Below are 57,671 nucleotides of genomic sequence, written 5' to 3'. Positions count from 1 at the left end.
CCGGCTTGCATGGATTTAAGGGCCGCATCCACAACGGCTGGCGGAGTTCCGAAATCGGGATCACCCACTTGCAGACCAACGATATTTTGTCCGCTGGCTTTGAGGGCGAGGATGCGGTCGGCCATGGCGACGGTGGCTGATTGGCGAATGAGTTCAAATTGTGTGTTGATGCTTTGCATAAGGGTTTCCAGTTTTAGATAAGGTTACATCCTTCGGCTACGCCGCAAGAACGGCGGCTCCGCTCAGGATGCGTGGAAAAGGGAGTGTATCAAATAAACAAAAATCCCGTCAACAATTTGACGGGATCATTTTTTGCAGAATATATCATTCAACAAATGGATTCACTGGATCGGGAACATTACTTGTTTTTCCAACAGGCAGCAGGAATGTAAATGTACTTCCCAGTCCTTCCATGCTTTCAGCCCAGATCCGTCCGCCGTGCATCTCGATCATCACTTTTGCAACGGAAAGGCCGAGGCCCATACCGCCATGCCTGCGTGTTAGATGCGATTCAACCTGATAGAAACGCTCAAACACGTGCGGCAGATCTTTAAGGGGAATTCCGAGGCCGTCATCTTCAATGGAGACTTTTACAAAGTCAGGCTGCTGCTCGCCGCGAATGATGACATGCCCGCCTTCATTGGTAAATGTGATCGCGTTCTTAACCAGATTACTCAAAACAATGGCAACCTTGCTGCCATCGGCATCCACCAGCAGATCCTGCCCACGTTCCAATTCAACTTTAAGAGCGACGCCTTTTTGAATTGCAACATCACGGAAGGAGGCGGAAACATCTTCGATAATCCGTGTAATGGAAACTTTTCGCGAGCGAATACTTGCGCCGCCCGTTTGATAATTATCCACGCTGGAAAGGCTTTCAATGATCTCTTTTAACTTGGAAGCATTACGAATAATAGCTTCCACCTGTTCTTCGTATTCGTTCCCGACCAATTCACGTAAAAACGTGGAATGACCGAGGATCAAACCAAGTGGTGTCCGAAGTTCGTGCGAAGTGATCGCGATAAATTCGTTCTTGAGCCGGTCAAGATCGCGAGCTTCATCCTGGGAAGATTGCATGGTACTCTCAAGCATCTCATTTTGCATGGCCGTTGCAGCCAGAGAAGCAAGCGTCTCCAAAACAAGCGCATCTTCCTCGGTATAATTACCCGAATTGGCTTTATTAAATACTTCAAACACACCCACCGGTCTACCGTGTAAAATAAGCGGAACGCCCAAAAGGGAACGGGTGACAAAGCCGGACAGTTCATCGATCCTGCCATAATGACGTTCATCTTTCTTGACGTCATCGATCATTAGCGGCTTGACATGCAGGAAAATCCACCCGGCGGCGCTGCCATTCAAAGGGATGCGCGCATCCTTGATGGCATCACGATGAAACCATGGCACATATTTAAAATAAAGGTCCTGGGCGGCTTCATCAAATTCCATGAGAGAAGCGGTTTCACTCTCTGTTAATTCCGAAGCAGCCGAAAGAATGGACTGTAAATACGTTTCAAGGTCAACCGTTGTGCTGAGGTTGCGGGTAACTTCAAGAAGTCGTGCGAGGAGTTTTACCTGATCTACGGTCATATTTACTCTATAGTAAGATTATACTTCAATGGTATATCTGAAATGAAAGATGGGCATAAAGCTACAAGGAAACTGTAATTAAAAATTCAAGGAGAAAATCATGGCAAATAAAAAAGTACGCGTCGCCATTATTGGCGTAGGGAACTGTGCATCCTCCCTCGTACAAGGTGTTCAATTCTACAAAAATGCAAAAGCGGATGAAACCATCCCCGGCATCATGCATACGCAGCTTGGCGATTATCATGTGAGCGATGTTGAGTTCACCATGGGAATTGACGTAAACGTTGAGAAAGTCGGCAAGGATCTTTCTGAAGCCATCTTTGCCGAGCCAAATAACACCTTTAAGTTCTCTGAAGTTCCGCACCTCAACGCCCCGGTCGTGCGCGGCATGACCCATGATGGTCTTGGCAAATACTTAAGTGAGATCATCACCAAGGCGCCCGGCCCCACAGCCGATATTGTCAAACTGCTCAGAGAAACCAAGACCGATGTCATCATCAACTTCCTGCCGGTGGGCTCTGAAATGGCCACCAAATGGTACGTGGAACAGGCAATCGAAGCCGGCTGCGCATTTGTAAACGCCATTCCAGTTTTCATCGCTTCTTCTGAATATTGGGGAAACCGCTTCCGTGATGCGGGTCTGCCCATCCTCGGCGATGACATTAAGTCACAACTCGGCGCGACCATTTTGCACCGTGTCATCACCAGCCTGTTCGTGGACCGCGGCATTAAGATCGATCGCACCTATCAACTCAATTTCGGCGGCAACACCGACTTCCTCAACATGCTCGAACGCGAACGTCTGGAAAGCAAGAAAATTTCCAAGACCAACGCCGTCACCAGCATGGTCCCCTACGATGTCGGTGCGGAAAATGTCCACGTTGGCCCCAGCGACCACGTCCCCTGGCTCACCGACCGCAAGTGGTGCTACATCCGCATGGAAGGAACTACCTTCGGCAACGTGCCGCTCAACCTCGAACTCAAACTCGAAGTGTGGGACAGCCCCAACTCCGCCGGCGTGATGATCGACGCAGTCCGCTGTGCCAAGATCGCACTCGACCGCGAACTCGCCGGCCCCATCGTCGGCCCATCCTCCTATTTCTTCAAAACCCCGCCCAAACAATTCCGCGATGATGTCTGCCGCGATAAAGTGGAAGAATTCATCTCGGGCAGAAGCGACGAGTAACAGTAATCAGTTGTCAGTATAATCAGTGGGACGTTTGCCAAAAGCAGACGTCCCACTTTTTTCAGGTAGAATTCCACACATGAAAACAAACTACGGATTAAAAGCCTCGCATCTTTTCCTAACCCTCAGCCTGCTTGCCGGACTATTGGCAGCCTGCCAACCCGCAGCCGCCACCGCAGATCCCAACATTGTCATGACCGCGGCCTACGAAACTGCCGTAGCACAGATCAGCATTCCAACCGAGACACCAGCACCAACAGATACCCCCGTCCCCACTGCCACCATTCCGCGCACACCGCCCGCACTCCCCGCCACATATCAAACCTCCCTGCTGAAACCAGAAGACCTGCCGCGCACCTATGTAACAGATAGCTGTCAATATTTACAGAACAAATGGAATTCCAACAATGCGCTACCCGGCACCATCATCATGCCTGTAATGTTCCACGGCATTACGAAAGATGCAGCGACCGGACTAAACCAGATATCGGCACAGGATTTCAAAAAATTGATGAATGACCTGCATGAACTGGGATTTCAAGCCATCAATATGCAGCAGATGGTGGATTTTATGTACAACAATACAAATATCCCGCCGCGCTCTGTTTTACTGATCGTGGATGATCGTCACTTTGCAGAATCTTTTAACGATCATTTTCGCACATATTATGAACAATGGGGCTGGCCTGTCGTCAATGCATATATTGGCATCGATGAACGCCCCGACCTCTGGGCAGAGAACGCCGCCCTCTCCGCCGAAGGCTGGGTAGACTATCAAGCACATGGCTACATTCACAACATCCCGATCATGAACTCCTCCACTGATGAATTTATCAATGGAGAAATGGGCGGCGCGATCACGTCCCTGCAAAAATATATGAACAAGACTCCCGTTGGATACATCTGGCCTGGCGGAGGCTTCTCAGCCCGCGCCGTGGAAATTGGCACCCAGCTTGGCTACAAACTTGGATTCACCGTCAACCAACGCGGTCCTGTCATGTACAACTGGATTCCACAAGCTGATGCAGTCAATCAATCCAACCCAATGGCGATACCAGAAGTACCAGCCAACAATCCGCTGATGACCATTCCACGCTATTGGGATGTGAATGCCCGCGGCCAGCTTGACACGGTGATCCAGATCGGAGAACAGGCCGCCCTTATGCCGAACAAAATAAGGCCATCGAACTGGAGTATTACGATATTGTTTGCGCGCCGTCATTAGGCCCCATTCCGTAAAGCTGTAAATATAGGTTCACAAAACACATACAAAACGCTAACAACCGCCGGTTATTTCTTGAAATAAACCTTCAGGACTCCTTGTCAGTGCCCAAACACCAAGCCATCAATTGCTAACCTGCACAGATTTTAAAATTCGCGCTCATCGGTGCATGAAAAGAAACCAGATCGCCTTTATTTCAAGGTAGCAATTTAGGTTAATTACCGATAAAGTCTGGACAAAAATATCGTTTACAATGTGTCCTATGAAAAAGAAGGAAAATAATAAAGTCTCCATCCTTTATCGAACAACGAGCTTGTTATTACTCACATTCATCCTGATCTCGTGTTCTCCATCATTTATACCCACTCCGATCAAAACAACTGAAGAAGTATTGACAGAAAATGCAGTGATTCCCACCCTGCCGGCATTGTTTCAGTCCAACTACTCCAATCCACTGGACACGCCGCATACCTATATTCAGGATTCCTGCCAATATGTAGTCAACAGATGGAATCGATTAAATGCCGAACCCGGCACAGTCGTGATGATCCTCATGTTGCACGACATCATCACGACCCCCTCCGAAATTGACGGGGATGCCGGGGATGTGGATATTAACGATCTGCGCAAGATCATCAGTCAGCTTAAATTTCAGGGTTTTGAGGCGATCAACACCAAACAATTTCTGGCATTCATGGAACGTAATGTCAAGATTCCGCCGCGTTCCGTGCTCATTATCCAGGATGGGATTCATGGCCTGGAAAACTACAACAAAGGTTTCCGCGAATATTGGGAAAAATGGAATTGGCCGGTCGTCAACGGCTGGGTCAGCCAGCCAAACATGGACGACCAACTCTGGGCTGACAATATCGCACTGGAAAATGAAGGCTTCGTAGATCATCAGGCGCAGGGAGTAACAGACGGCACACTGCTCTCTGACGACTCATCCAAAGTAGTGATCGCGCGCGAACTAAAAGGCTCGCTCATTCCCTTTGAGGAACAATACCGCAAAAACCCGATCGCCATCATCTGGCCCAACGGCGGGTTTGGACAACGCCCTGTCGCCGCGGCACGCCTGCTTAATTATCAACTTGGATTCACTACCAATTCACGCGGCCCGGTGATGTATAACTGGGTGCCGCTTGCAAATGAATTTGATCCTGAGCGCCCATCTTTTATTCCAGAAGGCACGTTCAACGATCCGCTCATGACCCTGCCGCGCTACTGGCCGCATGAAGCGCTGAACGCCATTGACCAGGTGCGTATCACTAACAATGAAGCAAAGGCCTACGCCGAAGCAAACAAAGCCGCAGAATTTGAATATTACCGGGTCGTTTGTGAGCCCATTTACGGCCCGATGCCAACACCCTGATATTTATTTTTTCGGAGGACAATCATGACAGACTGCATTTTTTGCAAGATCATCACAGGCGACATTCCAAGCACCAACGTATTCCGTGACGAACAGGTAACGGCCTTTCGCGACCTCAATCCCGCCGCACCGACCCATATTCTGATCGTACCCAACAAACACATCGACTCGGTCAATATGCTTACAAATGACGATGAACAGTTAATTGGTCATCTCTTCACCACTGCAAAACAGATCGCCGCACAGGAAGGCATCGCCGAAGATGGCTACCGGCTCATCATCAATACGAATGCAAATGCCGGGCAGACTGTATTTCACATCCACCTACACCTTTTGGGCGGCGCTTCCATGCAACATCCAATGGGATAAACATCAAAGCGATCAGCGAAACAGCTGGTCGTTTTTTATAAAATAGCAAACTTCTGGAAGTCTTTTAGACGCATTCATGGCGAGAGGGCTTTTAGAAAGACTTCCGAGTCTGATTACCTAGATTGACTCACGCAAAATATCATTTATAACCCGCCCAACCAAACACATTACTAAAACCTGGAGATCCACATGCCTGAACGAGAAATTTACCTGTTATCCCCGCGCGCACTCAGCCCTGAAACCATCGCAGTTGCTTTTGCAAAAACATCACGCGCGCCTGAATCCTTTCGCGAGATCGCCGCGGAGTTAAGCGACGAAAAGTCAGCGCAGTTCCATGAGAAATGGGTCGTGGGCTACGGTCACGCATCTGTAGCGGAACATGCGGTTCTGCATTTTGCGTTCGAAAATGTCTCACGCATTGCGATTGAAACCATCGAAAGCAGCCGCCTCGCATCTTATACTGAAAAAATCCACGCGCTATCAAAAATGGGGCCAAGCGGACTTCACCATCCCGCCCGAACTTGATGGACATCCCCTGCGCGACGAATATATCGAAACCGTCCGCTTCCTTTTCTCGACTTATGCTGAATCGCTCGACCCAGTCAAGAATCTCATCTTAGGGAAATCCCCGCGCCGCGACAATGAAAGCGACGAAGCCTACGACCGCCGCATCCGCTCACAATACGTGGACCGCTGCCGCTTCATCCTGCCTGCCGCCGCAAACGCAAATGTCGGCATGACCGCCAATGCGCGCGTGATCGAAATGGTCATCCGCAAGATGCTCTCTCATCCGCTCGCGGAAGTACGTCAGATCGGCGAAAAGATGAAGGAAGTAGCCAAAGCCGAAACCCCCACACTGGTCAAATATGCTGATGCAGTCCCCTATGTTGTAGAGACAATCAAGGAATTGAATATGGAGTCAGGCGGCAAGCCGCCGAAATCACAGGAGCAAGCTCCTGTACTCCATGGATGGTGCGATTTAATTGATTACGACAAAGACGGCGAGAAAAAGTCCTCGCCGCGGCTTTGTACCGCTTCAATGAAACACCCTTTGCTGACGCGCTGGCGTATATAAAATCACTTAAGAAAAAAGAGCGTACCGAATTAGCAGAAACATTGCTTAAGCGTCTCGGTAAATTTGACACGCCATTGCGCGAACTCGAATATTCCAACTATACCTTTGACATCGTCATGGATCAGGGCGCGTATGCCGAGTTCAAACGTCACCGCATGATGACGCAGACCCCGCAGCGCCTGACGACTCATCTCGGGTACACGATTCCGCTCCTCGTAACAGAAGCAGGTTTCGGGTCCAAGTATGAAGCGGCGATGGAAGCAGCGATCAAGATGTATGAAAAGTTATATGCGTTCAATCCAGATGTCGCGCAGTATATTGTCCCCAATGGATTTAATCGCCGCGTGCTGGCGCAATTCAATTTACGTGAAGCCTTCGCCTTCTGTCAATTACGCACGGCCGCCAATGCGCATTTTTCGATCCGCAGAGTTGCTCAAAAAATGTATGAAGACATCGCACGCGTACATCCGTTGCTGGCTAAATACATGAAACTGCACAACGAAACATGGCAGGGCGTGGAAGAAAATTATTTCACTAAAGTATAAAAAGATTAACCACAAAGACACAAAGACACGAAAGCTCAAAGTTTTTTTCTTCGAGACTTCGTGTCTTTGTGTTTATCTTTTCAGAAACTATCTTATTCTTCGTCTTCGGATTTCTTCACTTCAAAGATCACATCGATCTTCGCCATGATCTCAGGGGTAATGCGATCCACCACATCGGCGGCTTTCATGTTTTCATGCACCTGCTCCACACGGCTTGCGCCAGTGATGACCGTGCTGACAAACGGATTCTTCAAACACCAGGCCAGCGCCAATTGAGAAAGTGAACAGCCAAGTTCTTTTGCGATCGGTTCCAACGCTGTGACTTTGGCAAGTTTCTGTTCATCGGTCAACAGGTTCTTCAACCACTCGTAGCCCTTAAGCGAGCCGCGGCTGTCACTGGGAATACCGCCTTTATATTTACCAGTCAACAATCCCGAAGCCAGCGGACTCCAAATGGTGGTGCCGTAGTTGTAATCCTTATAAAAGCGGACATAATCGCCTTCGAGTCTTCCGCGCTCGAACATGTTGTATTGCGGCTGTTCAACAACCGGCTTGTGCAAGTGATGACGCTCCGCGATCTGAATCGCCTGCGCGATCTCAGAAGCAGACCATTCTGAAGTTCCCCAATACAAAGCCTGTCCCCATTCGATGATGTTGTGCATCGCCCAAACGGTTTCTTCGATGGGTGTGGTTTTATCGGGGCGGTGACAGTAGATCAGATCCACATAATCAAGCTGCAAACGTTCGAGTGATCCGGCAATGCCTTCGATCAGACGTTTGCGATTAAGCGTATTCTTTTCGTTGATGCCTTCATTGATGCCCCAAAAGAACTTGGTCGAGATCAGATAACTGCTTCTGCGCCATTTCAATTCCTTGAGCGCCGCGCCCATCACTGTTTCTGATTTGCCCCCCGCATACACTTCAGCGTTATCAAAAAAATTCACGCCCGCATCATACGCTGCGGCCATCATATCCACTGCGGCTTTCACATCTGCCTGCGTGCTAAACGTAACCCACGAGCCAAAAGACAGCTCACTGACTTGAATGCCGGTCTTGCCGAGATGACGATATTTCATTGTTGCCTCCAGAGATTTTGTTCGTCTATTATATAATACCCTCGGTCACAAATTGCGTTTCTTGCCAAGCAATTTGTGACCGCGATGGGTATAATCACCTAATGCGTAATCTAATATTGACGTGTGTATTTCTTCTGACAGCCTGTGCGCCCGCGTCCATACCCAACACTTCCAATAACTCGATCGAACCCTATCTCACAGTTACCCCCAGCCTGACCTCCACGCCCAACGTGCTTGTCATTGCAGAAACGCCGCTGCCCACAGCCACCCCATTTATTTACACAATTCAATCAGGCGACACTTTCAGTGAACTCGCCGAGCAATTTAAGATTTCACAGGATGCGTTAAGAGCAGCCAATCCGGATGTCTCTCCGAACAGCATGTCGGTCGGGACAACTCTTCTCATTCCAGACAGTTCCCAACCCCTCAGCACCGCATCAACCCTAACGCCTGTGCCTGCTCCTGTCACCCAAACAGTTTGCCACCCCTCAGCAGATTCTGGCCTTTGGTGTTTTGCGCTGATCCATAACGATACATCTGATGTCCTTGAATATGTATCGGCGCAAATTACATTACTCGATGAAAACAATAACGCACTCGCGAGCCAAACTGCCTTCCCCCCACTGGATATTATCCCCGCGAACTCGTCGTTACCTGTCTATGTTTTCTTTCCCAATACATCGGCAAGCGCAAATACACAAATTCAATTATTGAGCGCCATTCAATCCAACAATTCACAACGCCCGTCTGCATCATTACATAACACCATCGCCCAAATTAACTGGAACGGACTCTCCGCCCACCTCAGCGGACAGGTTATCCTGCCCGCTGAATCGACAGCCGCAACCCAGGTCTGGGTCGCGGCTGTGGCGTACGATAAAGATGGTCAAGTTGTTGGGCTCAAACGCTGGGAAGGCGGAGCGATTCAGCCCGGGGGAAATATCTCTTTCAGCTTTTTAGTATCCAGCCTCGGGCCGGAGATTGATTCGGTGGAGTTTGTTGTCGAGGCCAGACCGTAGACAATAGACCATCGACCGTTTTTACAGTCCACGGTCCATCGTCCATTGTCAAATATTTACTTCCCATCCAACCACATATATCTTTCAAGAGGCACCGTGATCGGAGTAAACACAAAGCCCTTCACATACGGCTGCACGAGTTGATAAGAAATTGAATGCGTTGTGAACAACACGGGGGCATCATCCACGATCATTTGCTCGGCTTGTTGATACATGGCAATACGTTTGGTTACGTCCTGTTCAACACGCGCCTGCTCAAGAAGTGCATCCAACGCAGGGTTGGAGTAACCGCCTTGATTTTGATTGGAACCGCTATGGAAAAGAACATCGGCAAAATTCTCAGGATCGGGATAATCAGCACACCAGCCGCCGCTAAAGATCTGTCCGTGGTTGCCTGAATAAATTTGCTCGTAATAATAATTGTATTCAATGTTCTCGATATTAACCGTCACACCAAGATTCTGTTCCCACATTTCAGCCATCGCGGCCACATCAGAGCTGACATAACTGCCAATGCCGCCGTTCGTATAAACGATGGGAGGTAATCCTTCTGCGCCGCCATATTTGGATTGCTTGAGCAATTCGCGCGCCTGTTCAGGATCGTAGTCCAAACCTTTGAGCTCATAATTAAATCCGGGCAAACCGGGCGGGTATGGACCAATCGCCGGCAAAGCCTGTCCGCGCAACACAACGTCAATATAACGCTGACGGTCGAACGCCATCGAAAACGCCTTGCGAACATTCGCATCATCAAAGGGCGGTTGTGTATTATCAAAAACAACATAACCTGTGCAAAGATTAACACCTGTCACGAGATGACTATGTAACGGCTCTGAGGGATCAAGCATACGGTCTATATCGTAAATTCCAACACCGGCCACATCCACATCACCGGTTTCAAACAAACGCAGATCATCACCCGCGTAAAGTTTTATCACCACATACGGAATGGAAGGCGCGCCAAGATAAAAATCCAGATTGGCTTCATACACAATATATTCAAAAGACTTCCATTCGGTTAAACGATATGGCCCGGTGCCGTTGGGAGTGCGCACCCACTCTTCGCCGCTTTCCACATTTTCCTGATCCACGACAAAAGCAGTTGGGAAAGTAAGTTTCAACAGGAAGTAAGGCTTGGGCGCATCAATTGTGACCTGCAAGGTGAGATCGTTGATCGCCTGCAAACCGCTGATATGATCGGCCTGCCCCGCGGCCATTTCACGCACGCCCACGATATCGCCCAGATAAGTCAACACCGTATCAGACGCAAGCTGGGGGCTGGCTGCCCTTTCCCAGGAATAGATCACATCTTTGGCAGTGACAAAGCGGTTGTTGTGAAAGCGCGCGTTCTCACGCAAGTGGAATGTATAGACCGTGCCGTCTTCACTGACTTCCCATGTTTCTGCGATGTCAGGTGTGAGATTCAAGCGCGGGTCAAAAGAGACAAGTCCACTAAAGACAAGTTTGTTGCCTGAACTATACGTCGTGGCGGGATCATAATCCCGCAGATTGGTGGATTCTCCGCCGCCGTAAACAATAGCCTGGTCGAGCGGAATATCCACCTGCAAAGCGGATGCTGTTTTTGCGCTGGTGGAAAGAACGAGGGAAAGCACAAGTGTCAACGCGAGGAATGAAAGCACAAAACTCTTTTTGAAATTCTTAACCATTTTTGCCTGCCTTATGATTTTGCGAGCGGACAATTAATCCCAGGGCCAATACGCCGAAGACCAGCAATATCATGCCGCAGAAACAGATCAAGGCGATGGTCAATGCGATTGGCGGTCCCTTGGGGGCATCCTGATTCAGTAAATGATGAAGTAGGGATTGCATAAGGTGTAGGCGTCATTGCTAATGGCGCGCCTGAAACGGGCACGTAGGTGGGGACAAATGTCGGGGTGGGCTGGGATGTCGCTTGAGCAGAAGCAGTTCGAGGCGCGGCCCCGACCGATTCTCTCCAGAGGTCTTCCAATCCATCAGTGTCGAATCCATAGACTTCGACCAGTGCATCGTCGATCGGTTTTGCATCCCGCAAGGCACCGAGCAGTTCTGTTATTTTTTCCTGCCCATATTCATTAATCAAAAAAGTAACAATGCTATGCGACTCGCTATAGGAAAGATTGGCTTTGTCGGCGAGTTCGGAGAAACCGCCATTCAGCGAACGAATGGTTAAGACAGTGTTGTTGCTGATGGCCTGGTCAAGTAGAGACTGCATATTGTCATCCAGTGCGCCTTCGCTGAACATGGCGAGTCCTTCATTCAACCATGTCGGAACCGTGCCGATGCAGGAAAATGTAAAATGCCCGACCAGAATATGAGTCAATTCATGAATGACTGTGTTTTTATCCCATGTGGAATCAGACCCCGATACCCCCATGATAAAAATATTATAGTCAGGGAAAGCCATGCCGCCTGTCCATGAGGGTTCATAAAGAATAGCTTCGCGCATATCGTCGTAATTTGGATAAACATAAAGATCAATTGGGGAATCTGTGGTCAGCCCGGCCTGTTCCTTGTTACGGCGCAAGCCTTCAACGCCGGCATCGAGCATGGTTTGGGCAAAGGATTGATCATTGCCGTACCAATGCAGGCGCAAATCACCGCTGGTGATGGTTTGCCAGTCATGCACATCGTCCAGCCATGTGGCGGTGTTTAAGTCACTGGAGAATTGTGCGCCGCTTTCATCAGTGTACCGCCAGCGCCACCAGATGCTTGCTCCCGGCGGAAGTGAGCCGCTCTGGCGCATGTCCCATGTCCACGCGACCTGGGTTGTTTTGGCAGATGTGAATTCAGGAAATGCGATGGCAATCACATCACCGCAGGTCTGTTGTTCATTGCCATATTCCAAGGTTACAGAAGTAATGCTGGAACTGGCTTCCAACGTGGCTGAGAATGTCGCGGTGTTTGGAAAATCAAACGTAACCTGATCCTCTGTCACATCTGCGCGCGGCGCGGCAAACACGGGCTGCGCGGGAAAAACAAGCATTGCAAATAATAAAAAGATTTATTGTTCCAGTTCGCATACAGGATCCTCCTTAAAATTTTTCCTACTATATCACCAAACAAATTATCACACACAAATGGGACAAAATCGGGAAGTTTTAGTGACATACATCCACCCACAAAACTAAGGGTTATTTAATCTCGCCATGTAAAATGAATATAGATTGTTACATTTTACACATTTTCATATTTTGAGATATTTCGATCTCAAAATCCTTTCGGAGGAATCCATGCAAATCAATAAATTTTTCCTTGGCGGCGCGCTCATTCTGGCGGCAGTTGTTTATCTAATTTTCTCATCCACACAGGCCAGCGCTGAATACTTCATGACCGTGGACGAAGTCAAAGCTGAAGGCACTGCAGCCATCGGCAAAAGCTTGCGTCTCTCCGGCGCTGTGCTCGGCGACTCGATCCAATACGATCCAGAAACACTCACCCTCACCTTTGATGTGGCGCATGTCTCCGGCAATAATGCCGAGATCGAAGCGCAGGGCGGGCTGGCACTGGTGCTTTATCAGGCTGTGAACGATCCCTCCCGCCAGCGTGTGACCGTCATATATGTCGGTCCCAAACCAGATCTGTTGCGCGGTGAGGCACAGGCCATTATGACCGGTAAACTTGGTGAAGATGGTATATTCTATGCCGATGAACTTCTGCTCAAATGTCCCACCAAATATGAGCAAGCCGTACCTGAACAAGCCTCATCGAATTAAAAAAATAACCTGACAGGTTTAAATCTGTCAGGTTTTCTTTCGACGCAAAATCTTTAGGGTCTAATTACAAAAGGAAGTCTTATGTTCGCAGAATTTGGATATGGCATTTTAGTGGTAGCTTTTCTAGTCGCGCTTTATAGCGTGGTTGCGGCAATCTATGGTGCAACAAACAAATCGGCTTCTTTGGTTGAAAGCGCGCGGCGCGCCATGCTGCTGACATTTCCGCTGATCTCCATCGCGGCCGCATCTTTGATCTATCTATTGGTCAACAATCATTATGAAGTTGCCTTCGTGTACGAAGTGACCAGCCGCAGTATGCCGACCTACCTTAAGGTGACAGCCTGGTGGGGCGGACAAGCCGGCTCGCTCGTATTTTGGTCTTTTCTTCTTTCCGCCTTCGCATCTGCAGTCACTCTGCGCAAATGGGAGCGCGATATCGAATTTCTGCCGTGGGTGATCGTGGTCTGTTCTGTCACACTGATTTTCTTCCTCGGCCTGGTGATCTTCTACGAAAATCCATTCACACGCTTTTGGCTGGTCGGTGGAAATGTAGAACCGCACATGTTCGCCCCCTTAAATGCGACTCTCTTCACTGCTCAAGATGGGCAGGGACTGAATCCGCTTCTACGCCACCCGGGCATGGTCATTCATCCACCCATGCTTTATCTTGGCTTCGTCTCCTACGTGATCCCATACGCCTTCGCCATGGCCGCACTCATCACCGGCCGCACCGATGACCGCTGGATCCGCCTCACCCGCCGCTGGTCTTTGTGGGCCTGGCTCTTCCTCTCCTTTGGCCTCGTGCTCGGTGGACGCTGGGCTTACGATGTACTAGGCTGGGGCGGTTATTGGGGCTGGGACCCGGTTGAGATCGCGGCCTTCATGCCGTGGCTGACAGGTACCGCATTTTTACATTCTGTCATGATCCAGGAAAAACGTGGTCTGCTCAAACACTGGAACATGATCCTCGTCATTTTGACCTACTCCTTGGTTATCTTCGGAACCTTCCTGACACGTTCTGGTGTGCTTTCTTCAGTTCACGCCTTTGCCAACAGTCCGATCGGACCATTGTTCATGGGCTTTGTCAGTCTCTCGTTGATCGTCTCCATTGCGCTGGTGATCTGGCGCTGGCCTGACCTGCAAAGTGAAACTGAAATGAAGTCCATGCTCTCACGAGAAGCATTATTCCTTTTGAATAACCTGCTCTTCATGAGTATTCTTGTTGTCTGCTTCTGGGGCGTGATCTTCCCCCTCGCTTCAGAATTATTTACTGGACAAAAGATAACAGTAGGCCCGCCCTTCTATGAACGTGCTACAGCTCCCCTCTTCTCAGCTTTACTGTTCCTGATGGCGGTTGCTCCACTCTCTGCCTGGGGACATTCCACCGTACAGACTCTGGGCCGCGCCATGTGGAAATCCGCTGTCGCCGCCTCGATCGTGACCGTGATCCTGTTCTTCACTTACACCAGCAAGATCGGCGCTTTGATCGGGTTCTTCCTCGTTACGCTCATCTTGTTCGTTACCTTTCAGGAATTCTGGCGCGGCGCACGCGCGCGTCAAAAAGTGCAAGGCGAAAATTTCTTCACTGCACTCTCACGCCTGATGGGACGTAACCGCCGGCGCTATGGCGGATACATCATCCATATCAGTATGGCATTGATGGCAATCGGTATCCTCGGTATTGAAATATTCCAGACCTCCACCCAGGGACTGCTCGCTCAAGGCGAAGAACTCGAAATCGCAGGCTACACCGTAAAATATCGTGAACTCGCTTCATGGGATGATGCAGGCAAAGGCGTGAATTTCACCCGCGCAACTGTGGATATCTATGAAAACGGAATCTATCTCGGTGAACTTAACCCGCGCATTGACTATTACTTCGACTCACAACAAAACATGACCATCCCTGGAAACCGCTCCACGTTTCGAGATGACCTGTACATCCTGCTTGTAGACTGGCAGCCTGTATCCAACATGGGCGCGACCTTCAAAATATACGTTAACCCATTGGTCAACTGGTTGTGGATCGGCAGTTTGCTATTCCTGGTCGGCATTATTTTTGCAGCATGGCCCGATCATGACCCGGCAGAAGAACCAGTCCGCAATGTACGTCGGGTGGGTCAATCCAGCGCGGCGGATTAATAAAATAAGTCAAAGGTTAAAAATTGAAAGTCTTGCGGCTTTCAATTTTTAACCTTCGACTTTCTGGAGATAGCCAATGAAAAAAATATTACTCACCCTTGCTCTTACATTCCTACTCAGTTTGTTTACCAGCGTTGTCTTTGCACAAGACCCCACTCCCTCTGATGATGAAGTCAATGCTGTGGCAAGCCAGCTTTACTGCCCCGTCTGCGAGAGCACACCGCTGGATGTATGCCCGACCGAAGCCTGCCGCCAATGGCGAGATTTGATCCGTCAGCAATTGGCTGACGGCATGACCGAAGACCAGATCAAACAGTATTTTGTTGATAACTACGGCGCGCGCGTTTTAGCCGAACCGCCAAAACAAGGCTCGTACTGGCTCTTCTATATCCTGCCGCCTGTGATCATCCTTGCCGGCGCGATCATCCTCTTCCGCTCACTCAAAGCGTGGTCAAAGCCCATCGCGGCTCCAGCAAGTAGCGGCGCAGAACGAAGCGAACCGTCTAAAGATGAATATGTCTCAAAGTTTGAAGAAGAATTAAAGAAAAGAAAATAATCACAACAAACCTGACAGGTTTCCGAAATGCTTTTATGGTTTCGAGGACTCGGGGTCTTTAATTGGAGAATGTTATGACTGAAACAACCAACCCCAAACGCGGGGTGCCCATTTGGGTGCAGATCGCCATCTGGTTATTTATTGCGGCTCTGCTTGCCCTAGTGGGTGTCACACTTAGCAAACGTCAGCAGGGAACGGTACAGCCCGGCGACACGATCCCAAATTTCACATTGCCATTGTTTAGTGGGTATGAATATGAAGGCCAAAACGAAGTCAAGCTCTCGGCCTTTGAAGGCAAACTGGTGGTGCTTAATTTTTGGGCTTCATGGTGCAAGCCTTGTGAACAGGAAGCCGCTGAACTACAGGAAGCCTGGGAATACTACGAACCCAATGGAGATGTGGTCTTCCTCGGCGTGGACTATGTGGATACTGAGCCCGAAGCACGCGCCTACTTAAAAAAATTCGGCATTACATTTTTCAACGGCCCAGATATGGGAACCAAGATCTCACAGATATTCCGCGTGCGCGGCGTACCTGAAACATATTTCATCGATCAAAGCGGAACATTGTATTATGTAAAAGTCGGGCCGTTCGTTTCCGTGGACGAGATCAAATCCATCATTGACCAAAAACTCCCCTAAGGCGGACACATGGAACTAGGCACAATCTTTTCTTATCCTGGCTGTGATCGTGATCGTTGGCATATATCTGTACGCGCCATTTACAACACGCGCACGCCGCAATCGTGTAAACGAATCACATGAAGTCTCCGCCTTAAAAGCGGAACGTGACCGCGTGATCAATTCATTGCAAGAACTTGATTTTGATTTCAACCTCGGCAAAATCCCTGCGGGAGAATACCCCGATCAGCGTGCCGCTCTTTTACAAAAAGGCGCGGATATTCTACGCAAACTCGATGAACTCGCGCCCGTATCTTCATCAGCGATCAATGCTGAAGCGCGCATTGAAAAAGCCACAGCTGCAGGCCGCGCCGACGCAGCCACATCCCGCCCACTGGCAGACAACGACGATGATCTCGAATCGATGATCTCAGCCCGCCGCAAACAACACAAAAGCAAATCTGCCGGCTTCTGCCCGAAATGCGGCAAGCCTGTATTGATATCCGATAAATTTTGCCCGGCTTGCGGAAAATCATTAAACTAACGTTGAACGTTAACCGTTTCGCGCTCCCTTGAGGAATTCATGAAATTACGCCACACCTTACTTTTAGCGACCTTCGCCGTTCTTCTCACCGCATGTAACTTTACCCTCGCGGAAGATGTCACCCCTCCACCCGGATACGTGCCCCCCACCCCAATGCCCACCATGGGGCCGCTTTATCCTGCCAGCGCACCAAACCCAGCCAACGGCGCGATCATCTATGTTGAAAAATGCGCACCCTGTCACGGTGATACCGGGTTAGGCGACGGCGAACAAGGCAAACAATTACCGGTCACGGTCATTCCAATTGGTTTACCTGAAACCGCGAGCAAGGCGCTCCCATCTGCCTGGTACACACAAGTCACACAAGGCAACCTCGACCGCTTCATGCCGCCCTTCGCAAGCCTGAACGATCAGGAACGCTGGGATGTCGTGGCCTTCGCGCTCACCTTGCACACCACCCCTGAACAGGTCGAAACCGGTAAATCTCTTTTGAAACCGCTTGCGCCGACTGTGCCAAAAATTTCAGCAATCTCGAAATGATGTCTGCGCTTTCTGAAAATGATCTCATTCGAATCATCAAAGAAGGCAAAGGCGACATCCCTGCTTTTGGAAAAGATTTTTCAGATGACGAAGCACTAGCCGTCGCAATGTACCTGCGGACTTTGACCTTCGCCACGCTTCTTCCCACCCCGACAGTTGCTTCGGCTACCGAAACACCACTCAGCGCCGACGCAGAGACTCCGTCAGCTGAGATACTGCCCGTTGATGGCACACAGGTTACAGGTACGCCTGAAGCGGTTATCGTCGAGGGCATCGGGAATGTCAGCGGCTCCATCGCAAACTTAACCGGCGCAGACCTTCCATCTGACATTAAAATTAAATTGACCGCTTTTGAACATGGCGCTGATCCAAATGCCGGGCCGCAGGAAACAGCCTCTTTTGAATCAACCGTCAATCCAGATGGAACCTATTTATTCGAGAATATCAACATCCCTGAAGGCATCATTTACATCGCAGAAGTGGAAGTGAATGGACTCACCTATCAATCAGGATTTGCGATCGCGGAAGCCGGCATGACAGAATTGGTCATCGCGCCCATTACGGTATATGCCACCACCGAAGAGTTCACCGCCTTAAGAGTTGACTCGCTGCAGATGTACTTTGATTTTGCCGGTGAAGGTTCTGCGCAAATCTTCGCGGTGTATTCCATTACCAACACCAGTGATAAAACTGTGATCATCAACATGGGCGAAGATCAGGAAGTTCCATTCATTGCCTTCCCCGAAGGCGCAGAAGCGCTCGGCTACGAAGCCGCCCAGGATAGCGCCGCTTTCCTGCCAACCGCAGATGGATTTGCGATGCCGCCCAGCGAAACCCCTTATGGCCTGATCGCGTTCGCATCCATTCCGAAGGCCAAAGAAATTGTGATCTCACAGGCTGCTCTTTTGCCCATTGGCGAATTAACTTTGTTCCTGCCCGAAGGCGTTGAAGCAAACGGCCAAACTCTTACCGATGGCGGTGTTCAAGCCATACAAACCACGAACTTCCATATTTATACAGGCGGCGCCGCCAATGAAGGCGATCAGATCGAATTCACTTTGACCGGCGAACCCGCAGACTCAACCGCTGTCAACCCGGATGTAACGCAGAATCAGACTCTCTTGATCGGCATCGGCGGACTCGGTGTGGCATTAATCCTCGCCGGCGCATGGATGTTTTTACGTGACAACCGCAAAGCCGCAGATGAAGATGAAGTGGAAGAAGAAGACGACGATGATGAGTTTGAAGACTCAGAATCATTAATGGATGCCATCATTGCGCTTGATGATCTACACCGCGCAGGCAAACTCTCTGATGAAGCCTATCAACAACGCCGCACTGAGCTAAAGAATGCGTTGAAGAGAAAGGGTAATTTGTAACCGGGAATTCCCATTACAAATTACGAATTCCTCATGATTGAAGTAAAAAAACTCGTCAAACGTTTTGGGCTTAAGATCATCCTGCGCGGACTGGATTTTTCCGTGGAGCCAGGTGAGTTTGTGGCTTTGCTCGGTCCGAACGGCGCAGGCAAAACCACCTTCCTGCGTATTCTCGCCACACTCTCACGCCCATCTCTGGGCGAAGTAAAAGTGGCTGGTTATAACCTGCCGGCGCAGTCGGCACAAGTCCGCGCAAAATTAGGCGTGGTGTCTCATCTGCCTTTGTTATATCCAGACCTGACTGCGGAAGAAAATCTGCTTTTCTACGGGCGTATGTATGGCGTTGAAAATATGTCTGCCCGCATCACCGAAGTGCTGGAAATGGTCGGCCTTGAAAATCGCCGCAAAGATTTAGTGCGCACTTTTTCACGCGGTATGCAGCAACGCCTTGCCATTGGCCGCGCCGTGATCCACGACCCCGAAGTGATGTTATTCGATGAACCTTACACGGGTCTTGATCAAGATGCCTCCGAAATGCTGGATGAAGTGCTGCGTTCTGTTGCAGCCAAAGGCCGCACCGTGGTAATGACGTCACATGATCTGGCCCGCGCTGAAGACCTCGCCACCCGTTTTGACATCCTTTCGCGAGGTGTGATCACTGCCTCTACCACACAAAAGAAGTTAAAGAAAACCAACCTGCTTGCATTCTATAAAGAGTCTCTTGAAGCATAACGAAACATACCCATGAAGACATCCTCTCCATCTCTCTTAAAAGCAACACTTGCAATCGTGCGAAAAGACCTCGCCGCGGAATTTCGCTCGTTTGAAATGATCTCTGCGATGCTGGTCTTTTCCCTGCTGGTCATCATCATCTTCAACTTTGCGCTGGAGTTGGATATCAAAACACGTCAATCAGTTACTGCGGGCGTCTTATGGACAACCTTCGCCTTTGCCGGCACACTCGGACTCAACCGCTCCATGTCTGTTGAAAAAGACCGCGGCTGTATGGACGGCCTGCTGCTCGCACCTGTAGACCGCTCGGCCATTTATTTTGGCAAAGCCATCAGCAACCTGACCTTCATGCTGGTGGTGGAAGCCATTATTCTGCCGGTATACAGCATGTTATACAATGTAAATCTATTTCGGATCGACCTGGTCGGCGTCATCCTGCTTGGCTCCATTGGATATACGGCAGTCGGCACATTGCTCTCAACCATGTCTGCTCAAACACGCACACGGGAAATATTATTGCCCATCCTGTTGTTCCCTGTTGCCATTCCAGTTCTTTGGCGGCCGTCAAAGCCAGCGGCGGATTACTAACAGGCGCGGAATTTTCAGAGATACTCACCCCGCTGAATATTCTCATCGTGTACGATGTGATCTTCATTGCCGTCGCATTCATGGTATTTGATTTTGTTGTTGAAGAATAAAAAACTGCAAAATCTACATTGTCAAAAAACCGGCTTCTCAGGTATTTTTATATCAAATCAAGTTTAATGAACCGTACACAAATCTTATAAAGGAGTTCATTCAATGCAATCCAAACCAATCGCACTCACAATTTTGGATATTATTTCAATCATTGTTCTCGGTGTTGCCGCCTACCTCTCACTTTTCTTTGCCCCCACCGAAGCCGTTATGGGACAGGTTCAGCGCGTCTTCTACTTTCATGTCGGCACCGCCTGGGTCGGCCTGCTCGGTTTTATCCTCGCCGCAGCAGCGGGCATCGCCTACCTCGTCACAAAAAACATGGCATGGGATCGTTTTGAAGTGGCCGCCGTGGAAGTCAGCACCATGTTCTTTTTCATTACTATCGTACTTGGTTCCATTTGGGCCCGCCCCGCCTGGAACACCTGGTGGACATGGGACCCGCGCCTCACCACCGCCGCAGTCACCGAACTGATCTATATCGCCTACTTTATGCTGCGTCAGGGAATTGATGACCCCGAAAAACGCGCGCGCTTCGGCGCCGTCTACACCTTGCTCGGCGGCCTTAGCGCACCGATCACCTTCATGGTCATTCGCCTCTTCCGCACCATTCACCCGGTCGTCATTGGCAGCGCAAGCGCCGAAGCTCAAGGCGGCTTTGACATGACCAGCGATATGAAAGTGGCCTTCTTCTTCGCCCTCTTCGCCTTCACCGTCATCTTCATTGACCTGATGTGGAACCGCATCCGTTTGGGTCAGCTCGAAGAAAGCGTTGAACAGCTAAAACTCAACGTCGCAATCTGAACCTAACACAAAAAACGGAGAACACCATGTTCCTAGAAACCATGCCCGACACCTCAGCCTACATGATCGCAGGCTTCGGTATTTCCTTCGCAGTCATGGGCATATACGTGCTCAGTATGTATCTGCGAAATACCAACCTAAAACGTGACGCGGAAATGCTCAAATCTTTACAAGCCGAAAACGAAAAGTCAAAAGCAAAGCCCAAACCGAACAAAAAGAAATAGACAGAACGAGACAAAGTCCGCTATAATCAAAGTGGACTTTATTTTTTCCATGAAACGCCGCTGGCTGCTGGGACTCCTCTCAATTATTATTGCCATTTCAGGCACCGCATTCACGCGTAACCCCCAGCCTGTTCCTGAATCCAATCCCCCACCCGGCCCAGACAGAGTCACAACCATTGTTGTGGAATACACAGCCTACGAATGGTACATGGCTACCTGGAAGGGACAAAACATAGTCTGCACTGTGATCGTTGATCATGAAGGTCTGCCGCTCCCCGGGGAAGTCTATCGAGATTGCGGTGAAATCGTCTACAAAAAATGGATAACACAAAAGCCCTGCGTCTCACAAAAACAGAATACCTGTGACGGATACTACACAGTCTTCGTAGACAGCAAACCCATGGAAAAGGAAATATCCATGCTGCTTGCGCCTGCCAGTGTGTGGGTATCTCTCGAAAACTGCGAACCTGTATTAAGCACTTCAACCAATATATGTGAAACAACCCCCGCGCTGGTCATCACCGGGCTTGAACCCTTACCCAATGAATCCATCATCCGCATCGAAGGCACATACGACGGCAAATCTTTTGACTGTGATGGAATCGATACGTGTAAATTCAACATCGACCAAACAGATGAAAACGGCAGCACCGTGGAATTTTGGGCGTATTCCAGTTATGGTGATAGCAGTCTGATATACAGCGCACAAGTCCGCGTGCAAAAAATGGACGAGGGCGATCCCGATCAATTGTATTGGTACGTGGATGTGCTCTCCACACAATGGCAGGGACAAAGCGTTGCCACCTGCGCCGATTCATGGAATGTATTTCCGCCTGTTGGCGGCCCGCCCGAGTGGTTGACCACCCCCACACAAAGCGAAGAACTCAGCAGCGACATTCCCTACACCTACCTCGCCGCAAACCTGATCCTGCAAGGCGAAGTGGATGCCAGTGCCTGCACAGACGGCGGTTTGGATGCTGGCGGTGGTGTTAATCAATGCGGGCTGGAAGCAGCACGCCCGGCGGTTAAGGAATGGCAAAATCAATTCGATGAATTGATCCTGACCACTGCGCAGGAAACCGGTGTACCCGCGCGGTTGTTAAAAAATCTCTTCGCAAGAGAAAGCCAGTTTTGGCCGGGCATTTATCAGGCCGGTGGAGACGTGGGACTGGGTCAACTGACAGAGAACGGCGCAGATACCACTCTCTTCTGGAACTCCTCTTTCTATAATCAATTCTGTCCGCTTGTTTTAAAAGATGGGGAATGCGGTGCAGGCTATATGCATCTTGATGAAGAACAGCAAACCTTATTACGTCATGCGCTGGTGGGCAGTGTAAATGCCACCTGTGAAGATTGTCCGTTGGGATTGGATTTGACTCAGGCAGATTTTTCAGTAGGCGTATTTGCACACAGCATGATCGCCAACTGCGAGCAGGCCGGGCAGGTGGTTGAAAATTATACGAACAAAACACCGGGTGAAGTGGCTTCATTTGAAAACCTGTGGAAGTTCACTCTCGTCAACTACAATGCTGGCGGTGGTTGTCTGGCAGATGCGATCACACCCGCGCTTGAGCAAAACCTCGAACTGACTTGGGAAAACATCTCGCCTTTTCTGGCAGGTGCGTGTTCAGGTGCTGTCGATTATGTAAATGATATAAGCAAATAAACTATTTTTTGGACGATCTACTTTCCCGCAGGAATCTACTTTCCTGCGGGATTTTTTTATTAAGGGAGGATTTCTTCGTTTAAGTAATCAGTTTCCATAAGTAAGTCTAATAAGTGAATATTATATAAATCACTTGTTTGCATAAGGTGAATCAATAATAATTGTGAAAAATAACACAACTTGTGAGGCAAAGTGAAACTAAAACCTATTGGCTTACTAATTGCAGGTGCCTGTTTGATCGCAGCTTGTGCGACTGTAAAAGTGGAATTCCCTACAGGGACGGAACCGCCTCTCGCAACAGAGGCAGTTCTCGCGTCGACGCCTGAAGCGGATAAATGTCTGGCTTGTCATACCGATAAGCAGCGCCTCATTGATACGGCCAAACCCGTGGAGCTTGCAGAAGCAGAATCCAAAGGTGTTGGCTGAGGGGGCGATGTGGCTCCGTTGGAGCCATGGGAAAAAGTTTTGGTGGATGCGGGGAAGTTCCTGCCAACCGATCACGGACAAATCGCATGTATGGAATGTCACAACGGTGTGCAGGCTTCAGAGAAGGAAGCCGCGCATGTGGGATTGATCGCCAGCCCAAGTTCAGAACCTGAAAAATATTGCGGTGGTGAATGTCATAGTGAACAAGTTGCCACATATCCATTTGCGCTTCATTCCACCCAGCAGGGATATTGGACTGCGCTTGAAGCGCGCGGGGGGAGTCACCCTGCGCTGGATGAGATGTTCGGGAACCATTGCGCCACCTGTCATACGACATGCGGTGAGTGTCATGTAAGTCAGCCGAAGAATGTGGGCGGCGGCCTCTTTACCGGCCATGTTTTTGAAACGACTCCGCCCATGACGCGTTCCTGCACGGCTTGCCATGGCAGCCGCGTGGGCAATGAATTTCTTGGTAAGAACGAGGGGATTCCAGGTGATGTGCATTTCCGTGAGGCACGTATGAACTGCGTGAAATGTCACGAGGGTGAAGATATGCATGGCACAGCGACAGATGCCATGACCGCTGAGGTAAATCGTTTTGCGGGAACGGAATCTCCCAAGTGCGTGGACTGTCACGAAGAAGCCGCACCAAATGGGGACGACAATCCGATGCATCAGGTACATGGCGATACGCTTTCGTGTCAGGTTTGTCACTCGGTGACATATACCAGTTGTGATGGATGTCATGTGGCGGTGAGCGAGACCAGCGGGAATCCATTCTTTGAGACCGATGCAACGTATCAAACTTTCCTGATCGGACGTAACCCCATTCAATCTGAAGAACGGCCCTATGCCTTTGTGCCGGTGCGCCATACTCCGGTCACAGCGGATGCCTATGAATATTATGGTGAAAACCTACTGCCAAATTTCAACGCAGCGCCAACCTGGGTCTATTCCACACCGCACAATATCCAAAAAAATACAGCACAAAATATTTCCTGCGAAACATGTCACAACGGCGATGCGAGCATCTTCCCTACCGCAGATAAAGTGAGACCGGAGGAAATGGAAGCCAATCTTTCTGTGATCGTTGAGTCTCTGCCGCCAATGCTGACACTGGAACAGACGCTTAACGCGCCGACCACGCCTGCGAGTCATTTGGAACATGCCTCAAATTCATGCACAGCCTGTCACACGAAAGGTATTCGCAATGCGCCTGTCAGTCCCGAAGACCACGTAATTTATAAGGACAGAAATTGCTCTGGTTGCCACAAGTTGCAAAAGTAACTTGATAAAGAAAAAATATTAAGGAGAAGCACCATGTCTAAAAAAATGCAAGTATGGTTCGGATTGCTCATAGTTTTCAGTATGATCCTGAGCGCCTGTGCGCCTGCCGCAACACCTGCCGCGGAAGCCACTGAAGTTGCCGCTGTAGTCACTGAAGCCCCAGTTGTAGAAGTCGGCCCGGATGCACAAGCACTGTTTACCGCCCTCATAGCCGACCTGCCCGCTGATAAAGGATACGGTTCTGTCAAAGCCTCCGCGCTCAGCGAAGAAATGGTTGACAAAGCCCCCTTCATTCTTGATGTACGCGAAACCGCTGAAGTGGAAGAGGGCGGCTTCATCGAAGGCTCGATCAATATTCCGGTACGCGAAGTACTCGCCAATCTCGATAAACTTCCCGGCCTTGATGAACCCATCGTAGTCACATGCGCTTCCGGCCATCGCGGCGGCATGACCATGGCAGCCCTAAAAATGCTGGGCTATACCAATGTCCGCAATCTCAATGGCGGCCTAAATGCGTGGAAGAAAGCCGAACTCCCTGTAGTCACCGGCTCCATGCCCGCAGCCCCAACAGCCATCAGCACTGCCATCATTGAAGATCAGGCTTTGTATGACATGCTTAATGGCTTCCTCTCGACCTTGCCCGAAGGATTCTACGCTGTAAAATCTGACAAGCTCGCCGAAGAACTGGCAGGCAGCACTCTGCCGACCATCATTGATGTGCGCAGTCAGGCTGAATGGAACAAAGACGGTTACATCGAAGGCTCGATCAACGTCCCCTTCAGCGACCTATTTACCAATCTGGATCAGATCCCCGCTGACAAAGATGCCCGCATCGTAGTGCTATGCGCCTCCGGTCATCGCGGCGGAATCACCATGATGGCACTGCGCTTGATGGGCTATACAAATGTCATCAATCTTAATGGCGGTCTGAACGGTTGGAAAGCCGCCAGTATGCCTGTGGTTGGTTATGTAGATTGGGCAGCCGTTTGGAGTGAATACCTCACCAATATGCCCGAAGGCTACTACACCATCAAAGCGCCAGACCTTAACATCGCCCTCACTGAAAACGCCCCCTTCCTACTTGATGTGCGCGAAGCCGCTGAAATTGAAAAAGACGGCTACATCGCCGGCGCAGTCAACATCCCGGTACGCGAAGTTCTCGCCAATCTCGATAAACTCCCCGCACAGGATCAGCCCATCGTCATCTACTGTGCATCCGGCGCTCGCGGCGCCCTCACAATGGCATCCCTGCAATTCCTGGGCTACACAGATGTAAAAAACCTCGCAGGCGGACTTGCTGGATGGAAGAAAGCTGAACTCGCAGTTGAGACTGGCGCACCTGCCGCACCGGTAGCTGGTACTGCACCCGAAGTAGACGCCACCCGTTTAGCGAATCTCACTACCTTCTTCACAGACATGCCTGAAGGTTTCTACACCGTCAAATCCGCCGACTTAAACGTGGAATTGACCAGCACCCCCGCCCCATTCATCTTTGACGTACGCACCGCAGACGAATTCGGAACTGGCTACATCGAAGGCGCGATCAACATCACCATCAACGATGTCCCCGCTAACCTCGCCAGCCTGCCCGCCGACAAAGCTGCGCCGATCGTAGCGCTGTGTCAATCAGGTCATCGCGGCGCTTTGGTCATGATGTACCTGCGCATGACCGGCTATACCAAAGTCCGCAATCTTGCGGGCGGCATGAATGCCTGGGTAGCCGCTGAGCTCCCCGTAGTGAAATACCATATTCCTTACACCAAACAGCCCGCGGGGAAACTCGCGGGCTGTTTTTTCCGGGGGATTTGCCCAGAAATACACATACAACTATTGACAATTCTCACTGGCAACAACCATGACAAACGCTTATTATTGTGATAAACAAGCATCAGAGTTAATTATCAGGGAGAAGAAAATGGTTGAGTTATCCACCTTGCGTGTGTTCCTTGTCGCCGCAGAAGAGAAAAATTTTAGTAAGGCGGCGCGCCGATTGAATATGTCACAATCGGCTGTCAGTCAAAATATTCAATCAATGGAACAGGTATATAACGTGGAATTGTTCCAAAGACATGGCCGTTCAGTAATTCTGAGCGAAATCGGAGAAGCCCTGCTTCCCATGGCGCGTGATGTACTGCGCGCAGCCCGTCTGATGGAAGATAGCATACGGGATGTAAAGAATGAGATCGGCGGAGAATTGCTGATCGGCTGTTCCACATCTGCCGGAAAATACCTCATGCCAGCGCTGCTCTCCATGTTCCAATTGGAATATCCCGCTGTTCATCCACGAGTAAAGGTAATGGGGCGGGAAGGCGTTTATGACCGCCTATACAATCAAGTGATTCCTTTTGGCGTTTCAAGCAAACACTTCGATCACCGTGACCTTGAATGTATGCCTCTTTTTGAAGACCGAATCTTTTTGATCGTTCCCATTAATCACCCCTGGGCCGCATACGGCCAAGCCCTGCCCGATGACCTGCTCGATCAAAAGATCATCATGCGTGAAGAGCTTTCGGGCACATGCGAAACAGTGATGCAGGGACTCAAATCCTACGGGATCACACCTGACATGCTCAATGTAACCATGGAACTTGGCAACCCCGAAGCGATTGAAATGGCCGTCGAGCGCGGTGTGGGAATGGCCTTCGTCTCCGAAATGGTTGCAGCACGCGGACTGGCATTTGGCCGCATTAAAAAAGTTGAATTGCAGGGATTGGACTTGCACCGCACCGTACACATGGCGCGTCACGTTCATTATCCATTTACGCGTGCCCAAAACCTGTTTTGGGATTTCGCAAAAGCTCAGCACGACAAACTAAATACAGAGATCTGGGACAGTCTGGTGAATTTTTCTACAATCTCTTGAGTTGTGCTAAACTAGGCACACGATGTCATTGTCAATATTCTTCATCCCCTCGAAGATAGCAATGACATATTGATTCCAGGAGGCCCCATGCTTTCACTCATTGAAAAGATCCTCTTTGTCATTGCAACGCTTGTCTCTCTTTATTTTACATATCGCGGCGTGGCAAGGATCATGCAGCATATCGGCAGCGGACAGGGCAAAATTGACTGGTCACTCGCTATCAAACGGATTGGCGATCTCATTCTCAAAGTGGGATTGTTCCAACCCGTTTTTCGTTTTAGATTAATCCCCAGTATTTTGCATGGACTCATCGGCTGGGGTTTTCTCTCGTTCCTGCTGATCAATCTCGCGGATCTGATCTACGCCTTTACCGGATTCAAACTCCTTGAGCATACCGGCCTGTTTGGAGATTCCTACCGCCTGCTCGCAGACATTGCAAATGTTGCGATCATCGTTGGCATTCTGGCAATGGCGTTTCGCCGCTTCATCCTACGGCCTGCGACGCTGACCACCCGTGAGACGACTCTGCTTAATCCGCAGGCGCGCTTCGGTATTCTGCGTGACTCTGCAATTGTGGCCACATTCATCTTCATTCATAACGCGATGCGCTTTTTGGGAGAATCCTTCAGCGTGGCATTGACAGGTGAAGCTGACAGATGGCAACCCACTATTTCAGCAGTGGCAGGCTTATGGTCCGGTATGGATGCGCGTGCGTTGGTGGCGGGGGAACATGTTGCGTTCTGGTTGTCGATCGGGGCAGTCGTCGCATTCCTTCCGTATTTCCCATATTCAAAACATATTCATCTTTTCTTTGCACCGTTGAATTTTGCGTTGAAACCTGAAAGAAAATCAATTGGCGAATTAAGTTATATCAATCTTGACGATCAAAGCATTGAACAATTTGGCGCGGCAAAAATGAAAGACCTCGGCTGGGAGCAGATCATGGACAGTTACGCCTGTATCATGTGCTTCCGCTGTCAGGAAGTTTGCCCCGCGTATAACACCGGAAAATTATTATCACCGGCCGCATTGGAAATTAACAAACGCTATCACTTCAACAGCGGCGGCACGACCGATGTGGCAATGACGGATTTAATTTCTGAAGAAGCGGTGTGGGCTTGCACAAGTTGCGGCGCCTGCGTAGATATTTGCCCCGTGGGCAATGAACCGATGCGCGATATTTTAGACATCCGCAGAAATCTTTCGATGATGGAAAGCGCCTTCCCCAAACAATTGGAAACCGCGTTCAAAGGCATGGAACGCAATCAGAACCCGTGGAATGTTTCGCAAGCGGACAGAATGAAATGGGCTGATGGCATGAGCGTGCCAACCATTGAACAAAATGCCGAACCTGAAATTTTATGGTGGGTTGGCTGCGCGCCCGCTACTGATACGCGCGCACAAAAGACAGCGCAAGCCTTTGCAAAAATTTTAAACGCGGCGGGAGTTAATTACGCAGTGCTCGGCAAGAACGAATCCTGCACAGGCGACTCTGCAAGACGCGCCGGCCGTGAAGATATTTTCTTTGGCCTCGCTTCGCAGAATGTGGAAATATTAAATGAGGTTGCGCCAAAACGAATCGTGACGACTTGTCCGCATTGTTTGCACACGATCAAAAATGAATACCCGGCCTTCGGCGGAAATTATCAGGTCATTCATCATACGCAATTAATTAATGAGTTGGTCGGTGCGGGAAAGATATCGATGAATCTCGAAGGTGACAATATGAAAGTTACTTTCCATGACCCGTGTTATTTGGGACGTCACAACAAGATCACAGACGCGCCGCGCACAACATTGGATAGCGCCGGTGTGACAACCATTGAAATGCCGCGCAACGGAGCCAAGTCCTTCTGCTGCGGAGCGGGCGGCTCACAAATGTGGAAGGAAGAAGAGAATGGAACAGCGCGAGTGAATGCCACCCGCTTTGAAGAAGCCAAATCCACCGGAGCGGATACAGTTGCAGTGGGCTGTCCATTCTGTATGACCATGATGAGCGACGCGTCCAAAGCCGATGGTGGAAATATCCAAGTAAAAGATGTAGCCGAGATCGTGGCTGAGAGAATGAAATAATTTTAGAAAAAGGGATGCGTCTATAATCACATCTCCTTTTTATTCCCAAACTTCGGAGCAGACGATGAAACTCATCGAGGGACGAAATGGATATTTATATGTTGAATACTCAGAGCCATATCAGTTCAATAAAATTGTTGAGCTAATGTACGAAGTAATCACCATATGTGAGACCGAAAGCTATCAGAAATTTCTCGTGAACATCAGCAATATGACAGGCAAAGTACGCCAGATTGACCGTTTCGAACTCGCGATGAAAGGGGTATCTCTCTTTCAATATAAGGGAAAATATGCGATCGTCTATTGCAAGGAAGAGATCAACAGCTTTGCTGAAACCGTAGGTGTCAACCGCGGATTAAATGCCCGAATTTTTGACGACATGAACGAAGCAATTTCATGGTTAGGAATTGAAAATAATCAGTGATCAAAAGGCGGACAGAAATGTCCGCCTTTTTTCATCCTTCCTAATTCACGCAAAGCGTTCATCCTTTTCTCTTCCATCCTTCATCCTTTGTCTTTGTTATAATCCCTCCTAAGATTATCCAATTCAGGAGAGAGAGTACATGCCCAACAAAAAGAAGGGTACGATTGCGCTTCCCCTCGATAAAGAAGAGATCATAAAAGATTACCGCCTTGCGTATCAAAGCAGACAGGCTTCTCTTATTGGACGAAGAGAAGTATTAAGCGGCAAGGCAAAGTTTGGCATATTTGGCGATGGCAAGGAAATCGCTCAACTCGCCATCGCCCGCGCATTTCGCAAAGGTGACTGGCGTTCAGGATATTACCGCGATCAAACCTGGATGTTCATGCTTGGCGTGATGAGCATCCAGGAATTTTTTGCCCAGTTATATTCCCATGCCGATGTCACCTACGATCCCGCCAGCGCGGGACGGCAAATGAATGCGCATTTCGCCTCGCGCAATTTATATCCCAACGGCACATGGCGTGCCCAAACAAAAATGTATAACGTCGCCAGTGACATCTCACCCACCGCTGCGCAAATGCCGCGCGCTGTGGGTCTTGCGTATGCATCGGTCATGTATCGCAAATTACAAGAACTGCAAGAACTCAAGGATTTTTCAAACAACGGGGAAGAGATCACCTTTGCCACCATCGGCAACGCATCCACATCTGAAGGCTTGTTCTGGGAATCGGTCAACGCCATCGGTGTTCTCAAAGCGCCGGCCATCGTCACCATCTATGACGACGGCTACGGCATCTCTGTCCCCAATCAATTTCAAATGGTCAAGGAAAATATCGGTACCCTGCTCAAAGGCTTCGAACGCGATTCAAGCGCGCCGCCCGAAACCATTGAACGCGGCTTCGATCATTACACCGTCCACGCTTGGGATTATCCCGCGCTGGTCGAAACCTATCTCAGCGCCGCCGAGATCGCGCGCGAATATCACATCCCCGCATTGATCCATGTCATCGACGTGACTCAACCGCAAGGCCATTCCACATCGGGCAGTCACGAACGCTACAAAACTCCCGAGCGACTCAAATGGGAAGAGGAATTTGACGGACTCAAAAAAATGCGCAAGTGGATGATAGACCAGCGCGTCATTTCTGCGCCCGAGCTTGATTCTGTTGAAAAAGCAGATCACGCCGCTGTGGAAGGATTCCGCAAAACCGCATGGGACAATTTCCTCGCTCCGATTCTTGAAGAGCGCAATCAAGTATTAGATATGCTCGAGGAGATCGCCAGCACGTCAAACCATGTCGCAGAGTTGAGAATACTCAGAGATCGGCTGTCAGTTCTCCCGTCGGTGGCGAGGCGTGATATTCACGGCGCAGTGCATGAAGCGTTGAGAATGCTGCGCGATGAATCGCATCCCACAAAAGGCATCCTCATTCAGTGGAAAGCCGAAGATCAGAAAATTAATGTAGAGCGCTATAGTTCGCATTTGTATTCAGGCACAGCGCTGAAAGTGCCTGAGGTTAAACCTGTGTATTCCAAGTCATCACCGATCGTGTTTGGGTTTGAGATCATGAACGCCGCATTTGATTCCGCGCTGGAACGTGAGCCGCGCTTGATCGCTTTCGGTGAAGATGTTGGAAAACTCGGTGACGTGAATCAGGGTTTCAAAGGCATGCAGGAAAAATACGGCGAATATCGTGTGACCGATACCGGCATTCGTGAAGCGACAATTTTGGGGCAGGCGATCGGCATGGCCATGCGCGGATTGCGCCCAATTGCCGAGATTCAATATCTTGATTATGTTTTGTATGCATTGCAGATCATGTCTGATGATTTAGCCACATTACACTGGCGCACCGCAGGCGGACAAAAAGCGCCCGTGATCGTGCGCACTCGCGGACACAGGCTCGAAGGCATTTGGCATTCCGGCTCGCCGATGTCTGGCATTATTAATCTTGTGCGTGGCATGTATGTTTTGGTTCCGCGTGATATGACTCGCGCCGCTGGTTTTTATAACACGCTGTTGAAAGCCGATGAACCCGCAATCGTGATTGAAGTGTTAAATGGCTATCGTGTAAAAGAACGCCTGCCCGATAACATTGGTGAAATGACCCTGCCGCTCGGCGTGCCCGAAATTATCCGCACCGGCAAAGATGTGACCATCGTCACCTACGGCGCAAGCTGCCGCGTGGTGTTGGACGCAGCCGATAAGTTAAGCAAAGCTGGAATCGAGATCGAAGTGATCGACGTGCAATCGCTTTTGCCTTTTGATATTCACAGCATGATCGTTGAATCACTTAAGAAAACAAACCGCGTACTATTCGTAGATGAAGACGTACCCGGCGGAACAACTGCCTACATGATGCAGGAAGTCATCGAAAAACAAGGCGGCTACTTCCATTTAGACTCCCCCGCGCAGACTCTCTCCGGCACAGCCCACAGACCCGCCTACGGTTCAGATGGAGATTACTGGAGCAAACCCAGCGCAGAAACGATCTTCGATGCGGTGTATGAGATGATGCGTGAAGTTGATCCGCTGGCATACCCAAAGATTTATTAACCGCAGAGGCGCAGAGTTCGCAGAGAAGAACAAAGGATGTTTATGTGATTAGCAAAAGTGTGATGGCTGGGCAAAGTATAAATCAGACAACAGAGGCGGTCATTGGGGCTGCGATTGAAGTGCATAAGCATTTAGGGCCAGGGCTCCTTGAATCCGCTTATGAAGAATGTCTATGCCATGAACTCAGCTTGCGAAATATTCCATTTCAAAAACAGGTACCACTTCCTGTAGTTTATAAAGGCACAAAACTGGATTGCGGCTATAGAGTTGACCTACTTGTAAAAGATGAGGTTGTTGTCGAATTAAAAGCGATTGAGAGTATTTTACCGATCCACGAAGCACAAGCCCTTACTTACATGCGTCTCGGTAGTTGGAAAGTTGGTTTGATTATTAACTTCAATGCTCCAATTGTTGTAAAAGGTATAAAACGACTTGTTCTGGGACTCAAAGAATAAAAAAACTCCGCGCTCTCTGCGTCTCTGCGGTGAAAATTCTTAAGGAGAATTTATGGCAACTAAGGTACTCGTTCCGAGATTAGGCGAAGGCGTAGACGAAGTGACCGTTACAAAATGGCTCAAACAGGTTGGCGACTCGATCAATGAGTTGGAACCTTTGCTTGAAGTGAATACAGATAAAGTAGATACCGAAATCCCAGCACCGGCTTCGGGTGTGATTCTCAGTATTAACATGCCGGAAGGTCAGGCCGCGAAAGTTGGAGAATTGCTGGCGGTGATTGGAAAAGTTGGAGAGACCATTGATAGTGGACAGTTGACAGTGGACAGCAGCAAAGAGTCAAAAGTCGAAAGTCAAAAGCCAGAGCCACAGCCAACCGCCCACCACCAACCACCAACTACCAACAAAGACATTGGCTTCATCTCCCCCGTCGTAGCAAAGATCGCAGCGGAACACGGCGTGAATTTATCCCAGGTACACGGCACAGGTTTAAGCGGACGAATTACGAAGAATGATGTGTTGAGTTATGTCGAAGGTAAAAAGCAAACCACGGACCAAGGACCACAGACCGCAGTCAGCCATCAGCCGTCAGCCGTCCCAGTCATAGGCGACCAGCTCATCAAACACACCTCCATGCGCAAATCGATCGCGGAGCATATGGTCATGTCCAAGCGGACTTCTCCGCATGTGCTGACAGTGATGGAAGCAGACTTGTCTCGTGTGATAAAACATCGCGCCGCGAATAAATCCGCTTTTGAAAAAGACGGCATCAACTTAACGTTCACCGCTTACTTCATGAGTGCCATCGTCAATGGACTGAAAGCCTACCCGATGGTCAACTCTTCGTGGAGTGACGAAGGCGTATTGGTTCACAAGAATATCAACATCGGTATGGCCGCCTCACTCGGTGAAGAAGGCTTGATCGTACCAGTCATCAAAGGCGCAGATAATCTTTCCCTGCTGGCAATGGCGCGTTCAGTCAATGATCTCGCCAACCGTGCGCGGAATAAAAAACTGCAGCCCGATGAAGTGCGCGGCGGCACGTTCACGCTTACCAATCACGGCACCAGCGGATCATTATTCGCATTCCCGGTCATCAACCAGCCGCAATGCGGAATTCTAGGAATCGGCGCCATGCAAAAACGTGTAGTGGTCATCCCCGCTGACGGGACACGCGACGACGCAATCGCCATCCGCCCGATGGTGTACATGTCCTTTGTCTTCGACCACCGCATTTTAGACGGCGCATCAGCCGATTGGTTTTTGGCAAAGGTAAAAGAGACTTTGGAGAATTGGGCATGACAAATTTCGACGAACGCGCAAAAGATTGGGACTCTGATCCTAAAAAAATAGAACGCGCCCGCACAGTTGCAGAAGCCATCCGCAATACAATTCTGGTCACACCGCAAATGTCCGCGCTGGAATATGGCTGCGGCACAGGACTATTAAGTTTTGCACTTCAATCTGATCTGGGACAAATTACCCTCGCAGACACATCACAAGGCATGTTGGATGTGCTTGGTGAAAAGATCAGCACCGCAGGCGTAACGAACATGCACCCCGTATATCTTGACCTCACCACAGAGTCTCCCCTGCCCTCTCAGCGCTTTGACATCACATATTCCCTGATGACATTGCATCACATTGAAAAACCCAAAGACATCCTGAAAAAATTTCATGCATTACTCTCCCCTTCAGGAATATTATGCATCGCAGATCTGGATAAGGAAGATGGGACTTTTCACACCGACGGCACAACCGATGTCCACAAGGGATTTGAGCGTACGGAGCTCCAAACATGGGCTGAAGAAACGGGATTCACAGATGTAAAATTTTCGACCGTGTGTGAGATCAAAAAGAAAATCAACGAAGTTGAAAAAGCATTTCCCGTTTTTCTGTTGACCGCCAGAAAAACAACATGAAAGTATTGACCGGCGAACTGGAAGCCTATTGGGAACAAGGCTGGGAAGGCCGTATTGAATTCGCTTTCCAATTTGAAGGCAACAAAGAACCATTCTTTTTAGAGAATGGATATCGCCTCACCATTTACGAAACAGACGAAAAAATACTCTGGTCTGGAAAAATTCAATGGGTCAAACGCGGCTTTTTTGATAACCATAAACTAAACGCCGAGATCTGGTCTTATACAAAACAAAAAGGCGTGACCTACGCCGAGTGGCTGGGCTGGTTCTGGCACAAACCGCCTTTGAAGGCAAAACTTGAAATTGAGGAATAAACATGGCAGAAAAACAAATGGACCACCCGAACATCAACAAAAACATTCACCCGCCTTTCGTGGCCCTGTTTTATATCTTCATCGCACTGGTCCTCGGCAGGGTCATTGTCACACCATTCGTCATGCCGCAGATCGCAAGAAATATCGGATTGGCGCTCACCTTCATCGGATTTCTATTTGGCGTAGGCGCCTTCATTGAATTTCGAAAAGCGCGCACCACACTTGATCCGCATGGCTCGGTAAAAACGCTGGTAATGAACGGTATCTATCGCATCACCCGCAACCCGATCTATTTTGGATTTCTTCTCATGGTGATCGGCTTTCCGCTGAACTACGGTCACTTTTGGGGCTTCCTCACTGCGCCGTTTTATATCGTCAGCATGAATCAGCTTGTGATCGAAAAAGAAGAAGCCTATCTGGAGAAAAAATTCAAAGAGCAATATACAGCTTACAGATTAAGGGTGAGGCGCTGGTTATAAATCCCAAAGGCGGCACAAGTCGCCTTTTTATTTTCGCAGATTGACTTAGAACATAATTTCTATTATTATGGGGGAATAAAATCGGCAATCATATTTAAGGAGAAAATCAAATGTCCATTCAAACATCTGAGATCCAATTGAAAGTCAACGACAAAACTGCAAACGCTTATCTTGCAACTCCACAAAATGGCGGGCCGGGAGTTTTGGTTTTACACGCGTGGTGGGGATTGAAGCCATTCTTCAAACAGGTCTGCGATCAACTTGCCGAACAGGGTTTCACCGCGTTCGCGCCCGATCTCTATCAAGGCCGGGTTGCAAAAACGATCGACGAGGCCAAAGCGTTCATGGAGCAAAATGATTTTGAATTCATGAGCGAGATCGTGAAAGCCGCCAACACTCACCTCGCCTCTCTCTGCGCCGGCAAGATCGGCGTGATCGGATTTTCAATGGGTTCAGGCTGGGCATTGGCCGTGGCAGAACGCAACCCTGATGTCTCTGCGGCTGTGCTTTTCTACGGCGCCGGTGAGGCTGATTTTAGTAAAGTGAAAGCAAAGGTTATCGGTCATTTTGCGGAAGTGGATGAATGGGAACCGCTTGAATATGTGCAAGAAATGGAAGCGGGGATGAAATCTGCGGGATTGGATGTGACGCTTCACACCTACCCGAAAGTTGCTCACTGGTTCGTTGAAGAGGATCGCCCCGAATATGACTCCGCATCCGCGCAGTTGGCGTGGTCGCGGACATACGAATTCCTGCGAAAAAATTTGTAACTTTCAACTGCCCTCCGCATCAAAAGGAGGGCAGTTTGCTTGTAGTACAATTGGTTTAAAGTTTAACCATTCTCAATCTTAACTCTCTGGAGTGAAATACATGTCAGAAAATTTTGATGTCGTTGTTATTGGTGCCGGCCCTGCGGGCTACGTGGCTGCAATTCGCGCCGCACAACTTAAACAGAAAGTCGCAATCGTAGACAAGCAATGGCTTGGAGGTGTTTGTTTAAACGTAGGCTGTATCCCTTCAAAGTCACTGCTGCGTAACGCTGAGATCGCCCACACCCTGCGTGAACGCGGCAAGGAATTCGGCTTCAGCATGGACAATCTAAAGCTGGATTACGGCGTGGCGGTAAAACGCTCCCGCCAAAATTCAGATCGCTTGGTCAAAGGTATTGGCTTTTTGATGAAGAAGAACAACATCCCTGTCTTCATGGGCGAAGCCAAATTCAAATCAAAAGACACAGTCGCTGTGACCGATAAAGACGGGAAAGTAACTGAACTCAAGGCCAAGAATATTATCGTCGCCACTGGTGCAAGCGCAGCCGCTCCTGCCGCGTGGAAAATTGACGGCGAGAAAGTCGTCACCTATTGGGAAGCCATTCTTCAGGATAAATTACCCAAGTCTGTTGTAGTGATCGGCTCCGGCGCGATCGGCGTGGAATTCTCAACCGTCTGGAATTCCTACGGCGTGGATGTGACCATTGTTGAAATGCTGCCGCGCATCGTTCCGCTTGAAGATGAAGAAGTCTCGAAGGAACTTGAAAAGTAATTCAAGAAGCGCGGAATTAAAGCCATGACCGGCCACAAAGTGGAATCTGTCGAGGCTACAAAAACCGGCGTAAAAGTTGTCGTCAGTGCAGATGGCAAGCAAACCACGCTCGAAGCCGATCAGGCTCTGGTTGCCATCGGTTTCCGTCCCAACTCAAAAGGACTTGGCCTCGAAGAGATTGGCGTAAAAATCAGCGAACGCGGCTTTGTAGAGATCGATGAAAAAATGCAGACAAACGTCCCTGGTATTTGGGCCATCGGCGATTTGACCGGCAAACTCATGCTGGCACATGTCGGCTCAGCGATGGGAATTATCTGCGCTGAAAATATCGCCGGCGCAGAAACAGTCACACTCGATTATGAAATGATGCCACGCGCCACCTATTGTCAGCCGCAGGTTGCTTCATTTGGATTGACCGAAGCGCAAGCCAAGGAACGCGGATACACAGTCAAGATCGGCCGCTTCCCCTTCCAACCAAACGGAAAGGCGCTCGGCATGGGAGATTATGCCGGTTTTGTTAAACTTGTGATCGACGAAAAATATGGCGAGATTCTCGGTGCGCATATGATCGGCCCAGAAGTGACCGAACTGCTGCCCGAATTGACTCTCGCGCACATGATGGAACTCACCCCGCACGAAATCGCTCGCAACGTCCACGCCCACCCGACGCTTTCCGAAGCGATCATGGAAGCGGCGCACGCGGCAGAAGGTAGCGCGATCCATATTTAAAAGTCGCCCTGATAAACGGAGATGAGCAGAGATTTTTGTTTGTCTCTGATAGAAAACTAACTTACGTAAACCTACTTATAAAAAAACTCGAGTTTATCGAACTCGGAGTTTTTTTTACGACTCTATTTTCAACGACAACCCAAAAGTGTGAAAGCCCCAAGCTCTTTAGCGGTGTGGCTTCGAGGAATTGTAAAATTGCACGCAGTATTTTCCCCAGTGAGCCGAAGCGCGCGATGATGTTATCGTACGCGCCGAAGATCACAGTCCGCTCGATGAATTTCACATTCAAGCCATCGAACAATTTTTGCATGTCACTTCTTGAATAGACACGCACATGCGGCGCAAGTTTATTGCGCAACGCACGCGGCAGATAATTCACGAATAATTTATTTCCAAAATGATATTTACCGTTCCAGAAAATTCCGTGCGTTTCATATGGGTATCCGCGATTGGGGCAAAAGATCACAGCGCGGCCGCCCGGCTTGAGCACGCGGATCATCTCACAGACGGCGGAGCGGTCATCCTGAACGTGTTCGATCACTTCGTGGCTGAGGATCAGGTCAAACGTCGCAGAAGGAAGCGGGATGAATTCACCTGCGGCGTTAATGATCTCATCCGAGTTGACTCGCGCTTCGGCCGCCCGTTCCAGATCATATTCCAACCCGATCACACGCGACCCGAGGCCTGTCAGCTTTTCTACATACATTCCCACCCCGCATCCATTTTCAAGGACGAGTCCGGTAATGCGTGGACCTGCGGCCTGTACGATCATATCCAACCGGCGCTGTTGGCCTGCGCGCCAAACATAAGAAGGTTCACCGCGCAATGCGGCTTTTTGCATATCTCTTTCAGTCATAGTTGCCGATTATACCTTGCGCCTTCCCTCTCTCTATGCTAAAATTTTGCACGGACGGAAAACCCAATAGAGAAGACATCGAAAAGTGGGTAACCCCCACTTTTCTGCTTGTAAATAGGAGTAATGGAGTAAGCAGCATGGCTAAAAACGAATTCGCATTAGCATTCAATGAAGTACTTGAAGAAAAACAACTCGCCAAGGATGTGGTCGTTGCCGCGATTGAATCGGCAATGGTCTCTGCGTATCGGCGTGCTGTCAGCGCATCCACTGCTCAACATGTCGAAGCCAAACTTGACCCCGATACAGGGATCGTCACTGTTTTCGCCGAGAAGGAAGTGGTCGAAGACAATATCGTTGACGACCGCACCGAAGTGTTGTTGGAAGTGGCGCGCAAGGTAAACCCCGAAGCCCAGCTCGGCGACATGGTGGTTGTTGAAACCACACCCGCTGACTTTGGCCGTGTGGCCGCACAAACTGCGCGTCAGGTGATCCAACAGCGTATTCGCGAGGCTGAGCGTTCAAATCAAATGCAGTATTTTGAACGTCAGGTCGGCGAGATCGTTTCTGGGCTGGTGCAGGCCATTAATGCACAGGGTTCAACCATTGGTCTTGATATGAAAGCCGAAGGCGTGATGCCCAACAACCAGAAGATCCCCGGCGAAAGACTTAAATTACACGACCGCATTCGCGCCGTAGTGATGGAAGTTAAAGACGGTACACGCGGACCACAAATTGTGCTCTCCCGCGCGCACCGCAATTTCCTGCGCCGTTTGCTTGAGAATGAAGTGCCTGAAATTTATCATGGCATTGTTGAGATTCGCGCGATCTCGCGTGAGCCAGGCGCTCGTGCAAAGGTGGCGGTCTCTGCCACACAACCCGGCATTGATCCGGTAGGCGCGTGCGTGGGTATCAAAGGCGTGCGTATTCAAGCCATCGTCAAGGAATTGCACGACGAAAAAATTGACATTATCCAATGGGATCAAGACCCCATCGTTTATATCTCCAAGGCCATCAGCCCGGCGCGCGTGAACGGCGTTTATCTCGCTGACAATGAAGGCGCACGCACTGCGACCGTGGTTGTAGGCGAAGATCAACTCAGCCTTGCAATTGGCCGTGATGGACAAAATGCCCGCCTGGCCGCGAAGTTGACCGGCTGGCGCATTGATATTAAGTCTCTCAGCGAAGCCGCTGGTGATTCACTTCGGAAATTACAAGGCAATGCAGAACTTTCTGCCATGCTGCCCGCCGCTATGGAAGCAATTCCGCAGATCGAGGAAATTCTCGCGAAGAAAGCCGAGAATCGCCCGATCATGCCCGAAGAGTACACTGTGCTTGGTCAATTCGTTGACCGTGTGGAACGCCGCACGATCCAGATCAAGGAAGAAGCCGCCCGCGAAGTGGAAGAACGCACAAACACCGCCCGTGCAGAAGTCCCTGCGGCCGCGTTCCAGATGCCTCTCGAACAGGCCGGTCTCAAGGAACACATCTTCAATATTCTTACAGAAGCCGGGTTCGAGACCATTGGTAATCTGATCTTCTCGATCAAGACCGACCCAAACAAAGTACTTGGTTTGCCGGGCATTGGCTCGAAAGCCATGCAAAACATTGAAGAAGTGCTGGCTGCCCTCACCTTCCCTGAACCGGAACCTGTGAAAGTGGAAGAACCTGTTGCCTCCATTGAAACGGTTGCCGCAGAACCAGTGGCGGTTCCTGTTGCAGGGGAAGAAATGCCTGCTGCGAAGAAACAGGCTGACGGGAAGAAAGATGCGAAGCGTGTTGTCGAAGTAGAAGAAGAACTCGCAAAAGACGGCGTCAACCTTGATGAACTATTCAAGATGAAGCCGGAAATTTTCCAAAGTACTGGCCCTGCAGAAGAGGAATCCAGCGACAAGAAGAAAGCTGGCGGCAAGAAAGGCAAGAAGAAGGCCGTGGAGCTGGAGTTCGACGAAGGTCTTGGTACAGTTGTTGGCCGCAAGATCCACAAACGCGGCGATAGCACTCCTGACAATGATTGGGAATAAACCTTCGGGTACATTGAAGGTGACCAAGAAACCTGCTCAACGAGTAAAACATGTGCCCCAGCGAACCTGCGTGGGATGCCGCGAAGTTCTGCCCAAAAGAAAAATGGTGCGGATCGTTCGCACGGCTGATGGGGTACGAATAGACCCAACTGGTAAATTAGCCGGAAGAGGCGCTTATTTGCACGACAAGCGTGATTGTTGGGTGCGTGGAATGAGGGGAGCTTTGACGCATGCGCTCAAAGCAGAATTGACCGCCGAAGACCGCGCTCAATTGGAAGATTTTATGAATACTCTGCCGACTCATCCCGGGGATGAGTCGGAGACAGAGGCCAACGGGTAAAACCATGTGAACGATTAGCCACTCGCTTACAGACATCTCGTTGGGGAATTAAGGATTATGCCGGTCTTGATCTGATGGAAGACCGCACAAACAACTAATCTTGAAATTATGAACTTTGCTTATAATTTCAGCCGATCTATTTAGTGGTTTGGGCAGCAAGCGGCAGGAATTCGTAAATTTAGAAGGAGGTGGCCTATGAGTAGCAACGGTAATAAGATTGAATTGCCCGCCAGCATCGTAATTCGCGATTTGGCGCTCAAGATCGAAAAAAGTCCCATTGACCTGATCAAAAAATTGATGACGAATGGTGTTATGGCAACCATTAACCAGACCGTGGATTTTGACACAGCCGCGATCGTAGTAGGTGAATATGGGTTTGAAGCTGTTCTCGAAGCCGTGGATGAAGCCGCCAAGGAAGAAACGGGAGAAGTCCCCCTTTGGCGTCAGATGATCGCGGGAGAAAATAACACGTTATTGAAACCGCGTCCGCCGGTGGTCACCATTCTCGGACACGTGGATCATGGCAAGACCAGCCTTTTGGATGCCATCCGTCAAACTGAAGTTGCCGCAGGCGAAGCTGGCGGAATTACACAACACATCGGCGCGTATCAAGTTGAAAAGAAGGGACGCCTCATTACGTTCCTCGACACTCCCGGCCATGCCGCGTTCACCCAAATGCGCGCACGCGGCGCCCAGGGTGCGGATATCGTTGTGCTCGTGGTTGCTGCAGACGATGGTGTCATGCCGCAAACCCGCGAAGCCCTTGCCCACGCAAAAGCCGCACGGGTTCCGATGATCGTGGCCTTGAACAAAGTTGATAAAGCGAATGCCAATCCTGACCGTGTGAAACAGCAGCTCGCTGAGTTGGAACTCGTCCCTGATGATTGGGGCGGCACGACCATGGTCGTCCCTGTTTCTGCGAAACAAAAGCAGGGCATTGATGATCTACTCGAAGGCATTTTGCTCGTCGCAGACAGCAACGAGATCAAAGGCAATCCCGGCGGAAAAGTGATCGGCACAGTGATTGAAGCTGAGCTGGATAAATCCAAAGGCGTGATGGCAACATTGCTTGTTCAAAATGGAACTCTTGAATCAGGCGACATCGTTGTAGCAGGAACCGCCTACGGCAAACTGCGCGCCATTACAGATTACAAAGGCAAAATAATCAAAAAAGCGGGTCCCTCTACGCCGGTAGCTGTTATGGGCTTAAGCGGCATGCCTTCCGCTGGAGATATTTTCCAGGTCGTCAACTCAGAAAAAGAAGCGCGCAGCATTGTTTCAGAACGCGCTGAAACCGCCAAAACTTTATCCCAAACCAAGAAAAAAGTTTCACTCGAAGACCTGTTCGCTAATGTACAGGCGGGTGAAGCCAAGGGACTTAATCTCATCATCAAAGCCGATGTGCAGGGTTCTCTTGACCCGATCGTCAACGAATTGAACAAACTCGGCGAAGGCGAGATCGGACTGCACATCCTGCACGCGGAAACAGGCAACATTGGCAACAATGACGTTATGCTCGCTGCTGCTTCAAAAGCCATCATCATTGGCTTCAATGTCCAGGCGGATGTGGATGGTCGCCGCCTCGCTGAAAAAGAAGGCGTGGATATTCGTCTATACGAGATCATCTACCGCATGACCGAAGACATTGAAAAAGCCCTCAACGGCATGCTCGAACCCAAACTTGTGGAAAAAATACTCGGCCGCGCACAAGTGCTGGATGTCTTCACAGCATCCAAATTTGGAAAAGTTGCCGGATGCAAATGCACCGAAGGTGAATTAAGACGCGGCGCGCGCGTACGCCTCTACCGCGCAGCAGATATGATCTATGAAGGCGATCTCTCCTCTCTGCGTCATGAAAAAGAGGATGTAAAAGAGATTCGTCAGGGCTACGAATGCGGCGTCGGTTTCAAAAGTTTCAACGACATCCAACCCGGTGACCAGTTGGTTTGTTACATCGTTGAATAATCGCAAATAAATTATGCCATCAGGAATTCGCCTACAACGCATCGCGGACCGTGTCCGCCAGGAACTTTCGGAGCTGCTTATCCGTGAGATCAATGATCCGCGTCTGCAACATATTTTCATTACAGACGTAAAGATAGATAAGGAACTGGCTTTCGCGGATGTGTATGTCTCAGCCATTGAAGGCACAGGACGCTCCGCCGAAATCCTCGCCGGACTGGAATCTGCCTCCGGTTTCTTTAGGCGGATCCTCGCTGCCAAAGTGGAATTGCGCGCCTTCCCAAGATTGCGGTTTCATTGGGATCCCACGCCGGAGAACGCAGACCATATCGAAAAGGTTCTGGCCGGGTTAAGAAATAAAAAATAGAATAAGTTATAGGGGGTGCGCCAGAAGCGCGCCCCTTATATTTTAATTTTTGGAGGATACTCATTAGTGGACAATCAACTCATAGGGGAAATAAAAGATAGATTAAGCACGGCAAAAAACATAGTCATCGCTTCGCATGTTCGACCAGACGGAGATGCAATCGGGTCATTGCTCGGTCTTGGGCTCGCCTTGCGGGATGCGGGAAAATCCGTGCAAATGGTCCTTGTAGATGGCGCCCCCGCTTCATTCAAATATCTTAAAGGAAGCGAACTCATTACAAAGGAACCAAAAGGCGATCACGACACATTTATTACAGTAGATTGCGCAGACTTCAAACGCACGGGGAGTATATTTGAAAATTTCGGCCAGCCCGATATTAATATAGATCACCACAAAACAAACGAAAAATTTGGAAAACTTAATCTGATCGAAGCAGACGAGGTCGCCACAGCCGCGATCCTCACCAACTACCTGCCCGCCTGGGGATTAACCATCACCCAGCCGATCGCCGCCGCATTATTGACAGGCATCCTCACTGACACACTCGGTTTCCGCACATCGAACATCACCCCTGCTGCAATGCGTCAGGCTGCGGTTTTGATGGAAACCGGCGTGGATATGCCGGAGATCTACATGCGCTCTCTGGTTAGAAAGACCTTCCCTGCTGCACGTTACTGGGGCGCAGGACTCTCCAGCCTGGAAAGCAAAAACGGAATTGTCTGGGGCACACTCACCATCGCAGACCGTAAAGCGGCCGGCTATGGCGGCAACGATGACGCAGACCTGATCAATATGATCTCAGCCATTGACGGTAACAAAGTGGGCATGGTTTTCGTCGAACAAAACACCCGTCACGTCAAAATTTCATGGCGTGCACTGGAAGCCGGCATTGACGTTTCACAAGTTGCAAAACACTTTCAAGGCGGAGGTCATGCCGCTGCCGCAGGAGCAGATATAGAGGGAAGTTTGAGCGAAGTCCAAAAAGAAGTCCTAAAAAAGACCCGCGAACTGTTAAATCTGTAAAGATGATAGCAAGTTAATAGAACCATTGTACTGGTTGCAAAATCGGACATTTATGTCATAATTATCTTGATAACAAGTCAAGGAGGAATAAAGTATGAATAGTCAGGATGTAAAAAATGCTATTTCTGGTGCGCTCGTAGTAGACAAGCCTGTTGGTATGACATCACATGATGTGGTGCAGGCGATCAGAAATGGAACAGGTCTTCGCCGTGCGGGTCACACGGGAACACTCGACCCACGCGCTTCAGGTGTATTGGTAATTCTTGTCGGCCCCGCTGTACGTTTAAGTGAATACGTCTCTGCTTCTGATAAACGCTATCAGGCCATTATCCGTTTGGGCGGCTCCACCGATACGTTTGACGCAGAAGGTCTGGTCACACCCACAAAAAACCCCGTAGACGTAACCGAAGCACAATTTGAAGAAGCATTAAAAACTTTTATTGGTGAGATCGAACAAACCCCGCCCCCCTACTCTGCTGTAAAAGTGCAGGGACGCAAAGCCTACGAAATGGCGCGCGAAGGTGAAGAAGTGGAACTCGCTCCGCGCAAGATCACTGTCCATCATCTCGAAGTGCTTGAATGGGCTCCCCCCGAAGTTGTGATCGATGTGCATTGTTCATCCGGCACATATGTCCGCTCGCTGGCAAATGACCTGGGTGTCATGCTCGGCAGCGGCGCATATCTCGTTGGCCTGCGCCGCACCAAAAGCGGAAGATTCTCATTGCGCGATTCAGTGCCGCTCAGAAAATTACAGGAATCCTTCACCGCCGGCAACTGGTATCAATACCTGATCCCGGCCGCAGAAGCGCTTGGCGATTGGCCCGCAGTGGAACTCAACCCCGACGAAGTGGAAGGTGTACGTCACGGACATCGCGTAAAAGTAGTCGGTGATCCCACCGAAACAAAAGTACGCGGCGTCAGCACACAAGGTGAATTGGTCGCGCTGATGGAAATCTCCATCAACGCAGACGGCACCCGTGAATGGCAGCCGAAGAAAGTTTTCTTCACTTCAGACTAAACCGAGTAAAATAAAGATTAAGCCGCCGTTAGGCGGCTTTTTCATCCTATGCGACATTATCATTCCCTCGAAGAAATTTCCGTAACAAACGCATGGCTCACCATCGGCGTCTTTGATGGCGTCCATCGCGGGCATCGCGAGATCATTCGCAAACTCACAACAGACGCGCACGCGCACAACGCGCCGGCGATCCTGTTAACCTTTGAGCCCCACCCTGCCAGCGTTTTATCAGGGCAGAATATAAAATGCCTGACCACATCCGATGAACGGGCGGATTTGCTCGCCAGCCTCGGCGTGGATATCGTCATCACACAGCGCTTCACCCGTGACCTGTCAACTGCCACTGCTTTCGAGTACATGTCCCAGCTCAAGCAGACTCTCGGTCTTAAGCGCCTGCTCATTGGCTATGATTTCGCGCTCGGAAAAGGACGTGAAGGCAATGCAAACCGTCTGACAGAGATCGGCAAAGAGTTGGATTATGAAGTTGAAGTTGTGAATGCATTGGGTGATGAAAGCGGCGTGATCTCCTCCACAGAAATTCGTAAACTCGTTGCCACAGGCAATGTAACCGAAGCCGCGAAACTGCTCGGCTACAATTACACCCTCAGCGGAGAAGTCATCCACGGCGCAGAGCGCGGACGACAGATCGGCTTCCCTACCGCAAACGTTGATTACCCGAAACAAAAATCCACGCCATCTAATGGCATTTATGCCTGCTGGGCACACCTGGGGAATGAGAAATTCATGGCTGCCACCAATATTGGTTTTAATCCCACCTTCACCCCCGAAAGACAAGTCGCCAGCCTCGAAGCCTATCTATTGGACTTTGACCGCGATATTTACGGGCAGCAGGTAAGCCTTGAATTTGTCTCCCGCATTCGTGACGAATGGAAATTCACCACAGTGGAAGCCTTGATCGAGAAAATTCATGGTGACGTAAAAAAAACAGAGGAACTACTGACAGGGAAATAATCTGCATGAGACACCGCTCCGGCATTATTCTGATCGAAGACAATAAACTCGCCCTCATCGAACGTCACCGTGCGGGATTGCATTATTTTGCCTTCCCCGGCGGCGGCGTAGACGAAGGCGAAACCATCGAACAAGCCGCCGTCCGTGAAGCGGAAGAAGAACTGGGAATTCAAGTGGAAGTCATACAAAAGGTTGCCGAAGTGATCTTCAACGAAAAGCCCCAATACTACTTTCTGGTAAAACACCTCAGCGGTGACTTTGGAACCGGCACCGGCGAAGAATATGGAGAATATAATCCCATACACGGCACCTACCACCCACTCTGGATGCCCGTGGCCGAAATCCCGGCCCACAACGTCGTCCCGCGCGAACTGGCAGATCTGGTTGTGCGTTGCTCAAAAGAAGGCTGGCCCACCGAGCCAGTTATAATCATTGAAGAAAAAAGGTAGTGGACGATAGCCAATAGACGATAGACCGTTGACCATAAAACCACATTCACTCTACTCTTTCTTCTTTCTTCTTTCCTCATCTTTCATTAATTCACCCTTCGCACTTCAATGCATATTCTCATCATTCATCAGGCATTCGCATCCATCAACGAACCCGGCGGCACACGTCACCATGAATTTGCGCGCCTGCTCACCACCCGTGGACATAAAGTAACGGTCATCGCTTCACCTGTCAGCTATATTACAGGGAACAGCACACATCAGTCCAACTCTGAAATCGAGGGCGTGACCATTTTGCGTGCCGCTGTGTACGATGCACATCACAAGTCATTCATCCATCGTGTGCTGGCTTTCTTCTCGTTCATGATTTCCTCGTTTTGGATCGGACTGGGCGTAAAGCACGTGGACCTTGTCTGGGGCACGTCACCGCCGATCTTTCAGGGAGTGACCGCCTGGGCGCTGGCTCGCATCAAAGGCGCAAAGTTTTTATTCGAAGTGCGCGACCTGTGGCCGCAATTTGCGATCGCGGTGGGCGTGTTGAAGAATCCGATCTTGATCGCGCTCTCTGAGTGGCTGGAACGATTCCTGTATCACAGCGCTGACCGGGTGATGGTCAACAGCCCGGGATTTTTAGAACCAGTTACTAGTCGGGGAGCGAAGCGGGTGGATCTGATTCCAAACGGCGCAGATCCGTCGATGTTTGATCCAACTGACAGCGGCGCAGCCTTCCGCCAATCCAATACATTAAAAGATAAATTCGTGGCGCTTTACGCGGGCGCGCACGGTATGTCAAATGACCTGCAAATCATTTTGGAGTCAGCCAGTTTGCTGACTGATGTAAAAAATATTCACATCGTTTTGTTGGGCGATGGAAAAGAAAAATCCGCATTGATGGCGCAAGCCAAAGAAATGAATTTATCAAATGTGACCTTTTTGCCTTCTGTGCCAAAAACAGAGATGGCTTTGGCGCTGGCCGGAGCGGACGCTTGTATTGCGATCCTCAAACCGCTTGAAGAATATAAAACAACGTATCCAAATAAAGTATTTGATTACATGGCTGCGGGACGGCCCGTGGTGCTTGCGATTGACGGCGTGATCCGTGAAGTGGTGGAAGCCGCAGACTGCGGGATTTTTACAGCGCCCGGTAATGCAAAGGAAATCGCGGATGCAATTCGCGCACTCGCCGCTGATCCTGAAAACAGCCTGGAGATGGGATTAAGAGGCCGCGAATATCTCGAGGATAATTTCAGCCGGGCCGTGATCGGCGACCGGTTGATTTATCTTCTTGAAGATCTGATTTCTAATCGCTGAAATTGGCAAGCCATATTGATTGCACAATAGACCACGAATAAAGATATTCGTGGTCTATTCTTTTTCGGGAACATTTCATACTTTTCTTCGTCCACTATATAACGCCGAAATAAAAATTCTAAAGGAGAAGAAAATGAAAACACGTTTCAATCTATTGATCTTGTTTATGTTATTAGGGGCGCTGATTCTCAGTGCTTGTGGAGCGCCAGCCGCTACAGAAGCGCCCGCCGCCATAAGCGAAGAATTTATGTTTGAGGTCCCCTGCCGCAGAGAGTGCGGGACAGGCAGATGTTGCAATGGATGCCCCACTTCCAGCATCTGATCTTTCTGCGGTTCCGGTTGCCAACACGGATGCTGAGAGCGCTGCTTTTAAATCTTCGCACATGATTATTAAAACGGGGAAGTTAAACTCCTCGTGGAAGATACCGATATTGCCATTGACCGTGCCACACAAGCCATCGGTGACATGGGCGGATATATCATTAGTTCGCGGGTGTGGTATCAGCCGCATTATGATGGCGAAAACTATAAATATGCCACCATTACCATTGGTATCCCTGTGGACCAGTTTGAGCGCACGCTCAGCCGCCTGCGCGGACTGGCTGTCAAAGTGCTTGATGAAACCGCTTCGGGCGAAGATGTGACCAATCAATTCGTAGATCTGCAATCACAAGTTACAAATCTTGAAGCCACACGCGACCGCATCAAATCTTTTCTCGATGATGCAAAAACCGTGGATGAAGCCTTGCGTATCAATCAGGAACTTGCCAATGTGGAAGCTCAGATCGAACAGATCAAAGGTCAGATGAATTATTTACAGGATCGCTCGGCCTATTCCACGATCACAGTCAACTTTGAGCCTGTACTGCCTGAATTGATCTCCACGCCCACCCCAACCCCCACACCGAATGTCTGGCAGCCGGGCGAGACTTTCAACAATGCCAAAAAATCGGTGACCTTTGCTTATCAAGGCATCATAGATTTCCTGATCTGGGTTCTGGTTGTGTTCGTCCCAATCTTTGTCCCGCCGGTTTTGATCATCTGGGGTCTGTGGAAATTACTGACTCGCAAATCGAAGAAGACGCAGTAATAAGTAATAAGTAAAACGAGGAAAATCGCGTCTTCCTCGTTTCTTCTTTCTTCTTTTATCCTCACTGCATCCTCTTAAAAAGATACTACATGCTGAGCGGAGAGAGGACAGTTCTTTTGTCCTAACGTAGCCGAAGCACGGGTTGGTAAAAATAAATCCTTCGACTACGTTCCTCGAAGAGCACTCGTCACTCCGCTCAGGATGCAAATATTTACAGAAAGACCGTCAGCTTAATCAACTGACGGTCTTTCTTCTTTCCTCTTTCTTCTTTTTTTATCCTCACTGCATCTTAATCCGCCATAGATCCATCGACTGATCATATCCGCGGATTTCACCTTGAAAGCGTGTCAGCGAATTAGGCGGAGCGTTCTTCTCAAGAAATTCGATCACATCTTCATCATTTCGAATCGCATCAGAAAGGATGGCTTCACCGCCTACTGAAAAATTCGGCAGGCGGGCAGTGATGTTGACCGTGGAACCGAAATAATCCAGCCGGTCATTTAGATTAACGACAATGCACGGCCCATGATGAATCCCAACTTTGAGCGATAACGGCGGAGTTCCACGCTCTGCAATCTGCTTCTGCACCGTCCAGATCGCGCGCACCGCAGAGACCGGACTACGGAATGCAGCCATGATGGCATCACCCATGGTCTTAACAATAGAGCCGCCTTCGGCAGCAACAGCCTGCTCTAAAATTTCAAAATGTTCGCGCACACGTCCAAAGGCGGGCGCGTCACCGATCTCACGATACATGCGCGTTGAGTTGCGCAGATCGGTAAACATCAGAGTGGTTGCGCCTACAGAAATTTCTTCACCGGGGCGCAGCACCTCACTTGAGAATAGATCACGAAAAACCTGCAGCGTAGTCACGTCGGCTGCCGTCGCCGCCTGATCTGACCAGGCTGTGCGCATCAGTTCAACGGTCAGGGGTTGATCGGTTTCATTCACCAAGCGGATCGTGGGCATCAGTCCCAATTCGGTCACACCTGTGGGCCAGCCTTTATAGTTCGCAAAAAAATCAATTCTTTCCACGCCGTCCTGAGTTGCCAATAAAATCTGCGCGCCTGATACATGCGAAGACCGCAAAGAATATCGTCCTTCACTGAGCATGGTTGAAAAAGGCAGTTCTTCGTGCGGAGGAACGATCAACGAAAACGCGATATGCGGCTGACGCTGCGGACTGCCCACACAAAACTCCACGGTGGCATCCACCGCGCGCACCGATTGATTTGGACGAAAGATCACTTCTACATTATGGTCAAAGTTCACTCTAAAATCGATCTGACAGGTATTGCAGTGCGATGACGCATGCACATCATTCAAACGCGCATAATCTTCCGCAACGCCGCGGCACTCCGGGCAAAGCAAGTCCCAATACAGATCCAGAACGCCAACACGCGTGGCATACAAAAAAGCCTCCAACACAGCGCGGCGCGAAACGCCCCAGCCATCGGCCAGTGCATAGGGTCTCATACGTTGGATGGAAAGATCATCGGCGTGTTGTAAAAATTCATAAAGCGGATTAAGAATCGACTCGTCCACGCCCTGATCTTTGAGCCGGTCGCGCATAACCTGCAGCCTGCTTCTGCCATTCGAGGAGAGCGCTCTCCCTTTTGGAAAAACCAGTTCCGGGCCGCCGTTCGAAGCGATGCGGTCGTATCGTTTAAATACAGTTTCAAACTGCCTGGCGCTGACAATGCCGATCGCCAGCGGAATGCTCACATCCCCCAAAATATTTTTGGCTTTCACCAGCACATCATAGACCATGCGCGTCCCGGAAGGCTGCAACCGCTCCAGACGACAGTCCACGCGCATCTCTGCCAGCGGACCTTTTCGATAGCGGCGCAAAATTCCAAAGCGATAGGGATACGTCCACTCGAAGGGTTCTTCCTCCCACTCCACTTGGACCAGGGGAATCTTGAACCTGACAAGTTTGATGCCGTTTGAAATACTGAGCAGCTCCATTGGCGGCAGGCCTGTATCACGATTGAAACGATTCGTATCCGACACAAGCGGCCAGAGCGCCTCAGGCGAGGATTCCAGATCCCATGTCCATGTGTAGTGATATTCTTTTGCCATAGTAGATCAGACGCTCATTAATGGAACAATTTTACTCATGTTTATATCACAGAGTATTACAATGAAATGGCAGGTGGTTTGCTTTAACATCCCATTAACAGATAAAAATTCCTTTATGGTATATTCTCATCAATGCCTGAAACAATTTTGATCGTTGAAGATGAACTCTCTCTACAAGAGACCCTGGCCTATAACCTGAAAAAAGAAGGTTATACGGTGGAAACTGTTGGGGATGGACGCGCCGCGCTTGAATCTGCAAGGCGCTTAAAACCAGATCTGATCGTGCTCGACATCATGCTGCCCGAAATGGACGGCTTTGAAGTGGCACGCATTCTACGCAAGGAAATGTCTGCTGCCATTTTGATGCTCACCGCCCGTGATGATGAAATAGACCGTGTGGTGGGCCTCGAAGTTGGCGCGGATGACTATCTAACCAAACCATTTTCGATGCGTGAGTTATTGGCACGTGTCAAGTCACAACTCAGGCGTGCGCGCCTGCTGCGCGAAGAAATGGGCAAAAGCAGTTCCTCCGCTCCGGCACATGAAGTGCTGGCGTTTGATAACCTTGCCATTAATCTCACGCGCCGCGAAGTACTGCTTGATGGCGAACCGATTCAGATCAAGCCAAAAGAATACGAACTGCTGCTCTTCCTCGCCGAACATCGCCGCCAGATGCTTTCACGTGAATTCATCCTGGAGCGCGTTTGGGGCTGGGACTTTATCGGCGATAGCCGCACGGTGGATGTACACGTCCGCTGGCTGCGCCAGAAGATCGAAGCAGACTCCTCGAACCCTACACGCATTGTGACGGTAAGAGGCGGAGGCTATAGATTCGAAGGATAGGGGAAAGAGGAATGAAAGATGAAGAAAAGAGCAAAGGTCAAAAATTGAGATGAATTCATTTCTGTTGAGTTTCGTGATTGTTTTATTTTGTGTCGCTGCCTGGTTTATGTGGCGCTATTATGATTTAAAAAAACGTGTGGATGAATATGCCCGCCTGGCACGCATTTCACCGGAAAGACTCCCCACCGACCTAAAACAAATTGAAAATCTTTCAAACGCCATCGCATCGCTCAAGACAAGTTTTGATCTTCAGCTTTCAATCGTAAACTCCGAGAATGCGCGCCTCTCAACAGTCCTTGAGCAATTGACCGATGGTGTGATCATTGTGGATGCAAATGGATTGATTCAATTTGCGAATCCAGCGGCACAAAAACTTTTTGAAATTTCAGACGCGCCCGGACATAGCGTCACCGAGGTTGTCCGCAATCATCAATTGGTCGATGCCTGGCGGCGATGCCAGCAGACAAATGAAATGCAAAGCGAGTCAGTTGAGTTGCCGATGCGCCGCCTGTTTCTGCAGATCATCGCCATTCCTGATACTCATTCCAGCGGAAGTTTACTGCTTGTGCAAGACCTGACCCGTGTCCGCAGACTTGAAACCGTGCGGCGGGATTTTATCTCAAACGTATCACATGAATTGCGGACTCCCCTCGCCTCGCTCAAAGCCTTGACCGAGACGTTACAAAACGGCGCTCTCGCAGACCCGGAAGCTGGTCCGCGTTTCCTGAGCAGGATCAATACTGAAGTGGATGCGTTAACGCAAATGGCTCAGGAACTGCTTGATCTTTCACGCATCGAGTCAGGCCAGGTGGAATTAATCCTCGCGCCGCTCTCACCAAATACTCTGGTCACATCGGCTGTAGATCGTATGAGGATGCAAGCCGAACGCGCCGGGTTAAAATTATCGATCAAGTGTGAAGACGGCCTGCAAAATATCTGCGCGGATCAATCGCGGCTGGAGCAGGTGCTGGTCAATATTATCCATAACGCGGTCAAGTTCACAAAACCGGGGGGCGAAGTGTCTGTCGAAACAGAATCAAGCATCGGCGGGGCAAGATTCGCTGTGCGGGATTCAGGAGTTGGAATTCCAGAGGAGAGTCTGACTCGTATCTTTGAAAGATTCTATCGTGTGGATCGATCCCGCACAGGTTCCGGCACGGGGCTTGGGCTTTCGATCTCAAAACATATTGTGGAAACTCACAACGGAAAAATCTGGGCGGAGAGTAATGAAGGTCGTGGAAGCGTGTTCTATTTTATGATCCCTTTTGCAAAGAATTAAAAAATATCCCGCAGGATTTAACTCTGCGGGATATTTACTCTATAAAAAAGACTAGCTCATAAATTTTTCCTGAACGTCCACCGCATCCTTGCCTGCTTCAGGAATAATGCGGTTATATTTGCCATCAGGCTGCAAAACACGCGCGCGCATGTTGTCTTTCAGATACGTATCCAAAACGCGCTGGCGCAGGTAATGAACATGATCCTTGTTCTCCACCGGGAAGACGACCTCAACCCGATGATTGAGATTACGCGGCATGAGATCTGCGCTGCCGAGATAAATATTTTCCTTGCCGTCATTGTGGAAATAAAACAAACGGCTGTGTTCAAGATAGCGCCCGACAATACTGATCACGCGGATGTTTTCGCTCACACCTTTAATGCCGGGGCGCAAACAACACATGCCGCGCACCAGCAGATCAACCTTCACGCCCGCCTGCGATGCGCGATACAAAAGCTGGATCATGTTTGGGTCAACCAGTGAATTGAGTTTAAAGATCAAGTGTGCCTTGCGTCCCTGTTGGGCATGCTCGATCTCACGCAGGATCATTTTCTCCAGCTTCTTGCGCAAGCTGACGGGGGCGACCAGTAATTTACGATATTCCTGTTTTGTGGAATACCCGGTTAAATAATTGAACAGATCGGTTGCATCTGCGCCGATGCTTTCGTCACAGGTGAACATACCCAGGTCTTCATAGATGCGGGAAGTATTCGCGTTGTAATTGCCTGTTGCCAGATGCATATAACGGCGGATGCCCTCCCCTTCCTGACGGACCACCATGCTCACTTTACAATGTGTCTTTAATCCGACCAATCCATAGACCACATGCACGCCCACTTCTTCCAGAGCACGCGCCCAGCCGATATTTGATTCCTCATCGAAGCGAGCTTTCAACTCAACCAGCACCGCAACCTGTTTGCCGCGTTCGGCGGCTTCGAGCAGGGCTTCGACCACCGGCGCATTTGAGCCTACACGATATAACGTTTGTTTGATCGCCAGTACCTGCGGATCACGCGCCGCAGCATTCAGAAAATCCACAACGGGATTAAATGAGTCGTAGGGATGATGAAGCAAAATATTTTCGTTTCTGATCGCTTCAAAAATATCAGCTGAGGTAGCAGCACGTTTAAATGCTTTGGGAGTACGTGGCTTATATGGAACATCCTTCAGATCATGTCGTTCCACATTGCTATAAAGCTGCCATAATCCGCTTAAGCCAAGCGGACTATCCAGCGCATACACATCATTACGGGAGACTTCGAGGTTATCCACCAGCAATTCACGGACAGTCTCAGGCATGGATTCATACACAGCCACCTGCACCACCGAACCAAATTTGCGCTTGCGGATGCTTTGCTGCATGGTTTCAAGCAGGTCGTCTGCTTCGAGTTCCTGAATTTCGATATCTGCATCGCGCACAATGCGGAAGGGATGCGCGGAAATTACTTCCATGCCGGGGAAGAGATCATTGAGATTGGCAGCGATCACCTGTTCAAGCCAGACAAAATAATGCTGGTGTGGAATTGTCCCATCTTTGCGAACTCCGCCCGAGGAACGCTTGATCGGCAAAAGGCGCGGCAAGGTATCAGGCACTTTCAGACGCGCAAATTTTTCGTTTCCTTTTTTGTCGCGGATCACAATTGCAAGATTTAAACTCAAATTTGAAATATGCGGAAAGGGATGTCCCGGGTCAAGCGCGAGCGGTGTGAGCACGGGATAAACCACTTCTTTAAAATATGTATCCGCGCGTTCTTTTTGTGTCTTGCTTAACTTATGATAATCAATGACATGAATGCCGTCTTTATCAAGTTTGGGCAAGAGTTTGCGTTGATAGCAGCGCTGCGCATCGATCATCAGTTCCTGCGACAATTTACGAATGGCAGCCAGTTGATCGGGCGGAGTTGCGCCATCAGGAGAGACATCCATAATGCGCGCTTCCACCATCTTGCGGATGCCGGAGACGCGCACCATAAAGAACTCGTCCATATTCGAACCAAAGATGGCGAGGAATTTCACGCGCTCAAGTAAAGGCTTGGATTCGTCCCAGGCTTCTTCAAGCACACGGCGCTGAAACTCCAGCAAACTCAACTCACGGTTAATATAAAGGGAAGGCGAAGTAAGGTCAATCGCTGCTTCAACGGAAACTGTTTCGGTCATGTTTATTTTTCACTCATCTCAACCAGGATACCGGGTGTAAGTAACCATTCTAACGTAGCCTTGCGAGTATGGTGAAGGTCATCGGCAGAAAGCCTGCACACGCCGCCTTTTTTGATGGTCATATCCACGCCTGCATTTTCAGAGATCAACAAACTGATAAGAGCGGTTAAGAAAGGTTCATGCCCGACCAATACGATGCTATTTGCGCTGTACTTTTCATTCATTTCTGCGATCAATAGATCGGGGTCACCCATCGGGACCAGATTCTCGCTAAACACGACTTCCTTCTTCTTGAAGACCTCGGCCAGAATTTCAGCCGTCTCACTCGCGCGGACATAGGGACTGGAAATAATGAGGTCAAATTCAACGCCGATGGAGCGCAGTCCCTTCGCGATCAGACGCATTTTCTTTTTGCCTTTATCCGTGAGCGGGCGCTGACTATCGTCTTCGTATTCGGGCGTGCCTTCGTCCACTGCAATGGCATGACGGATGATATATAAGTTCATGATTTATTTCTCCTGAGGATAAGTTTGGTCTGACGCAGCGCGCCAAAAAGTAAATACCTCACCCTTGTCTTCGATGTAGCGTGAAATGGCAAGGGTATGGCGTTCTTTGTAAAAAGAGCGGGCAGGTTCGGGGTTGTAGGAAGCAGGCGCCAGGCCATCGAAGTCCGCGAGTTCCTGCGAAGCCACTTCCATATCTTGAATGTCGCCCATGGCCGTTTGATAGTCGTGCATCTTCTTCAACTGATCAGATGGGAAATTTTCAAGAATGGGGAAAATCGCCTCGATCATGTAGCGGAATTTCTTAAAGGCGATCCGTACGCGATGGATCGTGGCAGGCTGGTTCGGATCGATCTGAGTATACCGTTGATTCACAAGCGCAAATGCTTCATCCACAGCGGAGAATATGCTTAATTCCAGATCGATCTGCTTAATGGATTCGACCTTTTTGTATAGTTTCTGAATACGTTTGGAAAGGTCTGCAATTTTTAACGATTTGATCTCTTTGCGTGCCGCGCGCAGCAGTTTCTTTTCCTTATGTTGTAAATGTTCCTGAAAAGGATGAAGTGCCGGAGTCTCTTGGATCATTTCAGAGATATCCGCCAGCAGCACCTGCGTATCGCGCAGTTCGTCCAGATTATCAAGTTGATCTTTTAAAGTACGGCGTATTTTTTTAATCCCAGGGTCTTTCATGACCGTACGCAAAAGATCGAGAAAAGAAAGCAGGCGGCGTGTCGCCACGCGGAAATCATGCACCGCTTCTTCAGAAAATTCCAGACGACAGTTTTTTAATTCGGCTTTGTATTTATCACGACGTGCGTTTAATGAATCCAATAAAAGGGTTTGCGTATTCATGTTTACATCACTCTACGATCTTTAATTTTACGCCAAAAATATCCTGAAAGAGTCTCTGACGTTTTTCAAGCGTCCAGCGCTCCAGCATCAGATCGCCTGCCCCCAGCAGCTTTAACTTCCACATATTTTTTTGTTCTTCAAGCAGAATATTTTTCACACGGCCCGTGTGGCTTACATCCAACCCATCTGCGAGGCGCATCAGCGCCGAGAGTTTTATCACCATAAGGCGGTCTTTGGGATGCAGGCTTCTAAAGTTATCATCCTGCAATGAAGGTGTTGCCTTGCGATGATATTGAATAATATTGGCAACAATATTCTGACGTTCCTCGGTCAGGCCGATCAGTGGATTGGCTTTCAAAATATAGTAACCGTGTTTGTGATGATCCACCGTATTAATAAAATGA

56 protein-coding genes and 2 pseudogenes (2 of these 58 only partly in view) are annotated in these 57,671 nt (G+C 49.6%); 46 read left to right on the top strand and 12 right to left on the bottom strand.

Translation table 11 applies throughout. From position 1 onward, the window contains the following. Together IPL71_RS02750 and IPL71_RS02745 are read right to left on the bottom strand one after the other, a co-directional pair. On the bottom strand, positions 1 to 179 hold the 5' portion of the coding sequence (locus tag IPL71_RS02750; RefSeq protein WP_345318606.1) for a pyridoxal phosphate-dependent aminotransferase. It extends 1,003 nt beyond the left edge of the window; 179 of the gene's 1,182 nt are visible here — the first part of the coding sequence; its start codon is at positions 177 to 179; its stop codon lies off the left edge, out of view. 145 nt (positions 180 to 324) lie between these two features. After that, entirely contained in the window at positions 325 to 1,590 is a 1,266-nt protein-coding gene (locus tag IPL71_RS02745; RefSeq protein WP_345318604.1) for a GAF domain-containing sensor histidine kinase, read from the bottom strand. 100 nt (positions 1,591 to 1,690) lie between these two features. Between IPL71_RS02745 and IPL71_RS02740 the strand changes: the two genes are divergently transcribed. The 7 genes from IPL71_RS02740 (at position 1,691) to IPL71_RS02710 (ending at position 7,359) form a co-directional block, all read left to right on the top strand. Continuing rightward, entirely contained in the window at positions 1,691 to 2,776 is a 1,086-nt protein-coding gene (locus tag IPL71_RS02740) for an inositol-3-phosphate synthase (protein ID WP_345318602.1), read from the top strand. 79 nt (positions 2,777 to 2,855) lie between these two features. Beyond that, a complete protein-coding gene (locus IPL71_RS02735; RefSeq protein WP_345318600.1) occupies positions 2,856 to 4,001 on the top strand; it encodes a polysaccharide deacetylase family protein in 1,146 nt (381 codons plus the stop codon). Between the two features lie 259 nt (positions 4,002 to 4,260). Further along, the gene (locus tag IPL71_RS02730) at positions 4,261 to 5,370 is read left to right on the top strand and encodes a polysaccharide deacetylase family protein (protein WP_345318598.1); all 1,110 of its coding nucleotides are present in this window, start codon (positions 4,261 to 4,263) and stop codon (positions 5,368 to 5,370) included. A gap of 24 nt (positions 5,371 to 5,394) precedes the next feature. Next, positions 5,395 to 5,739 carry a histidine triad nucleotide-binding protein gene (locus tag IPL71_RS02725; RefSeq protein WP_345318596.1) on the top strand — a complete coding sequence of 115 codons (345 nt, stop codon included), beginning with the start codon at positions 5,395 to 5,397 and terminating at the stop codon, positions 5,737 to 5,739. A 189-nt stretch (positions 5,740 to 5,928) separates the two neighbouring features. Continuing rightward, positions 5,929 to 6,264: an FAD-dependent thymidylate synthase gene (locus IPL71_RS02720; RefSeq protein WP_345318594.1), complete on the top strand. Its 336-nt coding sequence runs from the start codon at positions 5,929 to 5,931 to the stop codon at positions 6,262 to 6,264. After that, positions 6,164 to 6,814 carry an FAD-dependent thymidylate synthase gene (locus IPL71_RS02715; RefSeq protein ID WP_345318592.1) on the top strand — a complete coding sequence of 217 codons (651 nt, stop codon included), beginning with the start codon at positions 6,164 to 6,166 and terminating at the stop codon, positions 6,812 to 6,814. The genes IPL71_RS02720 and IPL71_RS02715 overlap by 101 nt, the downstream gene beginning before the upstream one ends. Before the next feature lie 41 nt (positions 6,815 to 6,855). Continuing rightward, a complete protein-coding gene (locus IPL71_RS02710) occupies positions 6,856 to 7,359 on the top strand; it encodes an FAD-dependent thymidylate synthase (protein WP_345318590.1) in 504 nt (167 codons plus the stop codon). A gap of 92 nt (positions 7,360 to 7,451) precedes the next feature. Here the strand turns inward: IPL71_RS02710 and IPL71_RS02705 are convergent, their stop codons facing one another. Beyond that, the gene (locus IPL71_RS02705) at positions 7,452 to 8,435 is read right to left on the bottom strand and encodes a potassium channel beta subunit family protein (RefSeq protein ID WP_345318588.1); all 984 of its coding nucleotides are present in this window, start codon (positions 8,433 to 8,435) and stop codon (positions 7,452 to 7,454) included. A 101-nt stretch (positions 8,436 to 8,536) separates the two neighbouring features. Here IPL71_RS02705 and IPL71_RS02700 point away from each other — a divergent pair, with 101 nt between their 5' ends. Continuing rightward, on the top strand, positions 8,537 to 9,454 hold the full coding sequence (locus IPL71_RS02700) for a LysM peptidoglycan-binding domain-containing protein (RefSeq protein ID WP_345318586.1): 918 nt from the start codon (positions 8,537 to 8,539) through the stop codon (positions 9,452 to 9,454). Positions 9,455 to 9,510: 56 nt separating this feature from the next. On the opposite strand, the gene IPL71_RS02695 is transcribed toward IPL71_RS02700, so the two are convergent. Next, positions 9,511 to 11,121, bottom strand: coding sequence for an ABC transporter substrate-binding protein (locus IPL71_RS02695; protein ID WP_345318584.1), 1,611 nt, complete (start codon positions 11,119 to 11,121; stop codon positions 9,511 to 9,513). Between the two features lie 11 nt (positions 11,122 to 11,132). After that, a complete protein-coding gene (locus tag IPL71_RS02690) occupies positions 11,133 to 12,437 on the bottom strand; it encodes a peptidase MA family metallohydrolase (protein ID WP_345318582.1) in 1,305 nt (434 codons plus the stop codon). Positions 12,438 to 12,684: 247 nt separating this feature from the next. Here IPL71_RS02690 and IPL71_RS02685 point away from each other — a divergent pair, with 247 nt between their 5' ends. From IPL71_RS02685 to lpdA, 26 genes and pseudogenes are all read left to right on the top strand, one after another. Next, positions 12,685 to 13,167 (top strand): cytochrome c maturation protein CcmE, encoded by a 483-nt coding sequence (locus IPL71_RS02685; protein ID WP_345318580.1) that lies wholly within the window; start codon positions 12,685 to 12,687, stop codon positions 13,165 to 13,167. A gap of 81 nt (positions 13,168 to 13,248) precedes the next feature. Further along, positions 13,249 to 15,309 (top strand): heme lyase CcmF/NrfE family subunit, encoded by a 2,061-nt coding sequence (locus tag IPL71_RS02680; protein WP_345318578.1) that lies wholly within the window; start codon positions 13,249 to 13,251, stop codon positions 15,307 to 15,309. Between the two features lie 76 nt (positions 15,310 to 15,385). Beyond that, complete coding sequence (locus IPL71_RS02675) at positions 15,386 to 15,865, top strand: cytochrome c-type biogenesis protein (RefSeq protein ID WP_345318576.1); 480 nt, start codon at positions 15,386 to 15,388, stop codon at positions 15,863 to 15,865. A gap of 74 nt (positions 15,866 to 15,939) precedes the next feature. After that, positions 15,940 to 16,506, top strand: coding sequence for a TlpA family protein disulfide reductase (locus tag IPL71_RS02670; protein WP_345318574.1), 567 nt, complete (start codon positions 15,940 to 15,942; stop codon positions 16,504 to 16,506). A gap of 49 nt (positions 16,507 to 16,555) precedes the next feature. Beyond that, positions 16,556 to 17,029 (top strand): zinc ribbon domain-containing protein, encoded by a 474-nt coding sequence (locus IPL71_RS02665; RefSeq protein ID WP_345318572.1) that lies wholly within the window; start codon positions 16,556 to 16,558, stop codon positions 17,027 to 17,029. A 39-nt stretch (positions 17,030 to 17,068) separates the two neighbouring features. Next, positions 17,069 to 17,569: a c-type cytochrome gene (locus IPL71_RS02660; RefSeq protein ID WP_345318570.1), complete on the top strand. Its 501-nt coding sequence runs from the start codon at positions 17,069 to 17,071 to the stop codon at positions 17,567 to 17,569. Then, positions 17,566 to 18,948 carry a c-type cytochrome gene (locus IPL71_RS02655; protein ID WP_345318568.1) on the top strand — a complete coding sequence of 461 codons (1,383 nt, stop codon included), beginning with the start codon at positions 17,566 to 17,568 and terminating at the stop codon, positions 18,946 to 18,948. The genes IPL71_RS02660 and IPL71_RS02655 overlap by 4 nt, the downstream gene beginning before the upstream one ends. Before the next feature lie 33 nt (positions 18,949 to 18,981). Next, positions 18,982 to 19,680, top strand: a complete 699-nt coding sequence (gene ccmA / locus IPL71_RS02650; RefSeq protein WP_345318566.1) for a heme ABC exporter ATP-binding protein CcmA — start codon at positions 18,982 to 18,984, stop codon at positions 19,678 to 19,680. A 12-nt stretch (positions 19,681 to 19,692) separates the two neighbouring features. Continuing rightward, positions 19,693 to 20,268 carry a heme exporter protein CcmB gene (locus tag IPL71_RS02645; RefSeq protein WP_345318564.1) on the top strand — a complete coding sequence of 192 codons (576 nt, stop codon included), beginning with the start codon at positions 19,693 to 19,695 and terminating at the stop codon, positions 20,266 to 20,268. A 213-nt stretch (positions 20,269 to 20,481) separates the two neighbouring features. Beyond that, positions 20,482 to 21,180 (top strand): cytochrome c biogenesis protein, encoded by a 699-nt coding sequence (locus IPL71_RS02640; protein ID WP_345318562.1) that lies wholly within the window; start codon positions 20,482 to 20,484, stop codon positions 21,178 to 21,180. 26 nt (positions 21,181 to 21,206) lie between these two features. After that, positions 21,207 to 21,404 (top strand): hypothetical protein, encoded by a 198-nt coding sequence (locus tag IPL71_RS02635; RefSeq protein WP_345318560.1) that lies wholly within the window; start codon positions 21,207 to 21,209, stop codon positions 21,402 to 21,404. A gap of 49 nt (positions 21,405 to 21,453) precedes the next feature. Then, positions 21,454 to 23,070 (top strand): lysozyme family protein, encoded by a 1,617-nt coding sequence (locus IPL71_RS02630; protein ID WP_345318557.1) that lies wholly within the window; start codon positions 21,454 to 21,456, stop codon positions 23,068 to 23,070. 192 nt (positions 23,071 to 23,262) lie between these two features. Continuing rightward, the gene (locus IPL71_RS02625; protein ID WP_345318555.1) at positions 23,263 to 23,496 is read left to right on the top strand and encodes a hypothetical protein; all 234 of its coding nucleotides are present in this window, start codon (positions 23,263 to 23,265) and stop codon (positions 23,494 to 23,496) included. A gap of 9 nt (positions 23,497 to 23,505) precedes the next feature. Next, entirely contained in the window at positions 23,506 to 24,783 is a 1,278-nt protein-coding gene (locus tag IPL71_RS02620) for a hypothetical protein (protein ID WP_345318554.1), read from the top strand. Positions 24,784 to 24,816: 33 nt separating this feature from the next. After that, positions 24,817 to 26,661, top strand: a complete 1,845-nt coding sequence (locus IPL71_RS02615) for a rhodanese-like domain-containing protein (RefSeq protein ID WP_345318552.1) — start codon at positions 24,817 to 24,819, stop codon at positions 26,659 to 26,661. Further along, positions 26,639 to 27,646 (top strand): LysR family transcriptional regulator, encoded by a 1,008-nt coding sequence (locus IPL71_RS02610; RefSeq protein WP_345318550.1) that lies wholly within the window; start codon positions 26,639 to 26,641, stop codon positions 27,644 to 27,646. The genes IPL71_RS02615 and IPL71_RS02610 overlap by 23 nt, the downstream gene beginning before the upstream one ends. Positions 27,647 to 27,733: 87 nt before the next feature. Beyond that, positions 27,734 to 29,719, top strand: coding sequence for a (Fe-S)-binding protein (locus IPL71_RS02605; protein WP_345318548.1), 1,986 nt, complete (start codon positions 27,734 to 27,736; stop codon positions 29,717 to 29,719). 64 nt (positions 29,720 to 29,783) lie between these two features. After that, positions 29,784 to 30,143: a hypothetical protein gene (locus IPL71_RS02600; RefSeq protein ID WP_345318546.1), complete on the top strand. Its 360-nt coding sequence runs from the start codon at positions 29,784 to 29,786 to the stop codon at positions 30,141 to 30,143. 139 nt (positions 30,144 to 30,282) lie between these two features. Continuing rightward, on the top strand, positions 30,283 to 32,700 hold the full coding sequence (locus tag IPL71_RS02595; protein ID WP_345318544.1) for an alpha-ketoacid dehydrogenase subunit alpha/beta: 2,418 nt from the start codon (positions 30,283 to 30,285) through the stop codon (positions 32,698 to 32,700). Between the two features lie 62 nt (positions 32,701 to 32,762). Continuing rightward, positions 32,763 to 33,155, top strand: a complete 393-nt coding sequence (locus tag IPL71_RS02590; protein WP_345318801.1) for a GxxExxY protein — start codon at positions 32,763 to 32,765, stop codon at positions 33,153 to 33,155. Between the two features lie 52 nt (positions 33,156 to 33,207). Continuing rightward, the gene (locus IPL71_RS02585; RefSeq protein WP_345318542.1) at positions 33,208 to 34,455 is read left to right on the top strand and encodes a dihydrolipoamide acetyltransferase family protein; all 1,248 of its coding nucleotides are present in this window, start codon (positions 33,208 to 33,210) and stop codon (positions 34,453 to 34,455) included. Next, positions 34,452 to 35,075: a class I SAM-dependent methyltransferase gene (locus tag IPL71_RS02580; protein ID WP_345318541.1), complete on the top strand. Its 624-nt coding sequence runs from the start codon at positions 34,452 to 34,454 to the stop codon at positions 35,073 to 35,075. The genes IPL71_RS02585 and IPL71_RS02580 overlap by 4 nt, the downstream gene beginning before the upstream one ends. Further along, positions 35,072 to 35,389 carry a hypothetical protein gene (locus IPL71_RS02575; RefSeq protein ID WP_345318539.1) on the top strand — a complete coding sequence of 106 codons (318 nt, stop codon included), beginning with the start codon at positions 35,072 to 35,074 and terminating at the stop codon, positions 35,387 to 35,389. Before IPL71_RS02580 ends, IPL71_RS02575 begins: the two co-directional genes overlap by 4 nt. Positions 35,390 to 35,391: 2 nt before the next feature. Next, a complete protein-coding gene (locus tag IPL71_RS02570) occupies positions 35,392 to 35,868 on the top strand; it encodes a methyltransferase family protein (RefSeq protein ID WP_345318538.1) in 477 nt (158 codons plus the stop codon). 110 nt (positions 35,869 to 35,978) lie between these two features. Further along, a complete protein-coding gene (locus IPL71_RS02565; protein ID WP_345318536.1) occupies positions 35,979 to 36,638 on the top strand; it encodes a dienelactone hydrolase family protein in 660 nt (219 codons plus the stop codon). A 100-nt stretch (positions 36,639 to 36,738) separates the two neighbouring features. Continuing rightward, positions 36,739 to 38,139, top strand: a pseudogene (gene lpdA, locus IPL71_RS02560) (dihydrolipoyl dehydrogenase). 61 nt (positions 38,140 to 38,200) lie between these two features. On the opposite strand, the gene IPL71_RS02555 reads toward lpdA, so the two are convergent. Next, positions 38,201 to 38,995, bottom strand: coding sequence for a class I SAM-dependent methyltransferase (locus tag IPL71_RS02555; protein ID WP_345318534.1), 795 nt, complete (start codon positions 38,993 to 38,995; stop codon positions 38,201 to 38,203). A 137-nt stretch (positions 38,996 to 39,132) separates the two neighbouring features. On the opposite strand from IPL71_RS02555, the gene nusA reads away from it, so the two are divergent. The 9 genes from nusA to IPL71_RS02510 all read left to right on the top strand — a co-directional run bounded on the left by nusA (position 39,133) and on the right by IPL71_RS02510 (position 48,458). Further along, positions 39,133 to 41,016, top strand: a complete 1,884-nt coding sequence (gene nusA / locus IPL71_RS02550; protein WP_345318532.1) for a transcription termination factor NusA — start codon at positions 39,133 to 39,135, stop codon at positions 41,014 to 41,016. Further along, positions 41,003 to 41,356, top strand: a complete 354-nt coding sequence (locus IPL71_RS02545) for a YlxR family protein (protein WP_345318530.1) — start codon at positions 41,003 to 41,005, stop codon at positions 41,354 to 41,356. Before nusA ends, IPL71_RS02545 begins: the two co-directional genes overlap by 14 nt. A 195-nt stretch (positions 41,357 to 41,551) precedes the next feature. Further along, positions 41,552 to 43,321 (top strand): translation initiation factor IF-2, encoded by a 1,770-nt coding sequence (infB, locus tag IPL71_RS02540; RefSeq protein ID WP_345318528.1) that lies wholly within the window; start codon positions 41,552 to 41,554, stop codon positions 43,319 to 43,321. Between the two features lie 13 nt (positions 43,322 to 43,334). Further along, positions 43,335 to 43,685 (top strand): 30S ribosome-binding factor RbfA, encoded by a 351-nt coding sequence (gene rbfA, locus IPL71_RS02535; RefSeq protein ID WP_345318527.1) that lies wholly within the window; start codon positions 43,335 to 43,337, stop codon positions 43,683 to 43,685. Between the two features lie 66 nt (positions 43,686 to 43,751). After that, entirely contained in the window at positions 43,752 to 44,708 is a 957-nt protein-coding gene (locus IPL71_RS02530; RefSeq protein WP_345318525.1) for a DHH family phosphoesterase, read from the top strand. 94 nt (positions 44,709 to 44,802) lie between these two features. Continuing rightward, a complete protein-coding gene (gene truB, locus IPL71_RS02525; RefSeq protein WP_345318524.1) occupies positions 44,803 to 45,726 on the top strand; it encodes a tRNA pseudouridine(55) synthase TruB in 924 nt (307 codons plus the stop codon). A 48-nt stretch (positions 45,727 to 45,774) separates the two neighbouring features. Further along, positions 45,775 to 46,698: a bifunctional riboflavin kinase/FAD synthetase gene (locus IPL71_RS02520; protein ID WP_345318523.1), complete on the top strand. Its 924-nt coding sequence runs from the start codon at positions 45,775 to 45,777 to the stop codon at positions 46,696 to 46,698. Between the two features lie 5 nt (positions 46,699 to 46,703). After that, entirely contained in the window at positions 46,704 to 47,147 is a 444-nt protein-coding gene (locus tag IPL71_RS02515; protein WP_345318521.1) for an NUDIX hydrolase, read from the top strand. Between the two features lie 108 nt (positions 47,148 to 47,255). Beyond that, positions 47,256 to 48,458 (top strand): glycosyltransferase family 4 protein, encoded by a 1,203-nt coding sequence (locus IPL71_RS02510; protein WP_345318519.1) that lies wholly within the window; start codon positions 47,256 to 47,258, stop codon positions 48,456 to 48,458. Between the two features lie 172 nt (positions 48,459 to 48,630). On the opposite strand, the gene IPL71_RS02505 is transcribed toward IPL71_RS02510, so the two are convergent. Then, positions 48,631 to 48,804, bottom strand: coding sequence for a hypothetical protein (locus tag IPL71_RS02505; RefSeq protein WP_345318518.1), 174 nt, complete (start codon positions 48,802 to 48,804; stop codon positions 48,631 to 48,633). 63 nt (positions 48,805 to 48,867) lie between these two features. On the opposite strand from IPL71_RS02505, the pseudogene IPL71_RS02500 reads away from it, so the two are divergent. Continuing rightward, positions 48,868 to 49,548, top strand: a pseudogene (locus IPL71_RS02500) (DUF4349 domain-containing protein); the annotation flags it as partial. Between the two features lie 279 nt (positions 49,549 to 49,827). Here IPL71_RS02500 and IPL71_RS02495 read toward each other — a convergent pair. Further along, a complete protein-coding gene (locus IPL71_RS02495) occupies positions 49,828 to 51,630 on the bottom strand; it encodes an adenylate/guanylate cyclase domain-containing protein (RefSeq protein WP_345318516.1) in 1,803 nt (600 codons plus the stop codon). Positions 51,631 to 51,762: 132 nt separating this feature from the next. Between IPL71_RS02495 and IPL71_RS02490 the strand changes: the two genes are divergently transcribed. Both IPL71_RS02490 and IPL71_RS02485 read left to right on the top strand, forming a co-directional pair. Beyond that, positions 51,763 to 52,473 carry a response regulator transcription factor gene (locus tag IPL71_RS02490; RefSeq protein WP_345318515.1) on the top strand — a complete coding sequence of 237 codons (711 nt, stop codon included), beginning with the start codon at positions 51,763 to 51,765 and terminating at the stop codon, positions 52,471 to 52,473. A gap of 49 nt (positions 52,474 to 52,522) precedes the next feature. Next, the gene (locus IPL71_RS02485) at positions 52,523 to 53,752 is read left to right on the top strand and encodes a sensor histidine kinase (RefSeq protein ID WP_345318514.1); all 1,230 of its coding nucleotides are present in this window, start codon (positions 52,523 to 52,525) and stop codon (positions 53,750 to 53,752) included. Between the two features lie 51 nt (positions 53,753 to 53,803). Here IPL71_RS02485 and ppk1 read toward each other — a convergent pair whose 3' ends face one another. The 4 genes in view from ppk1 to IPL71_RS02465 are tightly spaced (at most 7 nt apart) and all read right to left on the bottom strand, a layout consistent with a single transcriptional unit that may run on beyond the window. Beyond that, the gene (ppk1, locus tag IPL71_RS02480; protein ID WP_345318512.1) at positions 53,804 to 55,909 is read right to left on the bottom strand and encodes a polyphosphate kinase 1; all 2,106 of its coding nucleotides are present in this window, start codon (positions 55,907 to 55,909) and stop codon (positions 53,804 to 53,806) included. Positions 55,910 to 55,911: 2 nt separating this feature from the next. Next, the gene (sixA, locus tag IPL71_RS02475) at positions 55,912 to 56,415 is read right to left on the bottom strand and encodes a phosphohistidine phosphatase SixA (protein WP_345318510.1); all 504 of its coding nucleotides are present in this window, start codon (positions 56,413 to 56,415) and stop codon (positions 55,912 to 55,914) included. Positions 56,416 to 56,418: 3 nt separating this feature from the next. Further along, complete coding sequence (locus IPL71_RS02470) at positions 56,419 to 57,267, bottom strand: CHAD domain-containing protein (RefSeq protein ID WP_345318508.1); 849 nt, start codon at positions 57,265 to 57,267, stop codon at positions 56,419 to 56,421. Positions 57,268 to 57,274: 7 nt separating this feature from the next. Continuing rightward, positions 57,275 to 57,671, bottom strand: partial view of an HD domain-containing protein gene (locus IPL71_RS02465; RefSeq protein ID WP_345318507.1) — the 3' portion only. Its footprint extends 470 nt past the window's final position; 397 of the gene's 867 nt are visible here — the last part of the coding sequence; its start codon lies beyond the right edge, outside the window; the stop codon is at positions 57,275 to 57,277.

Source organism: Candidatus Villigracilis proximus, from assembly GCF_016717045.1.
Classification (GTDB): Bacteria; Chloroflexota; Anaerolineae; order Anaerolineales; family Villigracilaceae; genus Villigracilis; species Villigracilis proximus.
Note: the sequence above shows the minus strand (reverse complement) of the source record. Positions and strands in the feature narration are given on the sequence as shown.

What these genes read in the sequence shown, in the direction of transcription:
- IPL71_RS02745 (WP_345318604.1), bottom strand. Translation starts at nt 1,590, where the DNA reads ATGACCGTAGATCAGGTAAAACTCCTCGCACGACTTCTTGAAGTTACC.
- IPL71_RS02740 (WP_345318602.1), top strand. Translation starts at nt 1,691, where the DNA reads ATGGCAAATAAAAAAGTACGCGTCGCCATTATTGGCGTAGGGAACTGT.
- IPL71_RS02735 (WP_345318600.1), top strand. Translation starts at nt 2,856, where the DNA reads ATGAAAACAAACTACGGATTAAAAGCCTCGCATCTTTTCCTAACCCTC.
- IPL71_RS02730 (WP_345318598.1), top strand. Translation starts at nt 4,261, where the DNA reads ATGAAAAAGAAGGAAAATAATAAAGTCTCCATCCTTTATCGAACAACG.
- IPL71_RS02725 (WP_345318596.1), top strand. Translation starts at nt 5,395, where the DNA reads ATGACAGACTGCATTTTTTGCAAGATCATCACAGGCGACATTCCAAGC.
- IPL71_RS02720 (WP_345318594.1), top strand. Translation starts at nt 5,929, where the DNA reads ATGCCTGAACGAGAAATTTACCTGTTATCCCCGCGCGCACTCAGCCCT.
- IPL71_RS02705 (WP_345318588.1), bottom strand. Translation starts at nt 8,435, where the DNA reads ATGAAATATCGTCATCTCGGCAAGACCGGCATTCAAGTCAGTGAGCTG.
- IPL71_RS02700 (WP_345318586.1), top strand. Translation starts at nt 8,537, where the DNA reads ATGCGTAATCTAATATTGACGTGTGTATTTCTTCTGACAGCCTGTGCG.
- IPL71_RS02695 (WP_345318584.1), bottom strand. Translation starts at nt 11,121, where the DNA reads ATGGTTAAGAATTTCAAAAAGAGTTTTGTGCTTTCATTCCTCGCGTTG.
- IPL71_RS02690 (WP_345318582.1), bottom strand. Translation starts at nt 12,437, where the DNA reads ATGCTTGTTTTTCCCGCGCAGCCCGTGTTTGCCGCGCCGCGCGCAGAT.
- IPL71_RS02685 (WP_345318580.1), top strand. Translation starts at nt 12,685, where the DNA reads ATGCAAATCAATAAATTTTTCCTTGGCGGCGCGCTCATTCTGGCGGCA.
- IPL71_RS02680 (WP_345318578.1), top strand. Translation starts at nt 13,249, where the DNA reads ATGTTCGCAGAATTTGGATATGGCATTTTAGTGGTAGCTTTTCTAGTC.
- IPL71_RS02675 (WP_345318576.1), top strand. Translation starts at nt 15,386, where the DNA reads ATGAAAAAAATATTACTCACCCTTGCTCTTACATTCCTACTCAGTTTG.
- IPL71_RS02670 (WP_345318574.1), top strand. Translation starts at nt 15,940, where the DNA reads ATGACTGAAACAACCAACCCCAAACGCGGGGTGCCCATTTGGGTGCAG.
- IPL71_RS02660 (WP_345318570.1), top strand. Translation starts at nt 17,069, where the DNA reads ATGAAATTACGCCACACCTTACTTTTAGCGACCTTCGCCGTTCTTCTC.
- IPL71_RS02655 (WP_345318568.1), top strand. Translation starts at nt 17,566, where the DNA reads ATGATGTCTGCGCTTTCTGAAAATGATCTCATTCGAATCATCAAAGAA.
- ccmA (WP_345318566.1), top strand. Translation starts at nt 18,982, where the DNA reads ATGATTGAAGTAAAAAAACTCGTCAAACGTTTTGGGCTTAAGATCATC.
- IPL71_RS02645 (WP_345318564.1), top strand. Translation starts at nt 19,693, where the DNA reads ATGAAGACATCCTCTCCATCTCTCTTAAAAGCAACACTTGCAATCGTG.
- IPL71_RS02640 (WP_345318562.1), top strand. Translation starts at nt 20,482, where the DNA reads ATGCAATCCAAACCAATCGCACTCACAATTTTGGATATTATTTCAATC.
- IPL71_RS02635 (WP_345318560.1), top strand. Translation starts at nt 21,207, where the DNA reads ATGTTCCTAGAAACCATGCCCGACACCTCAGCCTACATGATCGCAGGC.
- IPL71_RS02630 (WP_345318557.1), top strand. Translation starts at nt 21,454, where the DNA reads ATGAAACGCCGCTGGCTGCTGGGACTCCTCTCAATTATTATTGCCATT.
- IPL71_RS02615 (WP_345318552.1), top strand. Translation starts at nt 24,817, where the DNA reads ATGTCTAAAAAAATGCAAGTATGGTTCGGATTGCTCATAGTTTTCAGT.
- IPL71_RS02610 (WP_345318550.1), top strand. Translation starts at nt 26,639, where the DNA reads ATGACAAACGCTTATTATTGTGATAAACAAGCATCAGAGTTAATTATC.
- IPL71_RS02605 (WP_345318548.1), top strand. Translation starts at nt 27,734, where the DNA reads ATGCTTTCACTCATTGAAAAGATCCTCTTTGTCATTGCAACGCTTGTC.
- IPL71_RS02600 (WP_345318546.1), top strand. Translation starts at nt 29,784, where the DNA reads ATGAAACTCATCGAGGGACGAAATGGATATTTATATGTTGAATACTCA.
- IPL71_RS02595 (WP_345318544.1), top strand. Translation starts at nt 30,283, where the DNA reads ATGCCCAACAAAAAGAAGGGTACGATTGCGCTTCCCCTCGATAAAGAA.
- IPL71_RS02590 (WP_345318801.1), top strand. Translation starts at nt 32,763, where the DNA reads ATGGCTGGGCAAAGTATAAATCAGACAACAGAGGCGGTCATTGGGGCT.
- IPL71_RS02585 (WP_345318542.1), top strand. Translation starts at nt 33,208, where the DNA reads ATGGCAACTAAGGTACTCGTTCCGAGATTAGGCGAAGGCGTAGACGAA.
- IPL71_RS02580 (WP_345318541.1), top strand. Translation starts at nt 34,452, where the DNA reads ATGACAAATTTCGACGAACGCGCAAAAGATTGGGACTCTGATCCTAAA.
- IPL71_RS02575 (WP_345318539.1), top strand. Translation starts at nt 35,072, where the DNA reads ATGAAAGTATTGACCGGCGAACTGGAAGCCTATTGGGAACAAGGCTGG.
- IPL71_RS02570 (WP_345318538.1), top strand. Translation starts at nt 35,392, where the DNA reads ATGGCAGAAAAACAAATGGACCACCCGAACATCAACAAAAACATTCAC.
- IPL71_RS02565 (WP_345318536.1), top strand. Translation starts at nt 35,979, where the DNA reads ATGTCCATTCAAACATCTGAGATCCAATTGAAAGTCAACGACAAAACT.
- IPL71_RS02555 (WP_345318534.1), bottom strand. Translation starts at nt 38,995, where the DNA reads ATGACTGAAAGAGATATGCAAAAAGCCGCATTGCGCGGTGAACCTTCT.
- nusA (WP_345318532.1), top strand. Translation starts at nt 39,133, where the DNA reads ATGGCTAAAAACGAATTCGCATTAGCATTCAATGAAGTACTTGAAGAA.
- IPL71_RS02545 (WP_345318530.1), top strand. Translation starts at nt 41,003, where the DNA reads ATGATTGGGAATAAACCTTCGGGTACATTGAAGGTGACCAAGAAACCT.
- infB (WP_345318528.1), top strand. Translation starts at nt 41,552, where the DNA reads ATGAGTAGCAACGGTAATAAGATTGAATTGCCCGCCAGCATCGTAATT.
- rbfA (WP_345318527.1), top strand. Translation starts at nt 43,335, where the DNA reads ATGCCATCAGGAATTCGCCTACAACGCATCGCGGACCGTGTCCGCCAG.
- truB (WP_345318524.1), top strand. Translation starts at nt 44,803, where the DNA reads ATGAATAGTCAGGATGTAAAAAATGCTATTTCTGGTGCGCTCGTAGTA.
- IPL71_RS02520 (WP_345318523.1), top strand. Translation starts at nt 45,775, where the DNA reads ATGCGACATTATCATTCCCTCGAAGAAATTTCCGTAACAAACGCATGG.
- IPL71_RS02515 (WP_345318521.1), top strand. Translation starts at nt 46,704, where the DNA reads ATGAGACACCGCTCCGGCATTATTCTGATCGAAGACAATAAACTCGCC.
- IPL71_RS02510 (WP_345318519.1), top strand. Translation starts at nt 47,256, where the DNA reads ATGCATATTCTCATCATTCATCAGGCATTCGCATCCATCAACGAACCC.
- IPL71_RS02495 (WP_345318516.1), bottom strand. Translation starts at nt 51,630, where the DNA reads ATGGCAAAAGAATATCACTACACATGGACATGGGATCTGGAATCCTCG.
- IPL71_RS02490 (WP_345318515.1), top strand. Translation starts at nt 51,763, where the DNA reads ATGCCTGAAACAATTTTGATCGTTGAAGATGAACTCTCTCTACAAGAG.
- IPL71_RS02485 (WP_345318514.1), top strand. Translation starts at nt 52,523, where the DNA reads ATGAATTCATTTCTGTTGAGTTTCGTGATTGTTTTATTTTGTGTCGCT.
- ppk1 (WP_345318512.1), bottom strand. Translation starts at nt 55,909, where the DNA reads ATGACCGAAACAGTTTCCGTTGAAGCAGCGATTGACCTTACTTCGCCT.
- sixA (WP_345318510.1), bottom strand. Translation starts at nt 56,415, where the DNA reads ATGAACTTATATATCATCCGTCATGCCATTGCAGTGGACGAAGGCACG.
- IPL71_RS02470 (WP_345318508.1), bottom strand. Translation starts at nt 57,267, where the DNA reads ATGAATACGCAAACCCTTTTATTGGATTCATTAAACGCACGTCGTGAT.